The sequence below is a fragment of the Fulverythrobacter ferritrahens genome, from assembly GCF_020539485.1.
GTDB lineage: Bacteria > Pseudomonadota > Alphaproteobacteria > Sphingomonadales > Sphingomonadaceae > Andeanibacterium > Andeanibacterium ferritrahens.
Window position 1 is genome coordinate 219,008 of the sequence record NZ_JACDXU010000002.1, and the last position, 56,276, is coordinate 275,283.

Sequence of the window (56,276 nt, forward strand, 5' to 3'; positions counted from 1 at the left end):
TTCGAGCAAGATCTGGCCCTCAAGCTCCAGGAAATAGGGATTTTGCGGATCGGCTTCGATCAGGGCCCTGGTCTCCGTCAGCGCCTTATCCACCTGCGCATCCTTGTGATAGGCATAGGCCCGGGCATAGCGGGCGGGGATGCCGGTCATCGTGGTTGGATAGGCGCGCAAAGTGTCCTGCGGCTTGGCAAGATAGCCATAGAGCTTGGCCTTGGCGCGCTGGAAACGCTCCTCCAGCTGCGGATTGTTCGGCGTGTTCCAGGCCGGATCGCGCTGATAATCCCGTTCGAGATTGGTAATGCGATCCCCGGTGAGGGGGTGTGTGCGCGAAAAGCCGGCTTCATCGTCCTGACTCACGCCATAGCGGAATTCGAGATTCTGCAGCTTCTTGAAGAATTCGATGGAGCCCCGGCCGGAAATGCCCGCCTTGGAAAGAAAATCCACGGCCGCGGCGTCGGCGGAACTTTCCTGTACCCGGCTGAAGGCCAGATATTTGCCCATCGCGGCCTGCTGACCCGCTGCCAGGATGCCCATGCCTGCCTCGCCAGCGCCTGCCGCAATCGCGGCGACGCCCAGCAGCAGCGAGACGATGGTGATATTGGTCGCCTCGGAAATGCCCTCGGAACTGCGGATGATATGTCCGCCCGTGATGTGGCCCAGCTCGTGGGCCATCACGCCCTGAACTTCATTGGCCGTGTCAGCCGCGTTGATCAGCCCGCTATGGATATAGATCCTCTGCCCACCGGCCACGAAGGCGTTGATCGAATTATCCTGCACCAGCACGATCTCGACCGCGCCCCTGCCCAGCCCCGCAGCCTCGGCCAGCGGGTCGACCATGTCCTGCAACAGCTTCTCGGTTTCCGCATCGCGCAAGATCGATTGCGCAGCGGCGGGCTGGATCGCCAACTGCAGTGCGGCAAGCAGGGCGGCCAGACGGGCCAGAATCCGGATAGGTGCGCGCATTGCCTTCCTGCTATCGTTTAAGCGGCTGAACCGACGCTGAAGCGCTGCCAGATTTGGCCGCTTCCGCCAGGAAGGCAAGCGTTGTGTCGATCAGCGGATCAAGGCTCGCGCAGCCTTTTCGATCAGCACTACATCTTCGGAGATTTCCCCCAGCACCGCGATTTCGCCGGTGGCCATGCGGCGGATCATCACCAGGCCGAATTCATGACCCTCATCGGGAAGGTCCTCGAAGCTGGCAGGCTGGATCTTGCGCAGTTCGCGCACGATTGCCGTGTTGGGCTCGGTAGAAGCGCTGCTGGACGGCTTTCCGGCCTCTTCGCGGCGCAGCAGCCTTTCGGCCGCAACCACGCCTTTCAGCCCGCCCTGTGCCTGTCGCAGGAACTGGCCCAATGTGCCGCGTTCCAGACCCAGACGATGCGCATGGTTGAGCGCGGCGGCATATTCGGTGAGGCGCGTCTTGTCGTAATCAGCGCCGAATACCAGCTTCACGATCGGCGTCATCGGCGCGCGATCCTGCACCGCCAGGCCGGATGCCTCCAGCAGTTCGGCAAATTCATCGGGGTCTGCCGCAGCGGCGAGCGAGAAATCGTAAGCGCGGGAGATCGCATCATAGAGCGCGGCCCGCGTGCGGTCCTCGTTCGAAGTGGCGATCTGCGCGAATTCGCGCGCGGAGGCGAGCCAGTCGCCCAGCCCCATTTCGGCCTCGTCCATCTCGGGAAGGTCGATGGAACTCGGCACATTTTCCCCGCCCGCAATCGGGTCGGAGGCGGGAAGCGGAGCCGCGTCGAAACTGCCACCACCGAAATGCGGCACGGGCAGAAGGGCTTCATCCAGGCTGGGGATGGCATCGCGGGATTGCAGGTTGACCACATCCTCGGCCGCTGGCCCGTCCGCCCAATTTTCGATCGGCTGGTCGGCAGGGCGCGGCAGCACCGGAGTGGGTTCGTCTTCCAGAGCCTGGTCGATTTCGAGCATCAGCTCGTCCGTGGCGCGCTGGTCGGCCAGTTCCTTCCAGTTGATGACGCCATAAATGAAGTCGATCGTGTCATCGTCGCTGGAGAAGGGCAGCAGGATCCCGCGATAGAGAATGGTCTGCCGGCGTTGATTGACGAATTCGGCCTCGAACCCGATCGGGGCCTGATTGGCCAGAATCTGCATATAATGATCGGTGATGCGCGACAGCAGGGAACGGCTTGGCACGTCGGAGAGATGCTCGATCACTCCTTCGGCGCCGCATTCCTCAGCCAGCTTCTCGCCGAGATGCGAAATACCGGGATTCTCCACGCCGGCCGTGAAGTCCAGCAACACGCTGTAGGGCCCGAAATCGGGCAGCGCATCGGGATCAAGATCTTCGATGGAAGGAAAGTTCCGGTCATCCAGAAGGCTGGCCCAGAAATTATAGGCGCGCACCTGCATCCGGCGCTCGTCCCGGCCGATCGGGCCGGGATGCGGCTCGCTTGCGGCACCGTCATCGGCGGAATCATATGCGTCGCTATCGCTGCCAGCCCCGACGGGATCGGCCAAACTGCCTCTCAGCGTGTCCATGGCCCAAAAGCCCCCTTGCATCGTCTGGATGCCGTTTTGGCGCGACATGGTAAAATTACTGTTAAGTTGTGCCGGACTTTACGGCTGACGTCATTCGGTCAGCTAATCGACGTCAGTTTTCCGGGAATTACTTCGATTCGCATCAGACGGCGGGCGGCGCGAGACCTTCGCCGATGTGCGGCATGGGAGCCACTACGCGCAGCACCAGCAGCGAGAGAATCAGCCACGCGGCCGAAGCAAGCAAGGCGTTGGGAGTGCCCCAGAAGTCCGACAATGTGCCCCATGCCGCCGAGCCCAGGGCCATGCCGCCGAACATCATCGACTGGAAGATCGAAAGGCTGCGCCCCAGCAATTCGTCCGGACTGCGCATCTGGATCGATACGTTGAGGCTGGTCATGGCCGAGACATGGCCGCAGCCCGCCATGAAGGCGGCCACCATTGCTACCCAGATATTGGGCGCCAAAGCCAGCAGGGTAACGGCCGTGGCGGCGATGACGCTGGCTGCGCTGACGATCGCTTCCGGCCCGAATCGGCGGCGCACCCCTGCAACCCACAAGGCCGTAATCACCGAGCCGACGCCAAAGGCGCCGAACAGCAGGCCGAAGCCGATCTCGCTGCCCTTGAGCTGTTCGCGCGCGACCAGCGGCAGCAATGCCTGGAAGCTGATCACACCGATACCGAAGGCCAGCGCCCGCATCAGCACCCGGCGCACTGGGCTGCTGCTGACGGCAAAGCGCAGGCCTGCGCCGATGGCCGCTGTCATGCGCTGGCGTTGGGCGCGCGTGGGCATCTGGGGGCGCCAGCGCAGCAGGATGAACACCAGCGCCAGATAGCTCAGCGCATTGATCGTGAAGGCCGTGGAAGGCCCCCAGATCGAAAGCACCACGCCACCTATGGCCGGGCCCACGCTGCGGGCGGCATTATAGGCCACGGTGTTGAGCGAGATTGCCTGGGGCAAGTCCTCGCGCGGCACCATCTGGCGCACCGATGCCTGCCAGGAAGGGCCATTGAGCGCGAAGCCAACCCCGATGGCCATGGTGAAGAACAGCAGGGAGAAAGGCCCGATCAAATCCGCCCAGGCCAGCGCGGCCAGGATGGCGGAGAGGACGAGCATCCCCATATTGGCCGTCAGCATCACTTTGCGGCGGTTGTAATTATCCGCGATCACGCCGGCGAAGATGCCGAACATCAGCACCGGCACGGTTACCGATGCCTGCACCAGCGCCACCAGCAGGTGCGAATCGGTCAGTTCCGTCATCAGCCAGGCTGCGGCGGTCATCTGGATCATGCTCCCCAGCGCCGATGCCAGATTGGCCATCCAGATCTTGCGGAACACGGGCCAGCGGAACGGTGCGAAGGGCGATTCCGCGGTTATTGCCGCTGAAGGTTCGCCGAATTGAGTGCTGTCCATATCCGCCACGGCCATGGCCCTAGGCGTGCTTTTTGATTGCTGCAAGCACCCCGGCCTCACTTGCCCCTTCAAAGCATGTAACGCATCCGGATCGTCTGGCTGAGCGGCTGGCCACCTACTTCAAAGGCGGCGGAGGTGAAGCTGGGCGGGCCCATCTTCACCTTGGCATCGCGGGAGAAGCCATAGCCTTCCTTGGGCATCATCATCAGTGCCCGGTCGGCTTTGCCGTTATTGTTCTCATCATGCAGCAGGGCGATGGCATAGCTGCCCGCCGGTACATGTTCGAACTTGAACGTGACGGGGCCGGTTGCGTTCACCACCGCGCGGAAGGACTTCGGATCTTCCCGGCATTTGGGAAATACCTTGACGTTGTCCGTCATGCAGGCGCGCACCACGCCCTTGGCGTTACGCAGATCGGTGACGGTGATGGTTACGGTAGTGCCGCCATTCGTCGCGCCCGTCAGCAGCGCCGTGCCGGCCAGCGCCAGCGTCAGGGCTGCGAGAGGCCGCGATCCGTGCCGCACAGATGATCCCAGAAACGGAAATAGAGGCCGTAATTGCATCGGTAATTCTCGTGATGACGCTGGTGGTGACTGGCGGTTATCAGCCAGTGACCCAGCCGGGAATGAACAAGGGCGCGGGGGAACATCTCCCAGCCCATGTGATTGGTGACGCCCATCACTGTCATGATCGCCAGAACGGTGCCCAGCATGGCGATATGGATGGGAATGAAGAATACCAGGGCCGGGATCACCACTGCGCCGGTTAAGGCCTCTATCGGGTGAAAGCTCATGGCCGCCCAGGCCGTTGGCGGACGGCTGGCATGATGCACCGCATGGGCCACGCGGAACACCGCCGGGCGGTGCATCCAGCGATGGGTCCAGTAGAACCAGGTATCGTGCAGGAAGAGATAGAGGAAAAGCGAGACCGGAAGATACCACAGGGGATATTCGGTCCAGCCGGTATAGATCAGGGTCCAGCCCCGCTCCTGCCAACCCCAGGCGACAATGCCCGCCGGGACGCCGTAGATCCCTGCTGACGCGATCGACCAGAAGATTTCCATGCGAATCTGGGGGGAAAGGCCCTTGTAGAGGCCGGGGCGAACCCTCTGGGTGGCCCAGGCAAAGGCGCCGCTGGTGACGAGATAGCGCACCCCCACGATCAATGTCATCGTCAGGGCGGAAAGCAGTATCGCCATCATAGCCCTGTGCTCCGGCAAGAGCAGTGGCGGCCAGCGGGGGGTGTTACACCTGTTACACAGTCCATCGCGGCCAATGGCGCCGCAATACCTGCCCTATGGCGGATTGGCTGAGCGGCCCGGGCTGGGTGTGGAATCATGGCGGGCTCCCTACCACCTGCATCGCAAGTAGGACAGCCCGCCTGACATTCTAATCAGGCCTGATGCAGCAGGCTTCAGCCTTGGCGCGGAGCGCGGCGGCGCTGCGGGCGCTGGCCGCTTTCGGGGCGGCCTTCAGTGCGGCCTTCGGTCCGCCCTTCGTTGCGGGGGCCGCGATTGGCGCCGCCGTGACGTTGTTCGCCCTGACGGCGCTCGCCCCGATGATCGGGGCGGGCATCGCCGCGACGTTCGCCCGTCCGCGATTCTCCCGCGCGGGCAGGGCCCTTGCGGCCTTCGCGGCGCTGCTCTCCGGCGCGTGCGCCGTTCTGTTGCTGGGCGCCCGAATTGCCGCTGCGGGCCTGTTTGCCTTCGCGGCTTTCATCGGAATTCGGCCAGGGATGGCGCGGGGTGATGAACTTGCGGGCGGCTTCGCGCCGTTCGGCATCACGGCGCTGTCCGCCTCCATTGGCGGTGCCACCACCATTGCTGCTGCCACGACGCTCGCCCCGGTTTTCGCCGCGGCCTTCGCCGCCTCGGCGCTGTCCGCGTCCGTCACGCGAATTGCGGCGATCGCCCCGGCCCTCTTCGCGTTCCTCTTCCGGCTTTGCGCGCGGGGGGAGGGGAAGACGGGCCATTTCCGCACGGAAGCTTTCCGGCAGAGGCATCGGCGTCAGCTTCACGCCGGTCAGCTTTTCGATGTCGCGCAGATAGGCCTTCTCGTCCGGCGCGACGAAGCTCATCGCGATACCGTCTGCACCGGCGCGCGCCGTACGGCCAATGCGGTGGACATATTGTTCCGGCACGTTGGGCAGTTCGAAGTTGAACACGTGGCTCACGCCCGAAACGTCGATGCCGCGCGCGGCGATGTCGGTCGCCACCAGCACCTTCACATGGCCCTGGCGGAAGCTCTCCAGCGCGCGGATGCGCTGGGCCTGGCTCTTGTTGCCATGGATCGCCGCCGAATCGATGCCCGCTGCGGAAAGGTGGCGCACCACCCGGTCCGCGCCGTGCTTCGTGCGGGTAAACACGATGGTCCGCTCAAGGCTGCCATCATTCAGCGTTTCGCGCAGGCGCAGGGTCAGCAGGGCCTGCTTTTCCTTCTGGTCCACGAAAGTGGAATATTGCTCCACCCGTTCGGCTGTGGTGGCCTGTGGGGCCACTTCCACGCGCACCGGGTTTTTGATGAAGCGCTTGCCAAGCTCGGCAATCGCCTTGGGCATGGTGGCCGAGAAGAACAGGCTCTGGCGCTTTTCAGGCAGCAGGGCAGCAACACGGGTCAGCGGCTTGATGAAGCCCAGATCCATCATCTGGTCGGCTTCATCCAGTACGAAGATTTCGACATGGCGCAACGTCAGGGCGCGCTGGTCGATCAGGTCGAGCAGACGGCCCGGCGTGGCGACCAGAATGTCGCAGCCGCGCATCAGGGCGCGGGCCTGCTTGCCCACGGGCACGCCGCCGAACACGCACTGCACCGAAAGGTCCAGGAAGCGCGCATATTGCTTCATGTTTTCCGCGATCTGGGCGGCCAGTTCGCGGGTGGGGGAAAGCACCAACATGCGGCAGCCGGCATTGAAACGGCCAACCGGATTTTCGGCCAGGCGGTGCAGGGAAGGCAGAGAGAAGGCGGCCGTCTTGCCCGTGCCGGTCTGGGCGATGCCCAGCAGGTCGCGTCCTTCCAGCAGGGCGGGAATCGCCTGGCGCTGGATCGGCGTGGGATCGGAATAGCCCTTCGTGTTCAATGCACGAAGAATAGGCTCGGCAAGGCCAAGCTCGGAAAAATAGGACATGGAAAACTCTCTATGCGGCCGCACGGGCTCAAGGCCGGCGGACCTGTGGTTCGATCAAAAATGCGAACCTTGCGTGAAAAAGGCAGCTTGCTTGCGATGTGAACGATCGAAAGTTCGGGCGGAACACCGGGGAATGCCCGTGCGTCCTCACGCTGCCGGAACCGCGGCGGGAAGTTGGTCCCGCACGCCGATTGCTGCGCTGCACCTAAGCGCGATTGCCGCAAAAAGCAAGGAAATTGCGTGGTGCCCTTGCGTGGGTGCCTCAGGCGCCGCCCCAGCGGCCCACATGGGGATCGAGCAAAGCGAGCTGGCGGCGCAGGGCGGTGCGCGCCAACCGCTCCACTTCCACCTTGCGGCGCGCGGCGGCCAGCGGCTGCAAAGGGGCAGGGCGCAGGATTTCTGCATCATAGCCATCGGCCACGATCACGCCGCATGTGCCGGGCAGGAATGTCTCGGTTTCCAATGGAGCGCGATCCAGCTCCGGTGGCAGGCCCCAGAAGAACCGGTCGCAAAAGTCCAGGTAATCCGGCCACTTGGCGTCGCCCAGCAGGTCTGCCCGGCTAACCTTGATTTCGACAATGACGATCTGCCCCTTGGGGTCGATTCCCATCAGATCGGCCCGCCTTCCGTTCCGTAACGGCATTTCGGCAAGGCACCAGATGTCGTTGCGGGCAAAGAGCCGCGCAATGCCACGCGCCACAGCCTGCGCATGGCGCTCGGCCGCTTCCTCTTCAGCAGTCAATGTCGCGGGTGAATCGCCCATGTCCCGCAAATGGAACATATGGGGAACTCGGTCAACCGGCTTTGCGCCGAAGTGCGTTCAGCCCTTCGTCCGGGCCCTGTTTCGGGATGGGCCGGTCAGGCGTCGTGCGGCGCGAGTGAGAGCAGCGCGCTGCGCGCTGCGACGAATTCGTACCAGAGGGCCAGCGCGGCAGCTTGCGTATTTGCCCCGCGCGCATTCACTGCCAGCAAGGCCGTAATGCCCGGCTCCAGAATGGCGGCAAGATCATCGATGCCTTTTTCTGCGAGTTCCCTGCGCCAGGCGCCGGCGTAGCGGATGGTTTCGGGGAAGGCGGAAACCTCCGCCGAGAGGTTTTCGCCTTCAATTCCGGCAAGATGGGCCACTACTGCCGCGGCATCCTGCAGGGCCGCCCAGCGCGAGGCCGTTGCCCCGTCGAAAGTATCCGCAAAATGCGGGACGCCCGGCAGCGAATCGCTGCGGGGAATGAGAGTAGGAGGAACCGCGTTCATGCCAGAGGCATAGATTCCAGAAGTTTGAGAAATGGTTACCGGCGCGGCAACCTCTGCCACGCCGGTAAACCGGGGCCTTCAGTGATCAGCCTGCGGGAATCAGTTCGCGAAAGGATCGTCGTCCACTGTGTCGTTGCTCTCCAGGCCAAGGTCGATATTCGCACCGTTCTCGCCCGTGGTCAGGTGGTTGTTTTCCGAGCAGACATATTCGCGAATGGGGAAGGAATTATCGAGTTTGTAGGCCACCCTGGTGACGAAGGGGGCGGTAAGCACTTCCGGATCGGTGATCGTCATCTCGTCAATCAGCTGGCCGGGCTTTTCCATCCAGATCTTCTCGTCGACGCGCATCTTCTCGCTGTGATTGATGCCCGGAGCGATGAAGGTGGACAGGTTGAAGCCGGTGCTTTCGATGACCAGCGTATCACCTTCCCAATGGCCAATCGAATTGCCGTTGAAGAACAGGTCCGGCTCGGCAGGCAGCTTGCGCCCATCGGTGTAGATCCGGCGGGCCTGGGCATAGGCTTCGGTCAGGATCGTCACCCGGCCCGGCGAATAGAGAATCTCGATCGGATAGGGCTGCTGCATCAGGCCAGGCAGGCCCGGCGGCAGGCAGTGCGCCTGGGCATATTGATCGGGCCCGTGCTCCTTGGTGTCAGCGAGGTACTTGTCATAGGCGGCCTGAGCCGTGGGGGTGAGCTGGGGCTTTGCCGCCGCGCGCCCGCCGAACAAGGCGCCCCAGTCGGGATACCAGATACCCGTCCAGTCAGGCAGTTTGGTCACTTCCTGATAGGCGGTTGCGCGGGGGGTGGTTTCCCCGGCCGCCATGGCAGGGGTGACGAATGCCAGCGCGGAAGCGCAGGCAAGCATGCTCGCAAAGCGGGGTAGGCCCTTCATTTCACTCTCCGAAACGGTTTGTTCTCATGCCGTTTTGCCGTTCTCGTGTGGCGAGAATTTGCTCCAAGTCAAGCAGCGGGTTGATAAAGTCATGTAGGATTGGCAGATGGAAGCAAAAGCAGCATCCGCAAATTGAGGCGGATCATGCACGGAGAGTAGTATGTCTGGGAAGATTTCACGCCGCAAAACCATCCTTGGCGCCGCGCTTGCCGCCGGTGCCGTTCTCGCCGTGGGCGCGCCGCTGGCGGCGCATCATTCGACCGCCATGTTCGAATGGGGCAAGGAAAAGCCGATGCCCAATGCGGTTGTGGATCGCTGGGAATGGACCAATCCGCACACCTTCCTCTACGTGAAGGTTAAGGAAAAGGACGGCAAGGACCATGTCTGGGCGCTGGAGGGCATGAGCCCGAATCACCTGCAGCGTTACGGCTGGTCGCGCACCTCGCTCAAGCCGGGTGACAAGATCAACCTCACCTATTATCCGCTGCGCGACAAGCGCCGGGGCGGCTTCAACGTAACGGTCACCAAGGCCGATGGCACCAAGCTCAACCAGTTCGGCGAACGCGGCTCGACTCAGTAAACGGGCCGCTTGTGTACAGGCAAGGCGATGCGCCTGTTGAGGGCACATCGCTTTTGCCTTGGCGCGGGCCAGCAAGCTTGCTAGGCGGCGCTCCACGCACCCGTAGCTCAGCTGGATAGAGTACTGCCCTCCGAAGGCAGGGGTCACAGGTTCGAATCCTGTCGGGTGCGCCATACTGGTATAAGCGCGGAATTCGCTATTCCCGGCTGAAGCCATTCCCGAACAAATTAAGAGAATTTCGGTTGCGTTCAGCGACAGGCTGATGCTCAGCTCTCGATCAATCACGCCCTGAAGCGGAGAGCTTCTCAACCCTCATTGCAATCTGACTCGAGTTGATACTTAGGAATTGACCTAAGTATCAACTCGAGTCAGATTGGCTGCAATATCGGATCACGTACCAGCGAAGGAAGGAAAACGAATCTTGGCCGGAGCCGAACTAACGGTGGCGATGCACAAGGATGCTTCCATCGATGGCATTTTTCGCGCCTTGTCCGACCCGACCCGCCGCAGTGTGGTGGAGCGGTTGAGCGCCAAGCCTTCATCGGTCAGTGAACTCGCGGCAGCTTATTCGATGGCGCTGCCGTCGTTCGTCGAGCACCTCAAGGTACTTGAAGGTGTGGGACTGGTCCGGTCGCAAAAGGTTGGGCGGGTACGAACCTACGAGCTTGAGTCCAAACAGCTCAAACTCGTGGAAGACTGGCTCTCCAAACAGCGTTCCATCTGGGAGGGGCGGCTTGACCGGCTCGACAGCTATCTACTGTCCCTTAACAAGGAGAAATCGAAATGACGCCTTTTCCTGTGAAGGTAGACCCAGCGCTCGATCTGGTGCTGGAGCGCGAGATCGACGTCCCTGTCGACCTGGTCTGGCAGGCCTGGACCACTGCTGAGAGCATAAAGCACTGGTTTGTGCCGAAGCCGTGGAGTGTCACGGCGTGCGAAATCGACCTGCGGCCCGGCGGCATATTCAGCACCACGATGCGCTCACCGGATGGCGAAGAGTTCCCGAATGTAGGTTCATATATTGAAGTGATACCCAACCGGCGGCTGGTTTTCACGGATGCGTTGCTGCCGGGCTTTCGGCCTGCGGCAAAACCGTTCTTCTCCGCGGTGCTGACACTCGAACCCATCAGCGGTGGCACGCGCTATACGGCCATCGCCATCCACAACGACGAAGCTGCACGCAAATCCCACGAGGACATGGGTTTCCACGACGGGTGGGCAACAGTAGTCGACCAAATGGTCGCGCACATCAAGTCATCCGCTCATTGATCGTCGCTGAATAATCGGAGCACCGTCATGACCGATTATGAATTCACCGCCCGCGCCGCTCTCTTTGCTGGTGTCGTTGCAGGATCGCTTTTCTTCGTCGTCCCGACGATTGAGATCTTCCGCCGGCCCAACTTCGATATTGAACGTCACGCAATCAGCATGCTGAGCCTGGGTGAGGGCGGCTGGATAATGAAGGTGGTGTTCATTGTCAGCGGTCTGATGACCGTACTTTGCGCTTGGGGTCTCCACCAGGTGATTGGCGAGAATTTGGCGGGATTTACTCTCCCAATGCTGATTGCCCTTTATGGTTTGGGACTGGTGTTGGCGGGTATCTTCGACGCACCGGCCGGATTGGGCTTTCCGGCCGGAACCCCCATCGACCAGCAGCCGGTGATGACGACGGGTGCGACGTTGCACAGCATCGCGTTTATGGTCGCATTCGGTGCATTGATTCTTTCGTGCTTTGCCTTCGCCTGGTATTTCGCAATCCACGGTCAGCTTGCGCTCGCCGCGCTGTCCGCCGCCACAGGCCTGGTGTTGCCAACACTCATTTACCTCGGTGTCTCGTCCACTATCGCGCCCGGCCTCGCCTTCTATTGGGCTGCCATGGCCGGATGGGCATGGTTTGGCGTGAGTCTTTTGGGGATCAGGTCATGATTCCCACGGCGCACCCTGGTTCGACATAAATCACCCGGGTGCGAATCTGATCGCCCGCATTGGGCAAACGTGCCAGGATCACTTGTTTGCCCGCCGCCTATGATGCAGCCTGTTTCGCCGCAGTTGCGCACTATGTGCTGGAAGTCCGATATTCCAAAGATCTCCAAGGCTTGACCGGACTGTTATGAGTTATCGCTTATAACAGTCATAGAACGTTGCTCTGTTGCTATGCGCGGCAACCGCTGCCCTCGGAGGCGTGGCCCCTGCCATGGCGCAGGATACGGCCAGTGCGGCAGCGTCGAATGGCGACGTGGGGGAAATCATCGTCACGGCGCAGTTCCGTGAACAAAGGCTGCAGGATACGCCGATCGCGATCACGGCGATTGACGGTGAAGGCCTGACTGCCCGCAGCTACAGTACTGTAACCGATCTCACCAACAGTGCACCTAACGTGGTGCTGAAGCCCACCGGATCGGCATTCGGCCCCGGCGCGGCCGTGTTCATTCGCGGCGTCGGCCAGGCAGACACCAACTTCGCCTATGAACCCGGCGTCGGTCTTTACGTGGACGATGTTTATCACGGCACTGTCTTCGGCTCGCAGATCGATCTGCTGGACCTTGATCGGGTGGAAGTCCTGCGCGGCCCGCAAGGGACGCTGGCAGGCAAGAATTCCATCGGCGGCGCAGTTAAACTCTACACCAAGAAGCCCACCGGCGAAGGCGGCTTCCTGGAAGCCACGGTCGGCCCGCGCGATCAGCTCGACCTGCGCGGCAGTGCGGATTTCGCTCTTGTGCCCGACAGGCTGTTCGTGCGCCTTTCCGGCGTCACCCGCCACCAGCAGGGTTATGTCACGCGCTATGATTTCGGCTGCAAGAATCCTGGCGTGGCAGGGATTCCCGCTACTGGATCGCCCAAGAACGATTGCGTGATAGGGCATGAGGGCGGCAGGGATTACACTGCTGGCCGCGTGGCTCTGCGCTGGGTCGCGAGCGACGATGTCGAAGTGAACATCTCGGCCAGCAAACTGGTGGACGATTCCCAGCCGCCGCCGACGACGCTTCTCGCCCTGACGGTTGCCAATTCGCTGACGCCGGGTTTCACTGATCGCGCCCGGCTTGCCCTCCTCCTTGGTATTCTATTCGGAAGATACTATTCCGGCCGAAAGCATCTCCGGCTTTGCCCATGCGGTTGTCCATGTGACCGATCGCCTGAACCTGACGGGCGGCATTCGCTACACGCACGACAAGAAGGATTATTACTTCCGTCGCCTGAACGTGTTCGACACGAGCGAACCGAGCTACACGGCGCAGAACAAGATCGATGGGGTCGTGGGCAAATATTCCGGGAACCGCCGGGATTACCGCATCAATGCCGACTACGAGCTGACCCAGGATCTGATGGTCTATGCGCAGTTTTCCACCGGCTATCGCGGTGGCGGCGTCAACCCGCGTCCCTTCGTGATCCAGCAGGTCCAGCCGTTCGAGCCGGAATCTCTCAACGCCTACGAAGTGGGCTTCAAGAGCGACTTCCTGGGCCGTGCCGTGCGCCTGAACATGTCGGCCTTCATCAACGATTACAAGGATATCATCTTCGCCAATACCGCTCCCACCGTGGTAGACGGCGTAACGCTGAGCGCGCAGAACGCTACGCCCACCAATGCCGGCGATGCGCGCTTCACCGGGGTGGAGGCCGAGCTGACCCTGCGTCCGGTCAAGGGGCTGACTATCGATGCGACGGGCAGCTATCTGGACTTCCAGCTCAAGAACATCGGGGCTGCGGGCGCTACCATCAGCGGCATCACGCTTGATTCCCAGGCGCCCTACATCACCAAGTGGAAGGCCAGCCTTGGCATCCAGTACGAAGCCGATCTGGGTGGCGCGGGCACGCTGACCCCACGCTTCGACCTTGCTTATCAGTCCTCGTTCTTCCCATCGTCGGACAACAACCCGGCCACGCTGGTGCCAGCCTATACGGTAATGAACGCCCGCCTTGCCTGGACCTCGCCTGACGAGGACTGGCAGGTGGCGCTGGCCGTGACGAACCTGACGGACAAGTTCTATTACCGGAACAAGGGCCGCCTGCCGATCGGCATCGTGTCGGGCCAGCCCGGCGCGCCGCGTGAATGGTCGCTCAGCGTTCGCCGCAACTTCTGAGGTACCTCCCGAGGCGGGGCGCTGCCGGGCGATAAGTCCGGGGGCGGCCTGTCTCACCCTTCTTGCAGAAGGCCCGGATAATCTGCTGCCCGCAGGTCACGGCAAGGAGGGAATTTCCTTCAGTGCAGCTGTCAGGCAGTCCTCTACTATTCGGGCTGCAGGAGCAGCCGACGAAGAGCGCGCGATCACCCGCTGAAGCGGCGGAATATCGATGTTGAGTATTTCCAGCCGCCCCTTGGCGACGCTTTCCGCAAACCATCGATACATCGACATCGCATATCGGCTTCCGCTGCGCCCGTGACGTGGCGGCGGATCCCGCATGAAACGAAGAGAGGATTCCATGATTTCCAGCCATCGCAGCGCAGCGCGCGTAAGGGCGGCTATCGGCACGGCCATTGCCCTGGTCTTCAGCGTCAATGCGGCGGGTGCTGCGGCTGAAAGCCAGCCCGCGGCCCGCGCTCCGGCACGCGAATGGAAATATTATCCGCAACCGCCGCAGGCGCCGGCAGGGGCGCCCAACGTGCTGCTGATCATGACCGACGATGCCGGCTTCAGTTCCGCCAGCACTTTCGGTGGCCCGTTCCCGACCCCCACTTTCGATGCGCTGGCGAGAGAGGGGCTTCGCTATAATGAGTTTCACACCACGGCGATGTGTTCTCCCACTCGCGCGGCGCTGCTTACGGGGCGTAATTCGCATGCCGTGGCCAGCGGCTCGATCACCAATGTCTCGGTTGACGAGAAGGGCTACACCTCGGTGATCCCGGATAGCGCGGCCACGATGGGCCGCGTGTTGCGCGACAACGGCTATGACACGGCGTTCTTCGGGAAGAATCACAATACGCCCCTGTGGGAAACGGGGCCGATGGGGCCGTTCAACCATTGGCCAAACGCCTGGGGCTTCGATTATTTCTATGGCTTCAATGGCGCCGCGGATGACCAGTTCAGGCCGCAGCTGATCGAGAACCGGAATCAGGTCGAGCCGCCCGCTTCCTGAAGCGCTGAAGCTGGCTCAAGACCCCCGTCGGCAAAGCAGGCGGGGGTGGTCAGCCGTTCGGGGCGTCGGCTGCCCTACCGTCGATCCAGTCACTCACCCCTCATCTGGGCGGCGGTGAGCTTCGGCATTTCGCCGGGGCCGACGGTGAATACGTCGCGCCATTCGGGATGCTTGGCATAACGGGCGCGGACATAGGGGCAGATCGGGATGATCCTGAACCCGCGCTCCCGCGCATCGGCGATCAGATAATCGACCATGGCTGCGGCAACGCCGGTCCCCTTCAATTCGTCGGGCGCGCCGGTGTGGTCCGCGCTGATCAGGCCGGGGCCGCGATGGGTGAAGGTGATTTCCGCCTCCGCATCGATCCCGGCCACTTTCCCGACATAGCGGCCATGCCGATCGCCATCCTCGATCGTCACGGTGATTTTGCGTGCGCTGTCAGCCATGGCCGTATTCCTTTCGAGATCCCTATAGGCAAAAATGCCCGGAGAGAGTGTTCCCTCCGGGCATTCCTGCATCATGCCGGTGCGAGGGCGCCGAAGCGGCCCGAGTTGAAATCCGCGATGGCCTGCCGGATTTCAGCCTCGGTATTCATCACGAAGGGACCATAGCCGAACACCGGCTCGTTGATCGGTTCTCCGGTCATCACCAGCAGCATGGCGTCGCCATCGGCCCTGACCGCCACATCCGCGCCATCGCGGCTGAGGCGGGCAATTTCCGCTTCGCCAACGCCCTTCCCGTCGATGGTCACATGGCCGGAAAGCACTGCCACCATGGTGGTATGTCCATCGGGCACGGGCAGGGTGAGTTCCGCACCGGCTGCAAGGCGCACGTCCCACAGATTGATCGGGGTGAAGGTGCTGGCCGGCCCCTCTGCCCCGCCGAATTCGCCCGCCCCGAACTCACCGGCAATGATCCGCGCGCGCCCGCCGTCAAAACTGACTTCGGGGATCATGTCGCGCGTGATCGCCTGATATTTGGCTGGGGTCAGCTTGTCCTTCGCGGGCAGGTTGACCCACAATTGCACCATGCGGAACGGGCCGCCTGTCCGGGAATAGCCGGGAGAGTGGAACTCCTCATGCAGCACGCCTGCCCCGGCCGTCATCCACTGGACTTCGCCTGCGCCGATGGTGCCGCCCCCGCCGGATGAATCCCGGTGGCTGACTTCGCCGTCATAAACGATGGTCACCGTTTCGAAGCCCTTGTGCGGATGTTCGCCCACGCCGCGCGGACGGCCCTTAACCGGCTCGAAATTCCACGGCCCGGCATAGTCGAACAGCAGGAACGGGCTGATCGGCGCCGTTTCACCATGATAGCTGAACAGCGAACGCACGGGGAAACCGTCACCGACCCAGTGAGGTGTGTCGTTGCGCAGGATGGTTTCGAGTGTCTTCATCGTATGGCCTTTCCAGGGGGCGTATTCTGTTTTCGCCCCGCCCCGGGGCATTGCCTTCTTGCTGGAGGGAACATATGCGGGCGCTAACCGATCAACAAGTACGGTCCCTTAGGATACTGTGATGGACCATCGCGCGGACATAATCGAAGGCTGGCACTGCCCGGCGGAACGAGCGCTGGATTTCCTTTCGGGCAAATGGCGCCCGATGGTGATCTACTGGCTGATGGACGGCCCGCTGCGCTTCAACGAATTGCAGCGCAGGCTGGGCGGCATCACCCATCGCACCCTGTCGAGAACGCTCAAGGAAATGGAGGCGGACGGGCTTGTCGCCCGCAAGGATTACGGCGAAATTCCGCCCCGCGTGGATTATGCGCTTACAACCAAGGGAGCGAGCCTGCAGCCAGTGCTTGAGGCGTTGGAGAACTGGGAGAGCACGAACAGGCTTGGATAGCGGCTATTTCGATGCATCGCGGGCAGCGACGTCCGCACTGGAGGCATCTGGCCATTGGTCGCGAAAGGCCAGGTGAGCCTCCTCCTTGCCCCTTGAGGTCTGGGGGCGCGCCTCCTCTATGGGCTACCGGCAGCGGAGGAGACTATGCGCTGCCGGTAGCCACCTCGCTTATCTGGTGCGGCGTGCGGCGAGTGTTTCGCGGAATGTCGCCAATTCGCGGGAATCGATGACGCCGTTGTTATTCCCGTCTGCGTGATCGAACATCGGGGTGGGGCCGTTCACGAACTCCTTGCGGGTAACCCGTCCGTCGCCATCCGTATCCATATGAGCGGCAAGCTCCTGCAATTGTTCGCCGCCCGAGCGTCTGAGCAGCCGGCGCTTGCCCGCGTCGTCCTTGTTGATGACGCCATCCTTGTTACGGTCGAGGCGTTCGAACAGGCGGCTGCGCGCCTCGGTATATTCCGCCCGGGTGATCTGTCCGTCCCCATCAAGGTCGCTGCGTTCCAGCAACTGGCCCGGATCGCGCTGACCTTGCGCCTGTGCCTGTACCGGCGCCAGACAGAGGGTAGCCGCTATGGTGATGGCGGTCGGAAGGATAAGTTTCACGATACCATTCCTCCTCAGTCAGGCCGCGGATAGGTGCGGCTGCTTGTGACCGAACGGCCCGAATTGGTCGTGGCGTTGCGATTGACGGTGATCGATCCGTCATTGACCGAAACGTCGCGAGTGGAGGCGTATCCTCGCCCGTTCGACGTCGAACCGCCCCGCTGCCGGGTATAGCCATCGTCAGTGCGATAGATAGTGCTCCACCCCGCCTGGCTGTTGCCGTCGGCCCCCGTGCGGTTACGTTGAGTGCTGATCGAGCCGTCAGGATTACGGGTGGCCGTGCTGCTTCGGTTCATGGTGGTGCCATTGGCGCGCTTGCGCTCCACAGAGTTGCTGATTGTACCCTCGCCCCGCGTGGTGGTGCGGGTCTGGCGATAGCCATGGCCGCCGTTGGTTATCACGCCGCGCGTCACCTGGGCAGAGCCGGGCTGGCGCGATACGTGGCGGCCTGCGGCGTAGCCGCCGCCATGGGGCCCTCTGGCAATGGTCACGTGACCATGCTGGCGCGCGTCGGCCGATGTGGCGGTAATTGCCGCCGTACTCGACGCCAGCAGCGCGGCGAATATCCGAAAGGATCGGGATCTGAACATGGAATGCTTCCTGGCAGTTGTTGATGGCCTCCAGTTCGAACCTCCCGGTAAGGCAGGCGTGAATCTGCGGTAAGGAACAGCAACAAAATGTAACAGGCGGCGATTCCGTCTTGAGAACCGGCAGGCTTGGGGGAACACATCGGCCATGTCCCATTCGGAGATCACCGGGCCCCGTACTTTCATCGCGATTGTGGAAGATGACGAGGATATCAGCGAGCTGGTCGCGGACCTGCTCGAACGCGAGGGGTTCGATGTAGGCCGGTGCCGCAGCGGGGCGGAGCTGGATCGGCTGACGGGACGGCGCCGGGTGGACCTTGTCCTGCTCGACCTCATGCTGCCCGGAGAGGATGGCCTGTCGATCTGTCGCCGGCTGCACAGTGCGCCTGTCAGGATGCCCGTTGTGATGATTACGGCCAAGGGCGATGACATTGACCGCATTCTGGGGCTGGAACTCGGGGCTGACGATTATCTGCCCAAACCCTTCAATCCCCGCGAACTAACTGCCCGTATTCGCGCGGTTCTGCGCCGTACGCGTGGGATGCACAGGCCCGCGCCGATTAGCGGGCGCTGGTATCGCTTCACCGACTGGTCGCTCGATGCCGGATCGCGCGTTCTGATAAATCCGCAAGGGGAACCGATCGACCTTACGGGAGGGGAGTATGATCTGCTGGTCGCGCTGCTCGATCACCCCCAACGCGTTCTGACGCGCGACCAGTTGCTCGACTGGACGCGCGGGCGCGATGCCGCGCCTTATGACCGTACGATCGATGTCCAGCTCAGCCGCCTGCGCCGCAAGCTGGGAGATGATCCCAAGAGCCCGCGGATGATTCGTACCGTGCGCGGCGGCGGCTATCTCTTCGCCCCTCAGGTTGAAAGCGGAGGCGGCTGATGGGCAATGTGTTCGGCAGCCTCCTGTTTCGGGTCGCGGCGCTGTTCCTGTTCGGCCTTGTCGCTCTTCAGGCTGCGATCCTTATGGCGGCCATGTGGCCGGACGGGCGGCCGGTCATGTTTCGGCTGGTCGAACCTCAGGACGCGCGGGAGATCGCGGAAGCTGTCGAAAAGGCGCCGCCGGATCTGCGACCGGCGATCGTTGCCGCTGCAAGCACGGGCTCCACTACTGTCGAGCTGCTGAAGAGCTTTGCCGAAGGAGAGGGGGATAAATACAGGGAGGGGCCCGCGCCCCGGCTGGAGCAGCGCTTTCGCCGCTATGCGGAGGCACTGCAGGGCCGCCCGATCCAGGTGCAGGTCCGAAAAGGAACGATCTTCTCTCACCGCCTGCAATCTGGCGAAATCCCGCGCGGGCCGATTCGCATATTGATTGGCCTGAAAACCGGAGAAGTTCTGGCAATAGAACGAGCGCCGATAGCTTTGCAGCAATTGGCAAACCGTTATCTGTGGGTCGCCGGGGTGGCGGCGGTAATGGGCCTGCTCATCCTCCTGATGTTGCTGTGGCAGGTGGTGCGTCCGGTTGCCCGGCTGGCGCAGGCGACCCGGGCGTTTCGGGAAGATATCGCTGCCCCCGATGCCGCCGTGGAGGGCGCGCGCGAAGTGCGGGCTCTCGCGGCGGCTTTCAACGCCATGAAGCATCGGATCAGCGGGCTGATCGGGGAGCGGACGCGTATGCTGGCGGCCATAGCGCATGATCTTCGCACCTATCTGACCCGCCTGAGGCTCCGGGCGGATCATATTGCCGACGACCGCCATCGCGCGCGTGCCATAGAGGACATCGAGGAGATGGGCAGGTTGCTCGACGACATCCTGCTCTTTGCGCGCTCCGATACGGTTCCCGAGCATGAAGTGCCCGAGATCGACGTGCGGGAGGAGACTGTCCGCTACATAGAGACGCGCTGCGAGACCGGTGACGACGTACAGCTTGCAGCGGGCAGCGGTAGCCTGCCAGTCAAGTGTTCACCCCTGACGTTCCGGCGGATTCTCGCCAATCTCGTCGATAATGCGATCCGTTACGGCACCCGTGCCCGTGTTTCTCTGGAGAACAGGGGCGCGACCATCGAGTTGGTCGTCACGGATGAAGGCCCGGGAATTCCAGAGGAACTGATCGCCCGGCTGACCGAACCTTTCGAGCGACTGGAAGAATCGCGAGGCCGGCACAGCGGCGGGGCAGGCCTTGGCCTGTCCATCGTAAAGGCGCTCGCGGAAAGCCAGGGCGGAAGTCTGGCGCTGGAAAATGGCGCCACGGGCGGCCTGCGCGCCACGATCCGCCTGCCTGCAGTGGTAAAACACGCACTTTAGGGCTTCACTTCTCCCCGGAGTTGCTAGTCTCCGCCATAGCTCGGCGGATGGCGGCGAAAACCCGCTCGTCCTCCAGCTGCGTCACGTTGAAACGGGCGAAGCCAGCTGCCGTCTGCGAGACGCTGAAGACGTTGCCGGGCGCCAGCATGATTCCATCTTCCATGCAGCGCCGGGCAATAACGCCCGAATCGTATCCCTCGGGCAGGCGGCACCACAGATGGAAACCGCCGGACGGCATCAGCCAGGGGGTGATGCCCAGCGGGGCGAGGCGTTCCGCCGCCTGCTTGCGGGCGCGGGTCAGGCGCTGGCGCAGATCCTCCATATGTTTGCGATAGCTGCCGCCCGCCAGAATCCCTGCGACCAGTTCGGTCGCCAGAGTGGAAGGGCCGCCGAAGCAGGTGGCGACCTGAAGGTCGGCCAGTTCCTCGATCCAGTCGGCCCGCGCCGCGATATAGCCGCAGCGGGCTGAGGCTGAGAGTGCCTTGGAGAAACTGCCGATGCGGATCACCCGCTCCAGCCCGTCCAGCACTGCCAGGCGCGGGGTGGGATGGGGTTCGAAATCGGCGAAGATGTCATCCTCCACGATGGTCATACCGTGATTGGCGGCAAGGCTCAGCACGCGGTGGGCGGTCTGGGGGGACAGGCTGGCGCCGGTGGGGTTATGGATCGCCGAATTGGTAATGTAGAGGCGGGGCATGTCCTCGATCAGCGCTCGCTCGAACGCTGCCGTGTCTGGCCCGGTTGGCGTGTAGGGCACTCCCATCAGTCGGACCTGATGCGCCCGCAGCAGGGACTGGAAGTTGAAATAGCATGGATCGTCTACCAGCACGGTATCGCCCGGCCGTAGCAGCAGGCGGCAGATCAGATCGATGGCCTGCGTGCCCGATCCGGCCAGCATGATCCGGTCCGGCCCCAGCGAGAGACCCTCATCGGCAAAACGGGCCTGCAACAGACGCCGCAGGGCAGGCGAGCCGCGCGTGCCGCCATAGGTGGTGAGCAGCCCGCCATCGGCCCGCCCCAGCGCCCGCAGCCCCTTGCGCAGGGCGGCCGTGGGCATCCAGTCGGGCGGCAACCAGCCGCAGCCCGGCGTAAGGACGGAGGGGTCCGCATCGAGCGACTGGCGTGAAACCCAGAAGGGGTCGAGTTCGCGCTCGCGCTGGGGGCCCATATCCGCCAGTGCCATGGGCGGCAAATTCGCGCCGGTCACGTAGAAGCCCGATCCGCGCCGGGCCCGGATCACGCCTTCGGCCTCCAACCGGTCATAGGCCTCCACCACGGTGGAAGGAGAGGCGTCCATCGTGCGGGCGAAGCCGCGAATGGAGGGCAACCGGTCCCCCGGGGAAAGGGCTCGTGCGGCGATCCGGGTGCGGATTTCCTCCATCAGAGTTTCGGTACGGTTAGGCGCCGGGCGGGTAGGTGAGAGGCTGGCCATGCCGGTGAAGTCCTGACTATCTGTATGGGCTAGCTGACCCATACAGTTCGGCAAAATTGTATCTCATCGTTCCTGTTCGGCCAATCGTCCTGATCGTAGGGGCGATGGAAAGGTGCCCCGCTGCGGCGAGGCCCTTTCATGGAGGAAAGACGATGGATCGGAGTAGCGCGGGCTGGGGTAGTGGCCTGCTGGGGGTAATCATTTTCAGCGGTTCGCTGCCGGCGACAAGGCTGGCCGTGGCCGATCTCGCTCCGCTGTTTCTCACCTCCGCCCGCGCGGTGATTGCCGGGCTGCTCGGCTGGGTCTGTCTTGCCGCGCTGCGCCAGCCGCGCCCGGCGCGGGCGGATCTGGGCTCACTGGCGATAGTGGCGCTGGGCGTGGTGCTTGGCTTCCCGCTGCTTTCTGCATTGGCGCTGCGTTATGTCACGGCGGCGCATTCCATCGTCTTTGTGGGCCTGCTGCCGCTCAGCACGGCGATCTTTGGAATGTTGCGCGGGGGCGAGCGGCCCAAAGCGGCGTTCTGGCTGTTCTCCCTGTTGGGCGCGGCCACTGTTGGCGGTTTTGCCCTGTCACGCGGGGTTGAAAGTTCCTTGCCCGGTGACCTGTTGATGATCGCGGCGGTGCTGCTCTGCGGGCTGGGCTATGCCGAGGGAGCGGCGCTGTCACGCAGGCTGGGGGGCTGGCAGGTGATCTGCTGGGCCCTGCTGATCGCGCTGGTGCCGATGGCTGTGCTGGCGCTGGCGACTGCGCCGGCCAATCCCGCAATCATCGGGCTGCCGGCCTGGGCGGGGCTGTTCTACGTTTCCGTCTTCAGCATGCTGGTGGGATTCTTCTTCTGGTATCGCGGCCTTGCCCTGGGGGGCATTGCGGGCGTGGGGCAGCTTCAGCTGCTGCAGCCCTTCTTCGGGCTGTTGCTGGCGGCGCTGGTCCTGCATGAGCCGGTGGCGTGGACCATGATCGCTTCGACAGCAGTGGTGATCCTCTGTGTCGCGGGTGCCCGGCGCTTCGCCTGAGCGATGGGCGATCAGTCCCAGCCCTGTTCCAGAAAGCGCGTGGCGCAGCCTGCCAGGAAGGCGGCCCCGCGCGGAAGAACCGCCTCGTCCACCATCATGCGGCTGGAATGCAGGCCGCAGCACTGGCTCCAGTCATCGCCCTCCTGCGCGACGCCCAGGAAGAACATCGCACCGGGCATGGCCTGCAGTATATAGGAGAAATCCTCCGCCCCCATGATGGGGTGTTCCATGCGCAGAAAGGCCCGCTCTCCGCTCGGCTCACCTCCAAGGCTCCGTGCGACCTTTTCGCCCAGGGCCACGGCGCGCGGATCGTTGATGGTGGGCGGGAAGCCTTGCACGAAACCGGCACTTGCCTGCATTCCATGGGCGGCGGCGATGCCTTGCGCCAGCTGGGAGACTTCCTCCCGCACCCGCGCCCGGTTCTCGGGCGAGAGCGTTCGGATCGTGCCCTTCAGCCGGGCTTCGTTGGGGATGATATTATGCGCGCTGCCCGCATCGAGCTGGGTGATCGTGATGACCACTGCCTCCGCCGCGTTGAAGCGGCGTGTGACCAGGGTTTGCAGCGCACCCACGATTTCGCAGGCGACCGGCACCGGATCGCGCGTGTCATGCGGCATGGAGGCATGGCCGCCCCGCCCCGTCACGGTGATCTCCACCATGTCGGCTGCGGCCATCAGCGCGCCGTCGCGGCTGCCCAGCACGCCATGGGCCGCATTGGGCATGATATGCAGCGCAAAGGCGGCTTCAGGCAGGGGATAGGCTTCGGTTCCCCCCAACAGCCCGTCATCCAGCATGAAACGTGCGCCGTGGAAGCCTTCCTCCCCCGGCTGGAACATGAAGCGCACTTCACCCTGCAACTCACCCTGCCGAGCGGACAGGATTCGGGCGGCACCGGCCAGCATGGCGGTGTGGGTATCGTGGCCGCAGGCATGCATACGGCCGGGAATGGCAGAGGCGAAGGGGAGGCCGGTTTCCTCCCTCATCGGCAAGGCATCCATATCGCCCCGCAGCAGCACGCTGCGCCCCGGCCTTGTGCCTTTCAGGATGGCGACCGTGCCGGTGGTGGAAGGGCCTTCCCGCCATTCGAGCGGCAGATCAGCCAGTTCCGCGCGAACCTTGTCACGCGTTTTGGGGGTGTCCAGCCCCAGTTCGGGCTCCGCATGGATCGCCCGGCGAAGGGTTACGATGCGATCCGCGATCGCGCGGGCATCGGCGAGCAGGGATTCGGTCAGCATCGCCAAGTGATAGCGTGACCTGCAGCCGCCCGCCAGCGGCAGTATGTCAGGGATATTTCATATTGATATGTGTCGTCAGCCCCGATTTGGTGACGTTGAGCCGCACGGAAGAAAATGCGGGCAGGCCTGCGATGGTGGAGGGATTGTTGGAAAAGCCGTATCCTTCCTTGGGCAGAAGGCCGCGCGCGAATTTCCCGTTACTGTCCTCGTCATGATAGACGACGATCGCATAGACGCCGGGGCCGGGGACGCACACTTTGGCGCGGGTCGTGCCCTGCTGGGCATCCACCTTGCCGACATTGATCTCGCCCTTGGACGCCAGGAAGCGCTTGCGATCATCCGGATAGACGGTGACCACCAGCTTGCCCTGGCTGTTGCGTATGCCATTGGCGGCCACGGTGATCGACGTGGGGAACTTGGTCCGGCCCACGCAGTCGGAACCGCCTTCTGCCGCAGCGGGGGCCGTCGCAGGCGCAGCAGCTGCGGCCAGCAGGAGCATCATGGCGGCTTTGCGGAAAGAGATGGTGTGGATCATGGCTGTTAACTCGGGTTCCATTGTCTGAATCACAAGTGGCTGGCGGAAATCAGGCCGTCCGAAAGCAAGGCCCGGTATTTTCGTCGCGCGAACCCTTTTGCTTTTCGGGCATCTGCCGCGAGAACCTTTAATGCCCTCTGAATTACTCGCTCAGGCCGCTGCAAGGCCCCATCCTGTCGCCAAATTGATTCGGCTGGACGAAAAAGCAACATTGTGTGTGGAAAATAAGGCAAAGGCGGCTTGTCCCCCCAAGGGGTGGTGCTTAGGGCCTTTGCCCAGACATGAGCGCTCCGCTGATTTCCCCCTCGATCCTCTCGGCCGACTTCGCGCGGCTTGGGGAGGAGGTGCGCGCGATTGACGCGGCCGGGGCAGACTGGATTCATATCGACGTGATGGATGGGCATTATGTGCCCAATCTCACAATCGGTCCGGCAGTGGTGAAGGCGCTGCGCCCGCACACGCAAAAGCCGTTCGACGTTCACCTGATGGTGTCCCCGGTCGATAACTGGCTGGAAGACTTTGCTGCCGCCGGGGCAGACATCATCACGGTCCATCCCGAAGCCGGGCCGCATATCCACCGCACGGTGCAGGCGATCAAGGCGCTGGGCAAGAAGGCGGGCATCTCGCTCAATCCCGGCACTCCGGCCAAGATGCTGGATTATTTGATCGAGGATATCGACCTTGTCCTGGTGATGAGCGTCAATCCCGGTTTCGGTGGGCAGAGCTTCATTCACAGCCAGCTCAAGAAGATCGAGGCCATCCGCAAGCGGATCGATCAGATGGGCCTGCAGGTCCATCTGGAAGTCGATGGCGGGGTGAACGAGGAAACCGCCCGGCTCTGTGTGGATGCCGGGGCCGATGTGCTGGTGGCCGGATCGGCCACGTTCAAGGGCGGGCCCGATCTCTATGCCGCCAATATCGCCGCCTTGAAGGGCGGCGGGTAATGGAACCGGTCGCCAGCCAGCCGCGCCTTGCGCTCGATGGCGACCCAACTGCGGCGCAGGATTCCTCAATGGCCGTACCGCTCATTCCCGATAGTTCCGAACCGCTTGCCGAAGCGAACGGGCTGGATGGCTCCCCCGGCGAACTGATCGAGCCGGGCCGCTCGCTGGTCCTCGCCGATATTCGCGCCCCGGCGCTGGGTGCGGGCGAAAAGCTGATGCGGCTGGCATACAAGATCGGTATTCCGGGCCCTGCCATCGTCGCGCCGTTCCGCAAGGCTGCGCGGCCCCGCCTGCTCGCCACGGTGGAAAGTCCGCTGCCGGGAGATCGCGTGGCTGGGGTGGCGCTCCGGGCCGGGCATTTCCTGGTCTATGGGGTCAAGGCGCCGGTCGCGCAGATCGATCTCACGCCCGCCGCGCGGCTGACCCCGCCTTTCGAGCATGTAATCCATGGTTTCGGATGGCTGCGCGATCTTTCCGCCAGTGCCCCGCGCGAACAATGCGCGCCTACTGCCGAAAAGCTGATCGCCGCCTGGCTCGATGCCAATCCGCGCCCCGGCAAGGGTACCGCGTGGAGTGTGGGGAATGGCGGGCACCGCCTGCTCAACTGGCTGGTCCATGCGCCGCTGATCCTGTCGGGCCCCGACAAGATCCTGCGCGGTCGGATATTGCACGCGATGAGCGATACGGCCCGCTGGCTGGATCGCGCCGTGCTGCGGGCGGAAGACCGGCTGACGGAAACGGCAGGCTGGTGCGCGATCATCGCCGCAGGTCTGCTGCTGCCCGATGGCAAGCCGCGTCGCCTTTATGGCGAGGCCGGGCTGATCAAGGCGCTGGGCGAACTGGTGGGCGACGATGGCGGTGTGCTGTCTCGCAGTCCGCTGGCCCAGATGGAGGCGATTGGCCTGCTGGTGGATCTGGCTGCCTGTTACCGCGCCACCCGGCGCGACCCGCCCGAGGCTGTGGATGCGATGCTGCATCTGCTGGTGCCGCCGCTGCTGACCCTCACTCATGGCGATGGCTCGCTGGGCAACTGGCAGGGCGCGGGGGCTGTTTCGGCCGAAGCGATTGCCGGGCTGGTCGAGGCGAGCGGAGTGCGCGCCCGGCCGCTCAGGGATGCACGGCAATGGGGTTATCAGCGCGTCACGGCGGGTAAGGCCGTGCTGCAGATGGATGCCGCCCCTCCGCCGCTTGCGCGCCATGCCCGTAGCGGTTGTGCTTCGACCCTCGCCTTCGAACTGTCGGACCGGGGGCAGCGGATCATCGTCAATTGCGGCGGCGCGGGCTTTGCCGGGGGACAGGTGCCCGTGCGGATCGAAAGCGGCCTGCGCGCCACCGCTGCCCATTCCACTCTGGTGCTGGACGATGTGAATTCCACTGCCGTGCTGATCAACGGCAAGATCGGATCGGGCGTGAGCGAGGTGGAGCTCGACCGGCGGGTGATCCAGGATGAGAAGGGCGGCACGGCCACCCGGCTGGAGGCGAGCCATGATGGCTATACTCAACGCTATGGCCTGATTCATCGCCGAATCCTGATGTTGCGGGACGATGGCAGCGAATTGCGCGGGGAAGATTTGTTGCTTCCCAACGGCCGCAAGGGCAAGCGCGGCAAGGTGCCCTTCGCGATTCGCTTTCATGTCGGGCCGGGTGTAGAACTGGGCCTGTCGGATAACGGCAAAGGTGCGGGGCTCGCCCTTCCGGACGGAAGCTACTGGCAGTTCGTTGCCGGCGCTGGCGCGCTGGAAGAAGGCGAACTGGCAATCGAGGAGAGCCTGTGGGTCGATGGCGGCGGTAGGCCGCAGGCAGTCCAGCAACTGGTGCTGCAGGGAATGGTATCGCGCGGCGGGGGTAATTTCTCCTGGCTGCTCAAGCGAATGGGATGAATTACGTGAGCGAGGTCACAATCAAGCGGGCGCTGCTGTCAGTGTCCGACAAGGGTGGTTTGGTGGAACTGGGCCAGGCACTGGCGCGGCATGGGGTCGAGCTGGTTTCCACCGGCGGCACGGCAAAGGCGCTGCGCGAGGCAGGGCTGGCGGTGATGGACATTTCGGAGCTGACCGGCTTTCCCGAAATGATGGACGGCCGGGTGAAGACCCTGCATCCCAAGGTCCATGGCGGCCTTCTCGCCGTGCGCGACAATGCAGAGCACGTTGCGGCGATGACTGAACATTCCATCGGCGCGATAGACCTCGTTGTCGTCAATCTCTATCCCTTCGAGGCTACTGTTGCCCGGGGCGCCGGGCGCGACGAAGTGATCGAAAATATCGACATCGGCGGGCCCTCCATGGTCCGCTCTGCCGCAAAAAACCACGGTTTTGTCACGATTCTTACCGATCCTGCGGATTATGCCGAAGTGATCGCGGAAATGGACGCCACTGGCGGCGCTACCTCGCTCGCCTTCCGCATCCGCATGGCCGGCAAGGCCTATGCGCGCACTGCTTCCTACGACGCGGCGATTGCCAACTGGTTCGCTTATGGCGATGCCTATGCCAATCCGCTGGGAACCGAAGCACTCAAGGCAACGCCCTTCCCCGATACATTGCCGCTCGCCTTCAAGCGGGAAGCGGAATTGCGCTACGGCGAAAATCCGCACCAGATCGCGGCGGTCTATCTGCCGCAGGCCGCCAATGTGAAAGGCATCGCCCAGGCAGAGCAATTGCAGGGCAAGGAACTGTCCTACAACAATTTCAACGATGCTGACGCCGCGCTGGAACTGATTTCCGAATTCCGCAACAGCGATCCGGCGGTGGCGATCATCAAGCACGCCAATCCCTGCGGCGTCGCGCAGGCCGCATCGCTGCTGGACGCCTATAACGCGGCCTTCGATTGTGACCGTATCTCCGCCTTTGGCGGGATCGTGGCTGTCAACCGCCCGCTTGACGGGCCGACCGCCGAAGCGATTACCTCCATCTTCACAGAGGTTGTCATCGCCCCCGGCGCGGATGATGCCGCCCGTGCGATCTTTGCCCAGAAGAAGAACCTGCGCCTGCTGTTGACGGGCGAACTGCCCGATCCGGCGCGTCCGGGCTTCACGCTCAAGAGCATTGCCGGCGGGCTGCTGGTGCAGAGCCGCGACAATGGCGAAATCACTCTGCCCGATCTCAAGGTAGTGACGAAGCGCGCCCCGACCGAGCAGGAACTGAAGGACTGCCTCTTCGCCTGGACCGTGGCCAAACATGTGAAGTCCAACGCTATCGTCTATGCGAAGGACGGTGTGACTGCGGGCATCGGTGCCGGCCAGATGAACCGGCGCGATTCCTCCCGCATTGCCGCGATCCGCGCACGCGAAGCGGCTGAGCAAGCAGGTTGGCCGCAGGCCCGCACCGTGGGCAGCGCGGTAGCATCCGATGCGTTCTTCCCCTTCCCTGACGGACTGCTGGCCGCGGCCGAAGCCGGCGCCACGGCAATTATCCAGCCGGGCGGTGCGATGGCTGATGACAAGGTGATTGCCGCTGCGGATGAAGCGGGCCTGGCGATGGTCTTCACCGGGATGCGGCACTTCCGCCACTGATATAGGCAGCTCCATCCGGGCGAAGCGCAGCGGTTTATCGCTCATTTCGCCCGGTTGATGGCGTGGACCCTTGAACGGGCCCTGCCCGAACCCGAAGTCGCGCCTCGAATGCAAGGCCGGCTTCGGCGTTCTGTTCAGGCCCGTGCAAGGGTTTTGCGTTATACAAACGCGATCCGATGATCGCGAAAGCTGGAAGTTCCCCCCAATGGGCCTTTTCACCGTCGACCTTTATCGTTCCTTCGCAATCGGCTTTGGCATCGGGGGAGTGGTTTTCGCGATCGCAGTCGCAAGCCAGAACCTGATAGCGTGATGAGCCAGAAGAAACCCGCCAGAACCCTTCTTTTCGCAGCATCGCTGCTTTTCGCTGCCGCCTGTAGCCAGTCCGCCTTCGCGGAAGAGGCCGTGCTGGCGCCAGCGCCCAAGGTTACCTCCAGCGAAAGCGGCAAACAGACCGCGATTTTTGCCGGGGGCTGCTTCTGGGGGATCGAGGGGGTGTTCAGCCACCTCAAGGGCGTGTCCAGCGCGGTTTCGGGTTATCACGGCGGCAGCAAGGCAGATGCAGCCTATTCCAGGGTGAGCGACGGCAATACCGGCCATGCCGAAGCGGTGAAGGTCACCTATGATCCCAAAGTGATCCGTTATGACCAGCTTCTGCGCGTATTCTTCTCTGTCGGCGCAGATCCCACCACACTCAATTATCAGGGCCCCGATCGCGGCACCCAATATCGCAGCGCGCTGGTTCCGCTGAACGCCGAACAGGCAAAGGTGGCCAGGGCCTATCTGGCGCAGATGGGCAAGTCCGGCGTGTGGAAGGCCCCGATCGTCACGAAGATCGAGGCTTACAAGGCCTTCTACCCGGCTGAACAGCACCATCAGGATTTCATGCTGCGCAATCCCAATCAGGGCTACATCGTCCGGTGGGACAAGCCTAAGGTCGCCGCGCTGAAGAAGATGTTCCCCGGCCTTTACAGCCCCACTTTCAAGACCGGCTGAACACCTGGCTGCCTTTGCGAATGATTGCGGCGGAAGGTACCTGCCCCTATATCCCGCCCATGGCCGTGCATCATCATCACGAACATTCTGGCGCCAAGCTGACTGATGCGGCACGTGCCGCGCTGACGCAGGCGGGCGAACAGTGGACCGAAATGCGTGCCGATGTGTTTCACGCACTGGCCGCCTATGACAGACCCGCTTCTGCTTATGATATTGCGGAAAGCCTCTCGCGCAGCAGGGGCAAGCGTGTCGCCGCCAACAGCGTCTATCGCATCCTCGATCTGTTTGTGCGCACGAATCTGGCCAACCGGATCGAAAGCGCCAATGCCTATCTGGCCAACACCCACCCTGGCTGCCGCCATGATTGCATCTTCCTGATCTGCGACAAATGCGGGCTTGCCGCCCATTTCGACGATGATCGGATCACCGACAGCCTGCGGGATGCCGGGCACAGGAACGGCTTTGCGGATGTTCGCCCGGTGGTGGAATTGCGTGGCCTCTGCAACAGCTGCGCTGCCTGAGCAGTGCCCGGATTTCGAGCGATCAGCCGCGCTGAATTTGCCCGATGGTGAGTAACAGTCAGCAAGCGTTCGACAGCGCATTGACCTTGGAGTAACAGGGGCCGATGTCCAATCCTCCCGCTACACCGCTGCTCGACACGGTCGATATTCCTGCCGATCTCCGCAAGTTGAAGCCAGGGCAATTGCGCCAGCTGGCGGATGAATTGCGGCAGGAGATGATTTCCGCCGTCGGTTCGACAGGCGGCCATCTCGGCTCGGGCCTCGGCGTTGTCGAGCTGACCGTGGCTATCCATTACGTGTTCAACACGCCGGATGATAGGCTGATCTGGGACGTGGGCCATCAGGCCTATCCGCACAAGATCATCACCGGTCGCCGGGACCGTATCCGCACATTGCGCCAGGGCGGCGGGCTTTCCGGCTTTACCAAGCGCAGCGAAAGCGAATACGATCCGTTCGGCGCGGCGCATTCCTCCACCTCGATTTCCGCGGGGCTGGGCTTTGCCATCGCCAACAAGCTGGCGGACACTCCGGGCAAGGCCATCGCGGTGATCGGCGATGGCGCGATGAGCGCTGGCATGGCCTATGAGGCGATGAACAACGCGGAAGCCGCCGGCAATCGGCTGGTGGTGATCCTCAACGATAATGACATGTCGATTGCGCCGCCGGTCGGCGGGCTTTCCGGTTATCTCGCGCGGCTGGTTTCCAGTGCGCAATTTCTCGGCCTGCGCGATCTGGCGAAGAAATTCGCCCGCCGCCTGCCCGCCCCGCTGCACCGCGCCGCCAAGAAGACGGACGAATTCGCACGCGGCATGGCAATGGGCGGCACTCTGTTCGAGGAACTGGGCTTCTATTACGTCGGCCCCATCGACGGGCATGATCTGGACCAGCTGGTGCCGGTGCTGGAAAATGTGCGCGATGCGGCTGAGGGACCCTGTCTCGTCCATGTCGTGACGCAGAAGGGCAAGGGCTATGCCCCGGCCGAACAGAGTGCCGACAAATATCACGGCGTCCAGAAGTTCGACGTCATCACCGGAGAACAGAAGAAAAGTGCAGGCGGCCCGCCCAGCTATACCGGGGTTTTCGCCCAAGCGCTGATGGCCGAAGCCGCGAAGGACAGCCGGATCTGCGCGATCACGGCGGCCATGCCTTCAGGCACCGGGCTGGACAAGTTCGGACAGGCTTTCCCCGACCGCACTTTCGATGTCGGCATTGCGGAACAGCACGCCGTTACCTTCGCCGCCGGGCTTGCGGCACAGGGCATGAAGCCTTTCTGCGCGATCTATTCCACCTTCCTGCAGCGCGCCTATGATCAGGTTGTGCATGATGTGGCGATCCAGAACCTGCCCGTGCGCTTCGCCATCGATCGTGCCGGGCTGGTTGGCGCCGACGGGGCGACCCATGCGGGCAGCTTTGACGTCACCTATCTCGCCAGCCTGCCCAATTTCGTGGTGATGGCCGCCGCCGATGAGGCGGAATTGGTTCACATGACGCATACCGCCGCCTGCTATGACGATGGCCCCATTGCCTTCCGCTATCCGCGCGGTAATGGCGTGGGCGTGCCGCTGCCCGAGGTTCCGCAGATGCTGGAAATCGGCAAGGGCCGCGTGGTGCGCGAAGGGACCAAGATCGCCTTGCTTTCTCTCGGCACACGCCTTGCGGAAGCGCTCAAGGCGGCCGACCAGCTGGAGGCCAGGGGCCTTTCCACCACGGTGGCCGATCTGCGCTTCGCCAAGCCGCTGGACAGCGAGCTGATCCGCCGCCTGATCGCCACGCATGAAGTGGTGGTAACGATGGAGGAAGGCTCCATCGGTGGCCTGGGCGCCCATGTGCTGACCATGGCGAGCGACGAGGGGCTGACCGATAGCGGCCTCAAGATCCGCACCCTGCGCCTGCCGGATATCTTCCAGGATCAGGACGCGCCTGAAAAGCAGTATGACGAGGCGGGCCTCAATGCAGGCGGTATCGTCGATACAGTGCTGAAGGCGCTGCGGCACAATTCGGCCGGAGTGGAAGAGGCGCGGGCCTGAGCCGGGGCCTCTTCCGCTTTTCCCGTTACATCAGCTGTAGTTACGGCCACCCTGGCTTCTGGAGAATTTCCGGACGAGAGATTTGCCCAGTTCCCGCATGGGTTCCGGGGCGTTGGCGATGATTTGCTGCTTGAGCGACAGCTTCACACCCTTGTGAAGGCCACTGCCCACCATTGAGCGAATGTCCATTTCTTCCCACTGGGCCTGGGGAAGCTTCACCTTCTCGTACCACAGATTGCCGTATAGCTGCGTGCGCTGCCCCTGAAGATGGTCATAGTCAGCTTTGACGCCATGCATCGTGGAATCGGACGGGGAGAAAATGACGATCGAATTGTTCTGGGTCTGCGTGGACACGGTTTCGCACCAGTCCCAGGGGACCCAGCCCCGATCGATATCCGGATTGCCCTCCCAGAACGCACGCACATATTCATAGCCGGGCTTGAAGCGCAGATATTGCGTATGATGCTCCAGTTCTTCCGACCTTTCATGGGCGTTAATATTGACCATAAAGGTTGCTGCTTTACGCCGAATATCGGGATGCGGGCTGATTTCGTAGCCGTCCAGATACTTCTGGATGCCCGAATCGACCACGCATCGTTCGAACGGAATATCGAAGCGACGCGCCATTGCGCGATTGAACGCGTCCCCTTCGATGAAGGCTTTCAGTTCAAGTAATATGTCGGATTTCGGCTCGTTCAGGCGCAGCGTCATCCCGAAGCCTTCGCATGCCGAATGCTTGTTCTGAGTATCCTTTCCGGACCTGCGCCATTCAAGATAGGCGTTCTTGTCCGTAACCGCGCCGGGGAAAGGTATCGCGCGATAACCGATGTCGAAAAGTTGGTCGAGCATCTGAGAATCGTCCTTTGCAGGAGCGACCTTGATCTCAGAGCTACTAATAATCTCGGCGAAATCTTCCTTCGAAAAGAAATCGTTAATCAAGATGTGAGGGAAAGGATCTTCTGTAAATGGCGCTTCGTCAATCTTTTCGATCAGATAATCGAATCTGTTGTTACCCATTTCTGCCCCCTGAAAGTTACGACGGCAGCCCCCGCTATCGTCGCTGAAGAATTAACGCTGCCGGCGGATATGCGTTAACCTTTGAGGCTATGCAACGGGGTTGAGCTACCATTCGTAAGCTTTGGGTAAGGCTCCTTCCTGGGGTGTCCGATAGCGGTCTCGCAGCTTGGTCTGGTGGCTTTCCAGCGGCTGTTCCACCCCATCCACGAAGACGCGCATCGGGGCGGAGCTGAGCTCCAGCGGATCGCCATTCCAGATCACCACATCGCCCGTCGCTCCAGCCTTGAGCACGCCCATGCCAGGCATGCCGCTGATCTCGGCCGGGACGGAGCTGATCGCCGCGAAGGCTGCGCCCCAGCTCAGTCCGCTGGCGCCGGGCAGCTTCGTCAGCGCAACCAGATTGCCTGCCTGCTGCGGGGCATAACGCGGCTGGTTCATGTCGAAGAAGCGGCCGATGGCTACTTTCACCCCGGCAGCATGCATCCGCCCGACGTTGGACTGGGTCGCCGCCAGCTGCTCGAACTGGGCGGGCAGGTCGTTCAGCGCATTGGCGATCACTGGCACTTTCGCCGCCGCGATTTCCTTGGCCACCATCCAGCCTTCGCTTGCCCCGGCCAGGACGAGATCGAGCTTCGGGAAATCCTGCCGCAGTTTCAGCACTGCCAGAATATCGGCCGCGCGCTCCACATGGACGTAAAGTGGCTGGCGGCCTTCCACTACCGGGATCAGCGCGGCGGCATCGGGCCGGTTGAGCAATGCATCGTCATTCCGGCCGTTGCGCCCGGCCAGATCCTGCGCTTCGGCAAGGGCATTGCGGAAGGTGACATAGGCCGCCGTCCGGCTGCCCCCGGCCAGCGCCCCGCCACCTTCGCCCAGTTCGACATATTGGAAAGCGCGCGGCTTCACCAGTGCTTCGCTGTCGGAGCCAAGGTCGATTACCGCGCCCTGCCCGGCGAAGATCGCATTGCCTGAACGTGGAAAGACGCTGGCCCGCGTCACCCCGCCCGCGCGGCTGACCTTGATGTTCTGCGCCAGCGGGTTGACCACCGGGGAAATGTCCAGCGCGGCGCTAAATATGGCTTTGTCGGCGCTGACATCGCGGCTTTGCTCCACCGCATCGACATCGTACAGGCCAAGATCGGTGAGGGCGGAGAACAGGCCGGGCGTCACCCATTTACCAGTGCCGTCAATCTGTTCCACGCCCTGCGGCACGGCAATGCCCTTGCCGACAGCCACCACCTTGCCACCGCGTACCACCAATGTGGCATCGTCGATCGGCTCGCTTCCGTCACCCAATGCGACGGTGGCATGGGTGATGGCGAAATCCTGTGCGGCGGCGGGCGCGGAGAGAGCGAGCGCGGCTGCGGCGGCAAGGAGAGCGGGAAGGCGCGTCATTTCACGTCTCCTTCACCGGGCTGGCCCAGCTCGAAATCGCTCACCGGGCGGCGCTGGGGATCGAGCGCATCGAACATCAGCGCGCCATCGATCCAGACCTTTTCCGGCCGTGAATAGACCGACAGCGGATTGCCGTTCCACAGCACTACATCGGCCATCTTGCCTGTCTCAAGGCTGCCGGTGACCTTGTCGATGCCCATGGCCTTGGCCGGGTTGAGCGTGAACCAGCCGACCACCTGCGCATCGGGAAGGTCGATGCCGATCCGCTTGCCCGCAGCCTGGGCCTTGGCGGCTTCCTGATTGAGGCGCTGGATGCCGTTCTCGTCATCCGAATGGATGATGACGCAGGCCCCCGCCTGCTGAATCAGCGCGGCATTTTCCGGGATCGCGTCATAGGCTTCCATCTTGAAACCGTACCAATCGGCCCAGACCGCGGAACAGACATTGGCCTGACGCAGAAGATCGGCGATCTTGTAGCTTTCCACGGCGTGGTGGAAGGCCGTGACCTTATAGCCCATCTCCTTGGCCATATCGAGGACAAGGGCCATTTCATCCGCGCGATAGCAGTGGTTCTGGACGAGAATTTCGCCATCGAGAACACCAGCAAGGGTTTCCATCGCAAGGTCACGTTCCTTGCGGTCACCCGCCGCATATTTCTTCGCCTCGAACCAGGTCTTCCGGTTGACCGCGAAATTCCCCATCCGCGTCATCGGCGAACGGCCCTGCCCGCCATAGACGCGCTTGGGATTTTCGCCGCAGGCCATCTTGAGGCTGTAGGGCGCGCCCGGAAACTTCATGCCCTGCACCGTGCGGCTGTGCACGTTCTTGAGCGTGACGGAGCGGCCGCCCATCAGATTGCCCGAACCGGGCAGGATCTGCAGCGCAGTAACCCCGCCATTGGCCAATGCGCGCGTGAAACCGGGGTCCTGCGGCCAGACGCTGTGTTCCGCCCAGACCTGCGGAGTGGCCGGATCGGTCATCTCGTTGCCGTCCTCATGGGAGGCGACCGAAGGGGTGGGATAATCGCCAAGATGGGAGTGAATGTCGATCACGCCGGGGGTGACGAATTTGCCCGTCCCGTCGATGCGGGAATAGCCTTCTGGAATGGCGAGCGAGGCATTGCCTACCGCGACAACCTTGCCGTCCGAGAAGAGCACCGTGCCCTTGTCGATCCGGCCGCCTTTGCCGTCAAACACCGTGGCGCCCACCAGCGCAGTCGGCGCGCCGGGATAGGCTTGATAGGTGGAGGGATAGGGCTGATCTTTCACCTCGGACTTGCTGGCGGTGGTCGCTGCGGGCGGGGCGCCGGCGCTTTTGACCCCGCCTGTTTCCGCGCTGCAGCCGGCCAGGGCCAGTGCCCCGGCCAGAACTGTGCCGATTGCCCTATTGCGCATCGTCATGCCCCGGCTCCGTCTCAGTTGGGCTTCGTTGCAGGGTGAATGCCCGCCGCTTCCGCTTCGCCCGCTTCCGCCTTGCCCGGCAGATCGTCGCCGATTTGGTCGTCGCTCAGCGTGTCGAGATGCATCAGCTTCTTCACCAGCGGGCTGACGATCAGCACGCCGAAGCCCACAGCAACCGCGATCCAGCCGATCTGGCTGTAAACGTCGAGAACAACCTGCTGACCTGCGCCTTCGCCGCTGGCTCGTTCCGAACCCGTGGCTGCTGCGATCAGCCCGGCGGCGAAATTACCGGTGGCTGATGCAAAGAACCAGGTGCCCATGATGAGGCTGGCCATATGGGCCGGAGCAAGCCGGTTCATGGCCGAAAGCCCGACCGGAGAGAGGCACAGCTCGCCCGTGGTGTGGAGCAGGTAGATCAGGAAGATGAACAGCACCGCCGTCTTGGCGCCGTCTCCGCCCAGTGCCGCGCCCGCCACCAGCACCAGGAAGCCCGCTCCGAGCTGGATCATGGCGAGGCCGAACTTGGCGGGAGTGGAGGGCTCCAGCTTGTGGCGGCCCAGCCAGGTCCACAGGGCGGCGAAAAGCGGGCCGAGCAGCACGATGTAAATCGCGTTGATCGACTGGAACATCGATGCCGGTACGCCCGAGCGGTCTACATAGCGGTCCGTATAGAGGTTGAGGCTGGAGCCGGCCTGTTCGAATAGTGCCCAGAACAGGATCGAGCCGATGATCAGGAACATGGCCGCAAAAATCCGGTCGCGCTCATGCGGGGTGAGCTTGATCACGGCGGTGAGCAGGACATAGCCGACCAGGATCGCACCGGCGATCATCAGCAGCCAGCCGACAAGATCCTGATACTGAATGAGGAACCAGATCACCGCGACCGAGGCTACGCCGATGGCGTAGATCGACCATTCGCGCGGCTTGGCCAGAGGCGCGGGCGGCTCGCCCCGGCCCAGCAGCAGCGGCTTGAACACAGTGAACACGATCAGGCCCAGCAGCATGCCGACGCCCGCCGCGCCAAAGCCGTAGCTCCAGCCATAGGTCTGGCCCAGATAGCCACACAGCAGCGAGCCGAGCGCGGCGCCCAGATTGATGCCGACATAGAAGATCGTATAGGCGCCATCGCGTCGCACGTCGGTGCGGGGATAGAGTTGGCCCACGATTACCGAGATATTGGCCTTCAGGAAGCCCGAGCCCACGATGATGAAGGACAGCGCCAGCCAGAAGATGCTGAGGCTGGTCGCATCCTGCCCGCCGTCCCCTTCGAAGCCCATCAGGAAGTGGCCGAAGGTCAGCAATACTGCGCCATAGGCCACGGCCTTGCGCTGACCCAGATAGCGGTCGGCCAGATAGCCACCCAGCACGGGGGTGATGTAGACCAGCGCCGTATAGGCACCGTAGATTACGCCGGATTGGCTATCCGAGAAGAGCCAGTGCTGCGTCAGGTAGAAGATCAGGAGGGCGCGCATCCCGTAATAGGAAAAGCGTTCCCACATCTCGGCGAAGAACAGGACGAAAAGCCCTTTCGGATGCCCCAGGAAGGTTCCGTGGGCATCTCCGCTTTCCGCATATTGGCTGGCCATTGGCGCTTGGTCCCCATGTATCATGCGTCTGCCGGGCAATCCCGGTCTGGCGAATGGGGTACCCTACTCGAAAAGGCGGGCTTGTGAAGCAGGCTTGTTGCATTCGTAACCGAATTGCGACCGGTTGGCTGCTTGACGTGCCGCGCTGTATTATGGCACTGATGCACCTTGCGCTTTGCAGCGAATTCCAGGGACAGACCATGTCGCAAGCCACTCGGCCCGTTTACCTGAAACTGCGCGACCTGATCGCCGCGGCGATCATGGATGGGCGTTATGCGGAAGGGGAGATGCTGCCCTCGGTCCGCGCTTTTGCGGCTGAACAGCACGCCAACCCGCTCACCGTGGCCAAGGCTTATCAACAGTTCCAGGTCGATGGACTGGTCGAAGTGCAGCGCGGAGTGGGAATGTTCGTGGTGCGCGGCGCGGCGGAAAAGCTCCGCCGGGCTGAACGCGAACTGTTCCTTGCGCAGGAATGGCCGGAAATCCGCGCCCGGATGCGGCGGCTGGGCCTGGCTGTCACGGATTTGCTGAGCGAGGTGTGACCGGGACTTGTCCCGATCATGTCCATTGGTGCATTCCTTTGACCTAGCGCATTGCACTTGCGCCCTGCCTCTGGCAATTTTGCTTCTTGGCGCATCAGGCGCCATGCCCGAGGGGGTGCAACGATGATCAGATCTGAATTGCTGCAGGTGCTGGCCAAGGACAATTCCGAGCTGCGCGCTGACGAGATCGAGCAGGTCGTCGATATTTTCTTCGACGAAATCGCCCAGAGACTGGCCGAAGGCGGCCGTGTGGAATTACGCGGCTTCGGCGCGTTCTCGACGCGCCAACGCGAAGCTCGCACCGGGCGCAATCCGCGCAGCGGGGAAGCGGTGACCGTGCCGTCCAAGCGTGTGCCCTATTTCAAGCCGGGCAAGGAAATCCGCGAGCGCCTTAACAAATAAGGGCTTCCGGCTTTTCCAAGCCGCTTCATGATGCATGAAAATGGGTCGGGCTGCCTTTGGTGGCCCGTTTCGCGTGGCTATTGGCCCGCCGATCAGCCTGACATCCGGACGGAAAAGGCGATTGTAGCGCTTGCAAACGCAAATGTGGTGAGCCCATCGCTAGCTCCTATCGTCATGCTGAACCTGGTTCAGCATCCATCTCTACCTACAAGCAGCAGGCCGATCAGGAGAATAGGCCCTGAACCAAGTTCAGGGTGACGATTGTGGAAGCATTATCGATCACCTCTCGCATCGCGTTTGCAAGCGCTACAATCGCGAAAGGAAAAGGGCCGCCAAAGAAAAAGGGCGCGGACCCTTTCGGATCCGCGCCCATCAGTCTGACGTCCCCGTTTACCGGGGATCGTGATCAGAAGTTGCGGCGAACCGTGACCGCCCAGGTGCGCGGCAGGGCCGGGACACCGGTGACCAGGCCAAGCGATGCCGTCACATCGCTCTTGCTCAGATAATAAAACTTATCGAACAGGTTCTGGACTTCCAGCGACACGCGCCAGTCGGAATCGGCGGTGGTGTAGCTCAGGCGTGCATTGCCCAGGAACACGCCATCGACGCGGCTGGCTTCGCTGTTCGATGCTTCAGTGAAGGTATCCGACTGATAGGAACCGTCGAAGCGGGCGCTTACGGTGGCGCCGTTCTTCAGTTCGTGGTCGTACTGGATGCCGAAGCTGTAGGTCCATTCCGGCGTATAGGGCGTAACTTCATCCCCGGTCAGACCGGCCGCGGCCACCGAAGCTGCATCGTACTTGAAGTTGATGTAGCTCAGCGAACCGTCGAACGACAGGCCATCCACCGGATAGGCCGACATTTCCAGCTCGAAGCCCTTCACATCGGCCTTGCCGACATTGTTGGGCTGGAGACAGGGAACCGACGGACAGGCCGACAGCGTCAGGATGATGTCGTTATACTTGTTGATGAAGCCGGCGGCGTTCAGGCGCAGGCGACGGTCGAAGAAATCGCTCTTGAAGCCGATTTCATAGGTCGTGAGGGTTTCAGGATTGAAGGCCTTGAGCTGGTTACACGCTGCGGGGGCCACATAGCCCGGCGCATCGCATTCGCCTGCCGAAGGGCCGAAGAACGGACGCGGGTTGACGCCGCCGCTCTTGTAGCCGGTCGAAACCGAAGCATAGGCCAGGAACTGATCGGAGAAGCGATAGTCCGTCACGATGCGCCAATCCCAGCGATCCCCCTTAAACGTGTCGGAGATGCCATAGAGGCCGGACAGGAGGCAGTTCGGCGTGTTGCCGATGCCGGTCGGGCCTGCCGTCGGTGCGCCCTGGAAGAATTCGCAGATCGGCAGTGCAGGCAGGTCCGCCGGGGTCCAGTCCTCGAAGGGAATCGAACCGTCGGGATTGCTGCGGTAATAGGTGTAGGTCTTCTCGTCCTTCGAATAACGCAGGCCGCCCGTGATGCTCCACGCATCGGTCGGGTGCAGCGTGCCGTTGAAGAACACCGCCTTCGACGTGCTCGGCGTGGTATCCGGGCCGTGGATGAAGTCGATGCCGGCATAATTCAGGTCGACGCGGGCAGTGTAATTGCCGTTCTGGTCGAAGTAGAACCCGCCCAGCGTATATTCCAGCAGCCCGTCGCCCAATGCGCCGTTCAGGCGGAGTTCCTGGCTCCAGGCGCGATGGTGCATCTCGTTATCGAGCTGCGCGACCGGCACGGGGGTGGCGTCCTGATCCTGGCCCCAGCGCGATTCATATTCACGCCACGAGCTGATCCACACCAGCTGGAGGTTGTCGCTGATATCCAGCGAGACATTGCCGTGCACGCCCCAGCCGATGAAGTCCTGGTTCTGTTTTGCGGCATAGGGCTTGTAGGGCGCCTGCGAAGTGTTCGCCATGCCGTCCATGAAGTTGGCGTAGCTGATGAACCGCGGATCGACTCCCAGGGCGGAGGCATTCAGCGTGTCACAGCTGTTCACCCCATAGGGCACGAAGTGGCAGTCCACCGGAACCGGGAGGCCATTGACGCCCGGCAACCACGCACCGCCATTCGCATTGGTGGCGGGGTTCGGGATTTTCGGATCGAACGGATGCGGATTGCTGGATGTCGGGCCGGGCAGGCCGGCGGCGAGCACCACAGTGGGGGCCGGTTCGGAGTGATCCGAGGTGTAGTCGGCCGAGACGTTGACTTCCAGCGTGTCGGTCGGGGTCCAGCGCAGGGCTACCTTGCCGGCGACATAGGACTGGCCGCCCTGGGTGCCGACGATGGCATTGGCGCCGCGGGCGTTTGAGGAAGGTACGTTCGAGCCGGGATGGGTGCGGCCGTAATCCAGCAGGTCCACATAACCGTCACGGCTCTTGGCGACACCGGAGACGCGGGCGGAGAGGTTCTCGGCCACCTTGAAATCGGCCATGCCGCGAATGTCGAGGCGGTTATAGGAACCGTAGGTCACCTGCAGCGAGCCCGAGCCATCGCCCTTGGGCTTCTGGCTGAACAGCTTGATCGCGCCACCGATGGAGTTCTTGCCGGCCAGCGTGCCCTGCGGGCCGCGCAGGATTTCTATCCGGTCGAGATCCATCAGGTCGAGCAGCGAGCTGGACAGGGTGGGGATGTATACGTCATCGACATAGACGCCCACGCCCGGATCGAGCGCATAGTTGAAGTCGGTCTGGCCGACACCGCGGATGAAGGCGATGAGGCCCGCGCCGCCATTCTGCGGCTGCGGCTTCAGGGTCACGTTCGGTGCCTGGGCCGCTACCTGCGCAATATCGGTCTGGCCGCGTGCTTCGAGCATTTCCGAATTGACCGCCGTGATCGCGATCGGCGTATCCTGAAGTTTGGCTTCGCGGAATTCGGCGGTAACGACGATTTCGGTGTTGCGGCCTCCCGTGTCGCCGCTACCTTCGTCCTGTGCATATGCCGGCGCGGCCAGGCTGGCCATGACGGCCAGCGAAGACACGACGCCCATAGTCCTGAGCTTCATGTAAACATCCTCCCATACCGGGACCAGCATGGCCCCGAATACTCACCAAGTTATCAGTCGCGAAAACAGGCTATTGTCGCTGACCCGCGAAAGATTCCTTCGAGGAGGTTTCACTAACGGCGCATTCAAGGCGCTCAATTTCCTCCCCATGGCAATGAAGTAACTCTGTTCATAGGCTGCGCAAAGAGCCCACAGCGCAAGCTACATGCTGAAAGCGAACTTGATGTCACTCTGAGGCAACAGTGGCCTGTGTCCGGAATACCGCTGGAATTTGACAAAGTCCGAACTGGCCACTTCGCTCGCGAACAAGACGCCTCCCCTGGAAGGGGGTAATCCCCGGGCAGGGGAAAACCCCGGCCGGGAGAGGGCGAATATGAGAAAATGCTTTTATAAGAGGCGCCTATGGTGAGCCTGACCCAGGCGGAGGTGGCGCCTTCCGCACAGCCCGCCGGGGCAGGGCATTCGGCTGGCTATGAGCTGCGCGTGTTGCTTCTGCTCGGCCTGGCGTTTGGTTTTGCCTATTTCGACCGCATGGCGATGACATTCCTCGGCCCCTTCGTGATCGAGGATCTATCGCTTTCCAACACTGAAGTCGGGGCGCTGGGCGCAGGTCTTTCGGTCACCTGGGCACTGGGCGCCTATTTCGTCGGGCGCTGGTCCGACAGTATCGGCGCGCGCAAACCTTTCCTGCTCGCGGCGCTGGTGGTTTTCTCCTTCTGTTCGGTGATGTCCGGTCTTGCGTGGAATTTCGGCACCCTTTTCGCCACGCGCGTGGTCATGGGCGCGGCGGAAGGGCTGTTCCTGCCGATCTGCCTGGCGATCATGGCGGCGGCCTCTGCCGAAGGGCGCAAGGGCCTGAATGCCGGGGTGGTGCAGAACGTCTTCGGATCGCTGCTGGGCACGGCAGTGGCGCCCATCGTGCTGGTCTGGCTGGCGGAAGCCTATGGTTGGCGTGTGGCGTTCTATCTGGCGGGCGTGCCGGGGTTGATCCTCGCACTGCTGATCTGGCGCTTCATCGCCGAGCCGCCCCGCGCACCGGCTGCGCCGGCAGGCCCGGCCCGCGATGCCGCGCTCTCGCCCTGGCACATGCTGGCGCAGCGCAACGTGTTGCTTTGCTCGATCCTCAGCTGTTTCGCGGTCGGTTCGGCAGTAGTCGGCTCCATCTTCATGCCACTTTATCTCGATGGGCCGCGGGGAATCGATCCCACTACCTGGAAATGGATGATGGCCGTGGTCGGCCTCTGTCCGGGCGTTGGCGCCCTGGTGCTGGCGGCCCTCTCGGACCGGATCGGGCGCAAGCCGCCGATGATCGTGGGCGCCGCGATGATGACATTGCCGCCGCTGGCCCTGCTGCTTGTGCCCGCCACGCCGCCATTCCTGACCGCGCTGATGTTTCTTGGCTGGATGGGCATGGGGATATTCCCGCTCTTCATGGGAGTCGTTCCGGCCGAAACGCTGGGCAAGGCACGCGCGGCGACAGCGATGGGCCTGGTCGTGGGCATCGGGGAACTGACCGGGGGCGTGCTGGGCCCTCTGGTAGCCGGGCAACTGGCGGATAATTACACCCTCGATGTCGCGATGTGGCTGCAGGCCGGGCTGGCCGCCGCGGGCGTGCTTACCGCTCTGCTGCTCACCGAAACCAATCCGCGCGTCCTTGCCCGCCGGGCGCAGACGGGGGCGGCCCATGCCTGAAAAGCAGAATGTAATCATCGTCGGCGCAGGCCCGGTCGGCTTCCTCACCGCGCTGGGCCTTGCCCGGCAGGGGATCGAGGTCACCATTCTGGATGCCGAACGGCAGGTGAACACTTCGCCGCGCGCGGCCGTCTATTATCACACCACGCTTTCGATCCTGAACAAGCTGGGCGTGGCGGATGATGCCCATGCGATCGGCCTGCCCAGCACCGAATTCCGGATGCACTGGCTCGCCACCGGGGAAATGATGAGCTCCGACATGCGGGAGACGCTGGAGCCCGGGCAGGAATATGATCACAACCTCCATTTCGGGCAGCACATCCTGGCCGAGCTGGTGATGAAGCATCTCGCGCGCCTGCCGCATACGCAGGTGCTGTGGGGTCACAAGGTCACGGCCATGGACCAGCAGGCGGACGGCGTGACGCTGACCGTGGAGGTTGAGGATGGTGTAAAACAGATGGCCGCCCATTGGGTGATCGGCACCGATGGCGCCCGTTCCACCATGCGGCGGTTGATGGGGCTGGAGTTTGAGGGCTTCACCTGGCCCGACCGCTTCGTTGCGACCAATATCGAATATCCGTTTCTGGAGAACGGGTTCTGCAATGCCAATATGGTGGTCGATCCCGTCAACTGGGCAGTCGTCGGCAGGCTGGGGCGCGAGAATCTGTGGCGCCTGACCTATGGCGAGGATGCCCAGCTGGATGAGGCATCCATCCTCGAACGGCTGCCGGAACGCTTCGCCGCGATCCTGCCTGATCCCTCTATCCCCTACAGGATCGACAATTTCTCGCCCTATCGTGTGCATCAGCGCAGCGCCCCGACTTACCGGGTGGGCCGCGCCCTGCTGGCGGGCGATGCGGCCCATGCCTGCAATCCCTGTGGCGGATTGGGGCTGACCGGCGGCGTGCTGGATGCCGATGCGCTGAGCGATGCGCTGGGCGCAGTGATCCATGGCAAGGTGGTTGACGGCGTGCTCGATTTCTATTCGCGGGAACGCCGCCGGGTGTTCCTGGAGGTAGCTTCTCCCCTGTCTTCCAATTTCAAGCGCTTGCTTTCGGAGAGCGATCCGGTGCAGCGGGCGAAAGATAAGCAGGACATGCTGGCGGAAGGGGAAAAGGGCGGCGCTGAAATCCGCGCTTCCTCGCTCGCCGAGCTGATGAAGGGCCAGCCGATGCCGGTTCCCGCGCCTACTATACAGGAAGACGCATGAGCGAGTTTGCCTACAGCACCGAAGGGTTCCAACGCACCGTCTATCGCATCGACGGGGTTGAGAGCGTTGTCTACGAAATCGGCGAAGGGGCACCCTGCGTCTATTTCCATGGCGGCGGAACCTATCACGGCTTTGAATGGGCAAGCGATTTTGCCGATTCCTTCCGTATGATCCTGCCGATCCACCCCAATTTCGGAGAAAGCGACGATGCCGATTTCAACGGCGTGGCCGATTATGTGATGCATTATGAAATGCTGTTCGCCGCATTGGGATTGGAGACATTCCATCTGATGGGCGCGTCCATGGGTGGGCATTTCGCCGCGCGTTATGCCGGTGAACATTGGGAAGAAATCGACAAACTCGTGCTGGTTTCCCCTGCCGGGCTGAAGAGCGACAAGGCCGCGATTCCCGATTTCTCCCAAATCCCGCCGGAGGAACTGCCGGGCTGGTTCGTGGAAAGGCGCGAGTGGCTGGAGCCGTACTGGCCGACGCAGCCCGGCCCGGAATGGCTCGCCCTGCGCCAGCGCGAAGGAGCGGCGGCCTTCCGCACGCGGGATGACGTGTCGGTCTCGGACGCGAAGCTGCGCGAAACGCTGAAGGGTTTTGACCGGCCGGTGCTGTTGCTGTGGGGCGGGGATGACCGGATCGTGCCGCCCGGCTTCATTCCTGAATGGCAGAGCCTGCTGCCCGATGCGGAAGTGGTGCTGATCCCCGGCGGGGCGCATCTGCTGCTCGACGAGAACATGGCCGCGCGCAAGGCGGCGAAGGATTTCCTGCTGGGATGAGCCTTACCGCCCCGGCTCGATCCGCCGGGCGCGGCTGAAGGTCAGGGCGGAAAGCACGGCAGGCACGGCCATCGCGGTGCACACCGCGCCAATGGCCAGCCCCTCGCCCAGTAGCCATCCGCCCACGATCGGCCCGAAGATGGAGCCCACGCGCCCCGCCGTGGTGGCAAAGCCCAGCCCGGTGGCACGCAATTGCGGCGGGAAAGCATAGGCGATGGTCAGCCAGTTGGCTGTCGCCGATCCGAACAGCATAGCCCCGGTCAGCGGTGCGATCAGCCACAATGCCTGCGGATTGCCGGCGAACTGGCCGAACAGGGCGATCAGCGCGGCGAGGCTCAGCATGGTGGCCCACATCATGCGCTTCACCCCGATAGTACCGCACAGGAAGCCGGTGATCATCCCGCCCACGATCCCGCCATAGGAAACCCAAGCGGAATATTGTGCGCCCAAAATGTCGGAACCATTGGCCTGCGCCACCAGCGGCGGGCCCCAGTTTATGATGAAATACCAGGCGAACATGTTCAACGCATGGGCCAGGAACAGCTTGGCCAGTTCCTTCACATGGAAGGGCTGGGCGATCTCCGCCAGCACGGCGCTGCGCGCGCCTTCCGGCTTGGGCGGGAGTACGGAAATCTCGGCAATCGCCATGCGGCGCAGCATTGTGTTGGTGCGGGCGACGGCGTTCCTCGGCTGGCGGGAGAGCAGATAGTCGAGCGATTCCGCCAGCCACAGAAAGGCGACGGGAAACAGCACCGCCGACAGCGCCGATCCGACCCAGAAGATGCCGCGCCAGCCATAGGAATCCAGCACTGCCACTGCAACCATCGCACCAAGGATCGTACCCACCGGATAGGCGGCGGCAACGCAGCTCGATGCGAATTCGCGGCGTTTGAAGCTGGCATATTCCAGCGCCAGCATCCCGGCCGTGCTGGTCATACCGCCGATCCCGATGCCGGTGACGACGCGTCCCGCAGCCATTGAGAAGAAGCCGTGCGACAGGGCGGAAATCGCCATGCCCGCGCTCATGAAGATCAGGCAGGAAAGGATGGCGGGCCGCCTGCCCCACTGGTCTGCCACGGGGGAGACGCCCAATGCGCCGATGGCCATGCCGACCAGATTCATCGACAGCAGCGTGCCCAGCGCGGCATCGCCCATGCCCCATTCGCGCTTCAGGGCGGAGCCTGCCTGGGCAAGGGCGAGAATGTCATAGCCGTCGATCATGTTGATCAGCACGCACAGGCCGATCACCGCATATTGCGGCAGCTGCATGGGGCGATTGCCCAGCACCTCGCGCGGATCGGAAATGGGTGCCGAAACGGGTTTGGGCGTTTCGCTTGCCACCAAGACTTCCCCCTCTGCCGGCCGCTAAGTTGTGGCCTGTCGGGCAGGCTATGCCGCGCAGCATGGCGCGCCAAGTTCACCGAGCGAAGGAGAGGTTGATCGTGAGCGAAGCCGAGCGGATGGTCCGGGATGTCGAGACGGTGATGAACCATATCGTGCGCGGCGAGAAAGCCACCTTCCATCCCGGCGCGCGGGAAAAGAGCTATTGGCCGGTCGAGGAACACCGGATCGCCATCAGGGACATGCGCCCGATCGCGGAAGACCTGTCGTTCGATCGCAACGGTTTTGTCCTGCTGGATGAACCGACCCGCGTCACCGATTTCACCGACAGGGGGGAACTCGCCCGTTACTGCCGGGAAACGGAAGCGCTGGTGCAGCGGCTCACCGGCGCGGCCAGGACGGTCAGCTTCGGTGCGGTAGTGCGCACCAATGCTGGTGGGACGCACGGCCACAACATGCCCGCCTATGGCGCCCATGTGGATTATGGCGACCGCACGGTGCGGGACTTTGCCTTTGACCTCCTGCCGAAGGAGGAGGCCGAGCGGCGCCTTTCAGGCCGTTATATGCTGATCAATGTCTGGCGGCCCATCGTGATGGTGGAAAGCGCGCCTCTGGCCTTGTGCGATGCCAGCACGGTGAAGCGCGAAGATCTGTTCGACAGCGAAGTGGTGGGCGGACTAGGCGATTTCGGCCGCCGCTCGCTCTGGGGCTTCAATCTCGCATGGGCGCCGGGCCAGCACTGGTATTGGGTACCGCATATGCAGCCATGGGAAGCACTGGCTTTCAAGCTGTATGACAGCGATCCCGACGCCGTGCAGTTAACCGCGCACAGTGCATTCGACATCCCCGACACTCCGCCTGACGCCGCACCCCGGCAGAGCATCGAGCTGCGGACGATTTCCTTCATGGAATGAAGGCGCTCAGGCCTCCACCGGCGAAGGCGTCTCCAGCGTTTTCACGAACCACAGGCCGTTCCGCCGCGCATCGGCATCGCGTGCCATGAGGCGCAGCCCGTCGAGCGCATTCTCCAGCGCGGCCCCGCCACCGCAGGCGTGGAAGACGAGTTGCTTGTTGGCGATTGCCCGGGGCGAGGTCCGCTCAAGATAGATCCGCCGCCGCTCCTCGGCATAGATATCCAGCAGCGCCGGATTCGCCCCGTCCAGCACCACGGCGGCCAGAGTGGGCCATAGGGCATAGGCATCGAACAGCCCGGTGGTGAGGCCATAGCCCCCAGTGGGGTTGGTCACATGGGCGGCGTCCCCCACCAGAACTACGCGGCCCTTGCGGAAGCTCTCCGCCGCGCGCTGATGCATCCGGTAGGGCGCCGCCCGGTCCAGCCTGTGGCCGCCTTCTCCCGCCAACAGGTGCTTGTAGGCATCCGGCAGGCGCTGGAGATAATCCCGTTCCGGCAGGGCGGCGTCCTCCATATAGGTGCAGCGCCACAGCCCATTTTCGTCGATCTTGACTATCACCGCGCCCCATTGATCGTCGATCACCATGGTGGTGCGCCCATAACCGGCGCTCTCGAAATCGTGATAGACATTGGTGGCCACGAACCGTTCGGGCCAGGTCATCCCGTCAAAGCCCAGATTCAGCGTCTTGCGCACCAGACTGCCAGCGCCATCCGCCCCCACCAGATAGGCGCAGGAGAGATATTCCACACCCTCCGGCCCTTCCACCGCCACCCGCACTCCGCCAGCATCCTGCGCCAGCGTGGCCATTGCCGTGCCGAAGCGGACCTCCGCATCAGGCAGCGCCTCCAGCCGGTCGCGTGCTATCGCGGCCAACCGATCCTGCCCCAAGTGGAGGTTATAGGGGAAGGCGGTGTGTCCCTCGAGCACCGAGAGATCGTAACGGATTTCCTCGCCGGTGCTGCGCACCAGCCAGAGATAGTCCTGCTTGGCAAAACCGATCCGTTCCGCCTCCGCGCGGATGCCGAGCCGTTCCAGCCCATCGAGGACGGACCAGTGATAGACTGCGGCGCGCGGGCTATCGATGATCGCTTCCTCTGCCTCCAGCACGCACACCGTCACGCCCGCCTGCGCCAGCCCAAGTGCCGTGACAAAGCCGGTCGGGCCGCCGCCCACGATAATCACATCGAAGTCGTGCATGCATCACTCTCCCTTGCGACACGTGCCAGAGGGCTTCGCGCGCTGCCAAGAGATTTTCGCCCATGTTCAAGCGGCAAATGGGGGGCGGGCCTAGGACTTGTCCCTGGAAGAGGAGAGGATGCCAGTGGCTCAGCCCCAGCTAGACGAAACGATCGAAGCACGCGGCGGAACCTATCGCCTGCACGGGTGCTACAATCCTGAATTCGGCGGGGTTGCCGAAGCCTTCATCGAGAATTTCCGGGTGGAGGAAGAACTGGGCGCAGCCACATCCGTGGTGATCGATGGCGAAACGGTGGTCGATCTCTGGGGCGGCTGGGCGCGCGAAGACCGCTCGCAGGAATGGGGCGAGCATTCCACCGTCTGCATGATGAGCGTGGCCAAGGGGATTACCGGCATTGCCTTCAACATGCTGGTGGATCGCGGCTTGGTGGATATCGACAAGCCGGTGGCTCATTATTGGCCCGAATTCGCGCAGAACGGGAAAGAGGATATTCTCGTGCGCTGGTGCCTCGATCACCGCGCGGCAATCCCCGTGCTGACCACCGACACGATGTATCCGGGCGGGTTCTTCGATTACCCCGCCTATATCCGCGCGCTGGAAGTGCAGGAGCCCTTGTGGCAGCCGGGCACGCGCGCGGCCTATCACGTGCATAATCAGGGCTTCCTGCTGGGCGAGATCATGCGCCGCGTGACGGGCATGACCGTTGGGCCTTTCCTGCGCCAGAATGTCACCGGGCCGCTCCATGCGGAATATTGCATCGGCGGGATGAACGAAGAGGAACAGTCCCACGTTGCCGAAGTGCTGCCCAACACCAAGGCGCGGCTGTTTGCGGCGAAGGACCAGACCGTGCCGCCCAAGCCGACCACGCCGGAAGGCTGGCAGGACGGGGCGACCCTGCGCAGCTTTGCCTTCCTGCAAAACCCCAACGAGCCGTGGCACACCACGATGAACTCGCCGATCTGGCGCACCTGCGAGATCGCCAGTGGTTCCGGCCATGGCAATCCGCGCGGCGTGGCGCGCATCTATGGCGCCGCGGTGGGCGAGGTCGATGGGGTGAGCCTGCTGTCGAAGGAAGCGCTGGAGGCGATGCTGGTAGAGCAGCACAACCAGATCGAGCTGCTGCAGGACCGGCCCTATCATCAGGCGCTGGGCGTGCTGCTGAACACGCCGGAGGCGGTCTATATGGGCCCCAATCCGCGCAGCTTCGGCCATCATGGCCTCGGCGGATCGATCGGCTTTGGCGATCCGGATGCGAAGCTCGGCTTCTCCTATTGCTGCAACCAGATGCACAGCGTGGGCGACAATGGCCCGCGCGCAAGGCGCCTGATCGACGCGGTTTACGCGACGATCGGCTGAGAAAGGACAGGATCAGATGGATAAGGAACTTTTCGACAAGGGCATGAAGATCCGCCGCGAGGTGCTGGGCGATGCCTATGTCGACCGGGCACTGGCGAAGAGCGGGCCGTTCAACGATCCGCTGCAGGAACTGGTGACCACCTATTGCTGGGGCTGGACCTGGGGGCGGGAAGGCCTGCCGCGCCGCGACCGCTCGCTGATCAACCTTGCCATGATCTCCGTGCTCAACCGCAGCCACGAGCTGAAGGCGCATATCCGCGGCGCGCTCAACAATGGCCTTACCAAGGAGGAAATCCGCGAAGTGCTGCTGCAGGTGGGCATCTATGCCGGCATCCCGGCCACGGTGGACAGCTTCCGCATCGCCAATGAGGCTTTTGCCGAAATCGAAGCGGAACAGGCATCATGAAAGACCGGAAACGCCTGAGGATCGAGGCCGAGTGCGGCAAATTGCCGCTGCTCTTCGCGCATTATGCCGACAATGGCGATCATGAGGCGCTTGCCGCCCTGTTCACCGAGGATTGCATCTTTGCCCGGCCTTTCCAGCCGGATTATCCCTTCTACGGGCGCGACAAGGTGCAGGCGATTTTCCGTGACCGGCCACCGATCCTGGTCCGCCACGTGGTCACCAATGTGCTGGTGGAAGTGATTTCCGAAACAGAGGCCAAGGGCACCAATTACCTCGCCATGCTCTCCAGCCACAAATCGGTGGAGCCGCCGCAGGAAGCGGGCGGGCTCTATGTCGGCGGGTTCGAGGATCATTACGTGAAGACGCCCGAAGGGTGGAAATTCGCCAGCCGCTATGGCCAGGTTGCGCTGCACATGGGCGGGGCGATGCCGGTCATCCCGCCGCCGACCGACGAGGCGCGCGGCGCGGGCAAGGGAGAGTGAAATGAGCGTTAAGGCCGCCAATGCCGACGAGCAGCTGGTGCTCGATTTCTTCGAGGTGCTGTCTTCCGGCGATCTGGAGAAGCTGCGCGGCTTCTATCACGACCAGTCCGTGTGGGAACCCAAGGTGAAGGGCATCGCCGGGGCCGGACGCCATGTGGGGATGGACATCATCGACAAGTTCCTCGCCCCGGTGCGTGGCATGTTCCATCCGGGTGACCCGAAGGTCCATGTCCATGCCATGTTCTCAAGAGACGGCTGGGTCTGCGTGGAATCCAATTCCACCGGCACCACCATGGACGGCAAGGTCTATGACAATGACTATTGCTGGGTGTTCGAAATCTCGAACGGCAAGATCGACGCGATGCGGGAATATATGGACAGCCATTATACCGCCAAACTCTTCGGGATGGATTGAGCCATGCGGTTCGATGGCCGCCCGATCCTGATTTCCGGCGCGGGGCGGGGCCTTGGCGAAGGGATCGCGAAACACCTCGCCAGTGAGGGCGCCATTGTCGGCGTGGCGGACATTAATCAGGCTTCCGCTCACAAGGTGGTGGATGAAATCCGCGCTGCCGGGGGCGAGGCCCATGCCTATGGCGGCGATCTGGGCCAGCGGGCGCAGTTCTTCAGCGTAGCGGAAGCCTTCCGCTACGATGCAGGCCCGCTGCGCGCGGTGATCAACAATGCCTCCGTGCTGGTTTACGAGCCGATTGAGGACGTGACCGAGGAAACGCTCGAGCTGATGCTCTCCGCCGGGCTCAAATCGGTGTTCTGGGGCGTGCAGGCCTTCCTTGCCTATCGGGATGAGGAGGCGGGCGGCAACATCCTCAATTACTCATCGCCGGTCGCCTATCGCGGACGCCCGAATACCGGTGCCTATACCACGATCAAGGCGGGCATCGCCGGGCTCACCAAGGTGCTGGCGGGCGAATTGGGCCCGCGCGGCATCCGGGTCAACGCCATTGCTCCGGGCAGCGTGCCGACCCCGGCGACGGATGGCTTCGTCACGCCCGAACAATATGCCCAGCGGGCGAAGAACATCCCCCTGCGCCGCAACGGCACGCCCGAGGATGTCGCCCGCGCGGCGGCCTTCCTCCTCTCGGACGAGGCGGATTTCGTGAACGGGGCCATGCTGGCCATCGATGGCGGCATCATCGCGGCGGGCTGACACGACAGGACAAGAGAATATGGCACAGGTCTGGCAGGAACGGCTCGATACACTACGCGCGGTCATCCTCGCGGATATTGCGCGCGGGGATTATTACGGGCTGGTGCTCACCGTCGGGCGCGGCGGGGAGAAGGTGTTCGAGGAAGCACTGGGCGCGCAGGATGGGGCTGGGGAACGACCCTTGCGGCTGGACAATGTCTTCTCGATCTTCTCCACCACCAAGGCCTTCACCAACATCCTGATCCTCAAGGCAATCGAGGAAGGCCGCTTCGCACTGACCACCAAGGTGCGCGATGTGCTGCCGGAATTCACCGGCAAGCCGCGCGAGGAAGCAACCTTCTATCATCTGCTCACGCACACGGCTGGTATGCCCGGCGTGTGGACGCCCAAGCCGGGCATGTATCTCGACCGTCTTTCCGACCTCTATGAGGCGACGACAGAGGCAGTGCATGGCGTGGTGGAACCGGGCAGCCGCTGCGATTATTCGCCGCTGGTCAATCATGTGCTGATGGGCATGGCGCTTGTCCGCACCGATCCCAAGGGTCGCGATTACCAGACCCTGCTGCATGAGGATCTGTTCGCCCCGCTCAGGATGGACAGCACTTCCATGGGGCTTCGCGCGGACCTGAAGGACAGGCATGTCCGCCCGGATATGCGCGGCACGGTGCCGATCAAGCACCTGTCCCGCAATATCGAGGGCGACCACGCCCTGTTCGAGGACCCGGCGACCGAGGCGCCGCATGTCGGCTGCGCTTCCACCTCGGGCGATCTCTATCGCTTTGCCGAGATGCTGCGCCGGGGCGGGGAGCTGGACGGGGTGCGCATCCTGTCCCCGCGCATGATCAAGGTCGCCCGGCAGGTCCATACGGGCGAGATGCCGAACGAGCTTTACAAGGCGGCCCATCTGCGCGCCGGCTGGCAGGTCGCGCCTGCCTATATGGGGCTGGGCTTCAATGTGCGCGGCACGGCCATCGTGAACCATCAGCTGGGCACGCTCACCTCGCCGGAGACCTACGGCAATTATGGCGCGGGCAGCACGCTCTTCTGGGTCGATCCCGAACTGGACGTCAGCTTCGCGGCCACCAGCGCCGGGGTGATGACCCAGACGGCCAACATCGACCGCTTCCAGAAGCTGTCCGACCTCGTCGTGTCGGCAATGGTCTGACGGCCCCGACGGCCGCGGGATTGAGGATGATTGAATGAGCGACGCAGACATCATTGCCATCGGTTCGGGCCATAACGGGCTTGTCGCCGCGGCCTATCTGGCGGTGGCGGGCAAGAAGGTGCTGGTGCTGGAACGCAATGAATGGTTCGGCGGCGGCGTGGTGACGCGCGAGCTGACGCGGCCCGGCTTCCGGCACGATCAGCATTCGATGAGCCACATCTTCATCCAGGGCAATCCGCTGCTGCTGAATGACGATCTGGGTCTGAAGTCGAGATACGGGTTGCGCTACGTCTTCCCCGACGTGCCGATGATGAGCGTGTGGGAAGATGGTTCGACCCTGCCGCTGCATCGCGATCCGGCGAAATCGGCCGAGGCGATCCGCAAGTTCTCCCACAAGGATGCGGAGACTTTCCTGGAGATGTCGCGCCAGGCCGCGCAATGGCTGCCGATGATCCAGGCTGGGCTCTATTCCCCGCCCATGCCGCTGGGCGCGCAGACGGCGATGATGGACCAGAGCGCCGAAGGGCGCGAGATCATGCGCACTATGGCGGTCAGCACTTTCGACCTGATGGAAGAGCTGTTCGAGCATGACAAGGTGAAGGCCCATTTCGGCCGCGTGGCGGGCGAAAACCTAGTCAGCCCGGACGAGAAGGCCACCGGCATCGGCGCCTATGTGTTCCTCGGCTTCCTCGAGAAATTCGGCTTTGGCGTGCCGGTGGGCGGATCGGGCAGCCTCACCGCCGCCCTGATCGCCTGCATCGAGGATCACGGCGGCAAGGTGCTGAACAATTGCGAGGTGCGCGAGATCGTGACCGACGGCTCGCACGCGACAGGCGTGGTGCTGGACGATGGTTCGCGCCTTTCCGCAAGGGACGGGATCATCGGCGCGATCCATCCGCACATCCTGCCCGACATGGTCGCGGCCCTGCCCGCCCATGTCGCGAAGAATGCGAAGCGCACTCACATCACCGATGCGGCCTGCTTCACGGTCCATGCCGCGCTCGATGCGCCGATGAAGTTCAAAGCCAAAAACAGCGAGGGTGGCAACCTTTCGGCCGTGATGTATGAGCTGATGCCCGCCAGCTATGAAGACATGCGCCGGGCCTTCGACGAGCTGCGCTATGGCAATTTCTCGCCCACGCCGCTGGTCGGGGTCGGCCAGCTGACCCAGCACGATCCCAGCCGCGCGCCCGATGGCAAGGCGATCTTCCACGCGTGGGACTATGTGCCTTACACTCGCAAGGATGGCCGCGACTGGGATGAGGCCAAGGGCGAATTCGCCGAGAAGATGATCCGCCGCATGGGTGATTTCATCGAGAATGTGCCCGACATCGTGCTCGATTATCACTGCGACAGCCCGGTGGACATGGAGCGGACCAGCCCCAGTTTCTTCCGGGGCGATCTGCACGGCATTGCCACCACCACCTATCAGTCAGGCTCGCACCGGCCCACGCCGGAGCTGGGCCAGTATCGCGTGCCGGGGGTGGAGGGGCTCTATCTCGTCGGGCCGTTCCAGCATCCGGGCGGCGGCGTCTTCGGCGCCGGGCGCGCCACGGCCCAGGTGATGGCAGAAGACCTCGGCATCGATTTCGACGGGATCCGCGTCTCGTGATGCGCTGCCATCTCCAGAACGTCACCCTGAACTCGTTTCAGCATAACGACTGCTTGCGAGAGGTGCGGCTGTGAAGATCTATTCCGCTGACAAGAGCGAACTGATGCAGGTTTCCGCCATCGAGCGGAAGGGCAACGATCTCGTGCTGAAAGGCAAGGTCTTCGGCACCATGCCGATGAGCGCCACGCTCACCCCCGAACAGGCGCGTGCCGCGTTCAAGCTGCTGACGCCCGGGCTGATCCTGTTCCTCCTCACCATGCCGTTCCGGTCCTCCAAGGGAGACAAGAAATGAAGCGCCACGAAGGCAAGACCATGCTCGTCACCGGTGCGGCCGGGGCGATCGGCTATGCCACTTGTGAAATCCTCGCCCGCGAAGGCGCGCAGGTGATGCTGGTGGATATCGATGCGGCAAAGCTGGAAGAACGGGTGAAGACGCTCAGCGATGCGGGGCATACGGTGTTCGGCCATCATGCCGATTGCGCGGATGAGCGGCAGGTGGTCGGCTATGCAGAGGCGGCGCTGAAGGCGATGGGCCGGGTGGACGGCTTTTTCAACAATGCCGGGATCGAAGGGCATCTTGCCCCCACGCACGAATATGAGGTCGCCGAATTCGACCGGGTGCTGCACGTAAACCTGCGCGGCATGTTCCTGGGCCTGCGCTATGTGCTGCCCGACATGGTGAAGCGGGGCAAGGGCGCGGTGGTGAACACCGCCTCGATCGGTTCCGAACGCGGCCTTGCGGGCGCCTGCGCCTATAACGCAGCCAAGCATGGCGCGGTGGGCCTTACTCGCACGGCGGCCAGCGAAGTGGCGCAGAAGGGTGTGCGGGTGAACTGCGTGATGCCCGGCGTGATCGAAACCCCGCTGCTGGTCGGCATGCTGGAGCAGATGTTCGACGATGTCGCTGCCGGTATGCGCAAGCTGGGCGAAGTGGCCACGCTCAACCGCGTGGGCCAGCCCGCCGAGGTGGGCAATGTGGTGAGCTTCCTGCTCTCGGATGAGGCCAGCTACGTCAACGGCGCGAAGTGGGAAATCGACGGCGGCGCGCTGGCGACGATCAGGAACGATATTTAACCGCTGAGCACTGCGTCCAGACCGGGCACGATCAGCGTGCGCCCGCCGCCGAAATCGTGGCGGACCACGATCAGGCCCTTCCTTTCCAGATGTTCCAGCAGGCGGCGGATGCGGCCGGGGGAGCTGGTGCCGTAGACGCGGGAGAGTTCCTCGTCATCCGGCTCCTCGATGCCCTCGGCGGCATGGCGCGCGATGGTGAGGAAG

The 56,276-nt window shown here is 63.0% G+C and carries 55 protein-coding genes, 1 tRNA gene and 1 pseudogene (2 of these 57 running past the window's edge); 33 read left to right on the forward strand and 24 right to left on the reverse strand.

Annotated features, from left to right (window positions below; translation table 11 throughout):
- From H0274_RS09240 to H0274_RS09280, 9 genes are all read right to left on the reverse strand, one after another.
- Window positions 1-963, reverse strand: the 5' portion of a protein-coding gene (locus H0274_RS09240) for a M48 family metalloprotease (protein WP_226794874.1). It extends 405 nt beyond the left edge of the window; the window shows 963 of its 1,368 coding nt (coding positions 1-963); its start codon is at window positions 961-963; the stop codon falls past the left edge of the window.
- 90 nt (window positions 964-1,053) lie between these two features.
- Window positions 1,054-2,508, reverse strand: a complete 1,455-nt coding sequence (locus H0274_RS09245) for a PAS domain-containing protein (RefSeq protein ID WP_226794876.1) — start codon at window positions 2,506-2,508, stop codon at window positions 1,054-1,056.
- Between the two features lie 142 nt (window positions 2,509-2,650).
- The gene (locus H0274_RS09250) at window positions 2,651-3,934 is read right to left on the reverse strand and encodes an MFS transporter (protein ID WP_461395895.1); all 1,284 of its coding nucleotides are present in this window, start codon (window positions 3,932-3,934) and stop codon (window positions 2,651-2,653) included.
- Window positions 3,935-3,987: 53 nt separating this feature from the next.
- Window positions 3,988-4,443, reverse strand: a complete 456-nt coding sequence (locus H0274_RS09255) for a DUF2141 domain-containing protein (RefSeq protein ID WP_319018218.1) — start codon at window positions 4,441-4,443, stop codon at window positions 3,988-3,990.
- Window positions 4,410-5,120, reverse strand: coding sequence for a sterol desaturase family protein (locus tag H0274_RS09260; RefSeq protein WP_226794878.1), 711 nt, complete (start codon window positions 5,118-5,120; stop codon window positions 4,410-4,412). The genes H0274_RS09255 and H0274_RS09260 overlap by 34 nt, the downstream gene beginning before the upstream one ends.
- Before the next feature lie 212 nt (window positions 5,121-5,332).
- Window positions 5,333-7,042: a DEAD/DEAH box helicase gene (locus tag H0274_RS09265; RefSeq protein ID WP_226794880.1), complete on the reverse strand. Its 1,710-nt coding sequence runs from the start codon at window positions 7,040-7,042 to the stop codon at window positions 5,333-5,335.
- 262 nt (window positions 7,043-7,304) lie between these two features.
- Complete coding sequence (locus tag H0274_RS09270; protein WP_226794882.1) at window positions 7,305-7,805, reverse strand: MmcB family DNA repair protein; 501 nt, start codon at window positions 7,803-7,805, stop codon at window positions 7,305-7,307.
- 95 nt (window positions 7,806-7,900) lie between these two features.
- A complete protein-coding gene (locus H0274_RS09275) occupies window positions 7,901-8,293 on the reverse strand; it encodes a hypothetical protein (protein WP_226794884.1) in 393 nt (130 codons plus the stop codon).
- 99 nt (window positions 8,294-8,392) lie between these two features.
- Window positions 8,393-9,187, reverse strand: a complete 795-nt coding sequence (locus tag H0274_RS09280) for a hypothetical protein (protein ID WP_226794886.1) — start codon at window positions 9,185-9,187, stop codon at window positions 8,393-8,395.
- Window positions 9,188-9,347: 160 nt separating this feature from the next.
- On the opposite strand from H0274_RS09280, the gene H0274_RS09285 reads away from it, so the two are divergent.
- From H0274_RS09285 to H0274_RS09320, 8 genes and pseudogenes are all read left to right on the forward strand, one after another.
- Entirely contained in the window at window positions 9,348-9,767 is a 420-nt protein-coding gene (locus H0274_RS09285) for a DUF6152 family protein (RefSeq protein WP_226794888.1), read from the forward strand.
- A 96-nt stretch (window positions 9,768-9,863) separates the two neighbouring features.
- Window positions 9,864-9,940, forward strand: a tRNA-Arg gene (locus H0274_RS09290).
- 248 nt (window positions 9,941-10,188) lie between these two features.
- Window positions 10,189-10,554 (forward strand): ArsR/SmtB family transcription factor, encoded by a 366-nt coding sequence (locus H0274_RS09295; protein WP_226794890.1) that lies wholly within the window; start codon window positions 10,189-10,191, stop codon window positions 10,552-10,554.
- Window positions 10,551-11,036: an SRPBCC family protein gene (locus H0274_RS09300; protein WP_226794892.1), complete on the forward strand. Its 486-nt coding sequence runs from the start codon at window positions 10,551-10,553 to the stop codon at window positions 11,034-11,036. The genes H0274_RS09295 and H0274_RS09300 overlap by 4 nt, the downstream gene beginning before the upstream one ends.
- Before the next feature lie 27 nt (window positions 11,037-11,063).
- A complete protein-coding gene (locus H0274_RS09305; protein WP_226794894.1) occupies window positions 11,064-11,693 on the forward strand; it encodes a DUF998 domain-containing protein in 630 nt (209 codons plus the stop codon).
- Between the two features lie 268 nt (window positions 11,694-11,961).
- Window positions 11,962-12,318: pseudogene (locus H0274_RS15700) on the forward strand (TonB-dependent receptor plug domain-containing protein); the annotation flags it as partial.
- Between the two features lie 502 nt (window positions 12,319-12,820).
- Window positions 12,821-13,846: a TonB-dependent receptor gene (locus H0274_RS09315; RefSeq protein ID WP_226794896.1), complete on the forward strand. Its 1,026-nt coding sequence runs from the start codon at window positions 12,821-12,823 to the stop codon at window positions 13,844-13,846.
- Window positions 13,847-14,165: 319 nt separating this feature from the next.
- Window positions 14,166-14,840, forward strand: a complete 675-nt coding sequence (locus tag H0274_RS09320) for a sulfatase-like hydrolase/transferase (protein WP_226794898.1) — start codon at window positions 14,166-14,168, stop codon at window positions 14,838-14,840.
- A gap of 89 nt (window positions 14,841-14,929) precedes the next feature.
- On the opposite strand, the gene H0274_RS09325 is transcribed toward H0274_RS09320, so the two are convergent.
- Complete coding sequence (locus tag H0274_RS09325) at window positions 14,930-15,286, reverse strand: GNAT family N-acetyltransferase (protein WP_226794900.1); 357 nt, start codon at window positions 15,284-15,286, stop codon at window positions 14,930-14,932.
- A 71-nt stretch (window positions 15,287-15,357) separates the two neighbouring features.
- Window positions 15,358-16,236, reverse strand: coding sequence for a pirin family protein (locus tag H0274_RS09330; RefSeq protein ID WP_226794902.1), 879 nt, complete (start codon window positions 16,234-16,236; stop codon window positions 15,358-15,360).
- A gap of 121 nt (window positions 16,237-16,357) precedes the next feature.
- Between H0274_RS09330 and H0274_RS09335 the strand changes: the two genes are divergently transcribed.
- On the forward strand, window positions 16,358-16,687 hold the full coding sequence (locus H0274_RS09335; RefSeq protein ID WP_226794904.1) for a winged helix-turn-helix transcriptional regulator: 330 nt from the start codon (window positions 16,358-16,360) through the stop codon (window positions 16,685-16,687).
- A 168-nt stretch (window positions 16,688-16,855) separates the two neighbouring features.
- Here the strand turns inward: H0274_RS09335 and H0274_RS09340 are convergent, their stop codons facing one another.
- Window positions 16,856-17,293, reverse strand: coding sequence for an EF-hand domain-containing protein (locus H0274_RS09340; protein ID WP_226794906.1), 438 nt, complete (start codon window positions 17,291-17,293; stop codon window positions 16,856-16,858).
- A gap of 14 nt (window positions 17,294-17,307) precedes the next feature.
- Window positions 17,308-17,883, reverse strand: coding sequence for a hypothetical protein (locus tag H0274_RS09345; protein WP_226794908.1), 576 nt, complete (start codon window positions 17,881-17,883; stop codon window positions 17,308-17,310).
- A 145-nt stretch (window positions 17,884-18,028) separates the two neighbouring features.
- Here H0274_RS09345 and H0274_RS09350 point away from each other — a divergent pair, with 145 nt between their 5' ends.
- Together H0274_RS09350 and H0274_RS09355 are read left to right on the forward strand one after the other, a co-directional pair.
- The gene (locus H0274_RS09350) at window positions 18,029-18,772 is read left to right on the forward strand and encodes a response regulator (RefSeq protein ID WP_226794910.1); all 744 of its coding nucleotides are present in this window, start codon (window positions 18,029-18,031) and stop codon (window positions 18,770-18,772) included.
- A complete protein-coding gene (locus tag H0274_RS09355) occupies window positions 18,772-20,133 on the forward strand; it encodes an ATP-binding protein (RefSeq protein ID WP_226794912.1) in 1,362 nt (453 codons plus the stop codon). Before H0274_RS09350 ends, H0274_RS09355 begins: the two co-directional genes overlap by 1 nt.
- Window positions 20,134-20,137: 4 nt before the next feature.
- On the opposite strand, the gene H0274_RS09360 is transcribed toward H0274_RS09355, so the two are convergent.
- Window positions 20,138-21,607, reverse strand: a complete 1,470-nt coding sequence (locus tag H0274_RS09360; RefSeq protein ID WP_226794914.1) for an aminotransferase-like domain-containing protein — start codon at window positions 21,605-21,607, stop codon at window positions 20,138-20,140.
- A 110-nt stretch (window positions 21,608-21,717) separates the two neighbouring features.
- Here H0274_RS09360 and H0274_RS09365 point away from each other — a divergent pair, with 110 nt between their 5' ends.
- Complete coding sequence (locus H0274_RS09365; protein ID WP_226794916.1) at window positions 21,718-22,578, forward strand: DMT family transporter; 861 nt, start codon at window positions 21,718-21,720, stop codon at window positions 22,576-22,578.
- Between the two features lie 11 nt (window positions 22,579-22,589).
- Here H0274_RS09365 and H0274_RS09370 read toward each other — a convergent pair whose 3' ends face one another.
- Both H0274_RS09370 and H0274_RS09375 read right to left on the reverse strand, forming a co-directional pair.
- Window positions 22,590-23,813 carry a M20 metallopeptidase family protein gene (locus tag H0274_RS09370; protein ID WP_226794918.1) on the reverse strand — a complete coding sequence of 408 codons (1,224 nt, stop codon included), beginning with the start codon at window positions 23,811-23,813 and terminating at the stop codon, window positions 22,590-22,592.
- A 46-nt stretch (window positions 23,814-23,859) separates the two neighbouring features.
- Complete coding sequence (locus H0274_RS09375) at window positions 23,860-24,348, reverse strand: DUF2141 domain-containing protein (protein ID WP_226794920.1); 489 nt, start codon at window positions 24,346-24,348, stop codon at window positions 23,860-23,862.
- 281 nt (window positions 24,349-24,629) lie between these two features.
- On the opposite strand from H0274_RS09375, the gene rpe reads away from it, so the two are divergent.
- From rpe to dxs, 6 genes are all read left to right on the forward strand, one after another.
- Window positions 24,630-25,292: a ribulose-phosphate 3-epimerase gene (gene rpe / locus H0274_RS09380; RefSeq protein ID WP_226794922.1), complete on the forward strand. Its 663-nt coding sequence runs from the start codon at window positions 24,630-24,632 to the stop codon at window positions 25,290-25,292.
- Window positions 25,292-27,172 (forward strand): heparinase II/III family protein, encoded by a 1,881-nt coding sequence (locus tag H0274_RS09385; protein ID WP_226794924.1) that lies wholly within the window; start codon window positions 25,292-25,294, stop codon window positions 27,170-27,172. The genes rpe and H0274_RS09385 overlap by 1 nt, the downstream gene beginning before the upstream one ends.
- Complete coding sequence (gene purH / locus H0274_RS09390) at window positions 27,169-28,800, forward strand: bifunctional phosphoribosylaminoimidazolecarboxamide formyltransferase/IMP cyclohydrolase (protein WP_264295587.1); 1,632 nt, start codon at window positions 27,169-27,171, stop codon at window positions 28,798-28,800. The genes H0274_RS09385 and purH overlap by 4 nt, the downstream gene beginning before the upstream one ends.
- Window positions 28,801-29,109: 309 nt before the next feature.
- Entirely contained in the window at window positions 29,110-29,793 is a 684-nt protein-coding gene (msrA, locus tag H0274_RS09395) for a peptide-methionine (S)-S-oxide reductase MsrA (RefSeq protein ID WP_226794928.1), read from the forward strand.
- A gap of 59 nt (window positions 29,794-29,852) precedes the next feature.
- Complete coding sequence (locus H0274_RS09400; RefSeq protein ID WP_226794931.1) at window positions 29,853-30,314, forward strand: Fur family transcriptional regulator; 462 nt, start codon at window positions 29,853-29,855, stop codon at window positions 30,312-30,314.
- A gap of 104 nt (window positions 30,315-30,418) precedes the next feature.
- Entirely contained in the window at window positions 30,419-32,341 is a 1,923-nt protein-coding gene (gene dxs / locus H0274_RS09405; protein ID WP_226794934.1) for a 1-deoxy-D-xylulose-5-phosphate synthase, read from the forward strand.
- A gap of 30 nt (window positions 32,342-32,371) precedes the next feature.
- Here dxs and H0274_RS09410 read toward each other — a convergent pair whose 3' ends face one another.
- The 4 genes from H0274_RS09410 to H0274_RS09425 form a co-directional block, all read right to left on the reverse strand.
- A complete protein-coding gene (locus tag H0274_RS09410) occupies window positions 32,372-33,358 on the reverse strand; it encodes a hypothetical protein (protein ID WP_226794936.1) in 987 nt (328 codons plus the stop codon).
- Between the two features lie 105 nt (window positions 33,359-33,463).
- Window positions 33,464-34,753 (reverse strand): amidohydrolase family protein, encoded by a 1,290-nt coding sequence (locus tag H0274_RS09415; protein WP_226794938.1) that lies wholly within the window; start codon window positions 34,751-34,753, stop codon window positions 33,464-33,466.
- A complete protein-coding gene (locus tag H0274_RS09420) occupies window positions 34,750-36,147 on the reverse strand; it encodes an amidohydrolase (protein ID WP_226795695.1) in 1,398 nt (465 codons plus the stop codon). Before H0274_RS09420 ends, H0274_RS09415 begins: the two co-directional genes overlap by 4 nt.
- 20 nt (window positions 36,148-36,167) lie before the next feature.
- On the reverse strand, window positions 36,168-37,739 hold the full coding sequence (locus H0274_RS09425; RefSeq protein WP_226794941.1) for a peptide MFS transporter: 1,572 nt from the start codon (window positions 37,737-37,739) through the stop codon (window positions 36,168-36,170).
- 200 nt (window positions 37,740-37,939) lie between these two features.
- On the opposite strand from H0274_RS09425, the gene H0274_RS09430 reads away from it, so the two are divergent.
- Window positions 37,940-38,281, forward strand: a complete 342-nt coding sequence (locus tag H0274_RS09430; protein WP_226795696.1) for a GntR family transcriptional regulator — start codon at window positions 37,940-37,942, stop codon at window positions 38,279-38,281.
- A gap of 123 nt (window positions 38,282-38,404) precedes the next feature.
- Window positions 38,405-38,683 (forward strand): integration host factor subunit beta, encoded by a 279-nt coding sequence (locus tag H0274_RS09435; RefSeq protein WP_226794944.1) that lies wholly within the window; start codon window positions 38,405-38,407, stop codon window positions 38,681-38,683.
- Between the two features lie 406 nt (window positions 38,684-39,089).
- Here H0274_RS09435 and H0274_RS09440 read toward each other — a convergent pair whose 3' ends face one another.
- Window positions 39,090-41,669, reverse strand: a complete 2,580-nt coding sequence (locus H0274_RS09440) for a TonB-dependent receptor (RefSeq protein ID WP_226794946.1) — start codon at window positions 41,667-41,669, stop codon at window positions 39,090-39,092.
- A gap of 405 nt (window positions 41,670-42,074) precedes the next feature.
- On the opposite strand from H0274_RS09440, the gene H0274_RS09445 reads away from it, so the two are divergent.
- Genes H0274_RS09445 through H0274_RS09455 form a run of 3 tightly spaced genes read left to right on the forward strand, consistent with a single transcriptional unit; the run spans window position 42,075 to window position 45,356 of the window.
- Window positions 42,075-43,361, forward strand: coding sequence for an MFS transporter (locus H0274_RS09445; protein ID WP_226794948.1), 1,287 nt, complete (start codon window positions 42,075-42,077; stop codon window positions 43,359-43,361).
- Window positions 43,354-44,571: an FAD-dependent monooxygenase gene (locus H0274_RS09450; RefSeq protein ID WP_226794951.1), complete on the forward strand. Its 1,218-nt coding sequence runs from the start codon at window positions 43,354-43,356 to the stop codon at window positions 44,569-44,571. Before H0274_RS09445 ends, H0274_RS09450 begins: the two co-directional genes overlap by 8 nt.
- On the forward strand, window positions 44,568-45,356 hold the full coding sequence (locus tag H0274_RS09455) for an alpha/beta fold hydrolase (protein ID WP_226794954.1): 789 nt from the start codon (window positions 44,568-44,570) through the stop codon (window positions 45,354-45,356). Before H0274_RS09450 ends, H0274_RS09455 begins: the two co-directional genes overlap by 4 nt.
- Window positions 45,357-45,359: 3 nt before the next feature.
- Here H0274_RS09455 and H0274_RS09460 read toward each other — a convergent pair whose 3' ends face one another.
- On the reverse strand, window positions 45,360-46,697 hold the full coding sequence (locus H0274_RS09460) for an MFS transporter (protein WP_226794957.1): 1,338 nt from the start codon (window positions 46,695-46,697) through the stop codon (window positions 45,360-45,362).
- 101 nt (window positions 46,698-46,798) lie between these two features.
- Here H0274_RS09460 and H0274_RS09465 point away from each other — a divergent pair, with 101 nt between their 5' ends.
- Window positions 46,799-47,611, forward strand: coding sequence for a CmcJ/NvfI family oxidoreductase (locus tag H0274_RS09465; RefSeq protein WP_226794960.1), 813 nt, complete (start codon window positions 46,799-46,801; stop codon window positions 47,609-47,611).
- A gap of 6 nt (window positions 47,612-47,617) precedes the next feature.
- Here the strand turns inward: H0274_RS09465 and H0274_RS09470 are convergent, their stop codons facing one another.
- A complete protein-coding gene (locus tag H0274_RS09470) occupies window positions 47,618-48,808 on the reverse strand; it encodes an FAD-dependent oxidoreductase (protein WP_226794963.1) in 1,191 nt (396 codons plus the stop codon).
- 124 nt (window positions 48,809-48,932) lie between these two features.
- Between H0274_RS09470 and H0274_RS09475 the strand changes: the two genes are divergently transcribed.
- The 9 genes from H0274_RS09475 to H0274_RS09515 all read left to right on the forward strand — a co-directional run bounded on the left by H0274_RS09475 (window position 48,933) and on the right by H0274_RS09515 (window position 56,072).
- Window positions 48,933-50,165, forward strand: a complete 1,233-nt coding sequence (locus tag H0274_RS09475; protein ID WP_226794967.1) for a serine hydrolase domain-containing protein — start codon at window positions 48,933-48,935, stop codon at window positions 50,163-50,165.
- A gap of 16 nt (window positions 50,166-50,181) precedes the next feature.
- Entirely contained in the window at window positions 50,182-50,571 is a 390-nt protein-coding gene (locus tag H0274_RS09480; protein WP_226794970.1) for a carboxymuconolactone decarboxylase family protein, read from the forward strand.
- The gene (locus tag H0274_RS09485) at window positions 50,568-51,053 is read left to right on the forward strand and encodes a nuclear transport factor 2 family protein (RefSeq protein ID WP_226794973.1); all 486 of its coding nucleotides are present in this window, start codon (window positions 50,568-50,570) and stop codon (window positions 51,051-51,053) included. Before H0274_RS09480 ends, H0274_RS09485 begins: the two co-directional genes overlap by 4 nt.
- Before the next feature lies 1 nt (window position 51,054).
- The gene (locus tag H0274_RS09490; RefSeq protein WP_226794976.1) at window positions 51,055-51,468 is read left to right on the forward strand and encodes a nuclear transport factor 2 family protein; all 414 of its coding nucleotides are present in this window, start codon (window positions 51,055-51,057) and stop codon (window positions 51,466-51,468) included.
- A gap of 3 nt (window positions 51,469-51,471) precedes the next feature.
- Window positions 51,472-52,221 (forward strand): SDR family NAD(P)-dependent oxidoreductase, encoded by a 750-nt coding sequence (locus tag H0274_RS09495; protein ID WP_226794979.1) that lies wholly within the window; start codon window positions 51,472-51,474, stop codon window positions 52,219-52,221.
- A 19-nt stretch (window positions 52,222-52,240) separates the two neighbouring features.
- The gene (locus H0274_RS09500) at window positions 52,241-53,386 is read left to right on the forward strand and encodes a serine hydrolase domain-containing protein (protein ID WP_226794982.1); all 1,146 of its coding nucleotides are present in this window, start codon (window positions 52,241-52,243) and stop codon (window positions 53,384-53,386) included.
- 34 nt (window positions 53,387-53,420) lie between these two features.
- The gene (locus H0274_RS09505) at window positions 53,421-54,998 is read left to right on the forward strand and encodes a phytoene desaturase family protein (protein WP_226794985.1); all 1,578 of its coding nucleotides are present in this window, start codon (window positions 53,421-53,423) and stop codon (window positions 54,996-54,998) included.
- A gap of 70 nt (window positions 54,999-55,068) precedes the next feature.
- On the forward strand, window positions 55,069-55,290 hold the full coding sequence (locus tag H0274_RS09510; RefSeq protein ID WP_226794988.1) for a hypothetical protein: 222 nt from the start codon (window positions 55,069-55,071) through the stop codon (window positions 55,288-55,290).
- Window positions 55,287-56,072 carry an SDR family NAD(P)-dependent oxidoreductase gene (locus H0274_RS09515; RefSeq protein WP_226794991.1) on the forward strand — a complete coding sequence of 262 codons (786 nt, stop codon included), beginning with the start codon at window positions 55,287-55,289 and terminating at the stop codon, window positions 56,070-56,072. Before H0274_RS09510 ends, H0274_RS09515 begins: the two co-directional genes overlap by 4 nt.
- Here H0274_RS09515 and H0274_RS09520 read toward each other — a convergent pair.
- Window positions 56,069-56,276 carry the 3' portion of a helicase HerA domain-containing protein gene (locus tag H0274_RS09520; RefSeq protein WP_226794994.1) on the reverse strand. 1,265 nt of this gene lie beyond the right edge of the window, so 208 of the gene's 1,473 nt are visible here — the last part of the coding sequence; its start codon lies beyond the right edge, outside the window; its stop codon occupies window positions 56,069-56,071. The two genes, H0274_RS09515 and H0274_RS09520, sit on opposite strands and share 4 nt — an antisense overlap.

Bases quoted from the DNA above. Each gene is read 5' to 3' on its own strand.
- dxs (WP_226794934.1), top strand. From the start codon at position 30,419: ATGTCCAATCCTCCCGCTACACCGCTGCTCGACACGGTCGATATTCCT.
- H0274_RS09435 (WP_226794944.1), top strand. From the start codon at position 38,405: ATGATCAGATCTGAATTGCTGCAGGTGCTGGCCAAGGACAATTCCGAG.
- H0274_RS09260 (WP_226794878.1), bottom strand. From the start codon at position 5,120: ATGATGGCGATACTGCTTTCCGCCCTGACGATGACATTGATCGTGGGG.
- H0274_RS09430 (WP_226795696.1), top strand. From the start codon at position 37,940: ATGTCGCAAGCCACTCGGCCCGTTTACCTGAAACTGCGCGACCTGATC.
- H0274_RS09300 (WP_226794892.1), top strand. From the start codon at position 10,551: ATGACGCCTTTTCCTGTGAAGGTAGACCCAGCGCTCGATCTGGTGCTG.
- H0274_RS09415 (WP_226794938.1), bottom strand. From the start codon at position 34,753: ATGACGCGCCTTCCCGCTCTCCTTGCCGCCGCAGCCGCGCTCGCTCTC.
- H0274_RS09320 (WP_226794898.1), top strand. From the start codon at position 14,166: ATGAAACGAAGAGAGGATTCCATGATTTCCAGCCATCGCAGCGCAGCG.
- H0274_RS09410 (WP_226794936.1), bottom strand. From the start codon at position 33,358: ATGGGTAACAACAGATTCGATTATCTGATCGAAAAGATTGACGAAGCG.
- H0274_RS09250 (WP_461395895.1), bottom strand. From the start codon at position 3,934: ATGGCCGTGGCGGATATGGACAGCACTCAATTCGGCGAACCTTCAGCG.
- H0274_RS09385 (WP_226794924.1), top strand. From the start codon at position 25,292: ATGGAACCGGTCGCCAGCCAGCCGCGCCTTGCGCTCGATGGCGACCCA.
- H0274_RS09470 (WP_226794963.1), bottom strand. From the start codon at position 48,808: ATGCACGACTTCGATGTGATTATCGTGGGCGGCGGCCCGACCGGCTTT.
- H0274_RS09420 (WP_226795695.1), bottom strand. From the start codon at position 36,147: ATGCGCAATAGGGCAATCGGCACAGTTCTGGCCGGGGCACTGGCCCTG.
- msrA (WP_226794928.1), top strand. From the start codon at position 29,110: ATGAGCCAGAAGAAACCCGCCAGAACCCTTCTTTTCGCAGCATCGCTG.
- H0274_RS09440 (WP_226794946.1), bottom strand. From the start codon at position 41,669: ATGAAGCTCAGGACTATGGGCGTCGTGTCTTCGCTGGCCGTCATGGCC.
- H0274_RS09495 (WP_226794979.1), top strand. From the start codon at position 51,472: ATGCGGTTCGATGGCCGCCCGATCCTGATTTCCGGCGCGGGGCGGGGC.
- H0274_RS09375 (WP_226794920.1), bottom strand. From the start codon at position 24,348: ATGATCCACACCATCTCTTTCCGCAAAGCCGCCATGATGCTCCTGCTG.
- H0274_RS09505 (WP_226794985.1), top strand. From the start codon at position 53,421: ATGAGCGACGCAGACATCATTGCCATCGGTTCGGGCCATAACGGGCTT.
- H0274_RS09365 (WP_226794916.1), top strand. From the start codon at position 21,718: ATGGATCGGAGTAGCGCGGGCTGGGGTAGTGGCCTGCTGGGGGTAATC.
- H0274_RS09335 (WP_226794904.1), top strand. From the start codon at position 16,358: ATGGACCATCGCGCGGACATAATCGAAGGCTGGCACTGCCCGGCGGAA.
- H0274_RS09345 (WP_226794908.1), bottom strand. From the start codon at position 17,883: ATGTTCAGATCCCGATCCTTTCGGATATTCGCCGCGCTGCTGGCGTCG.
- H0274_RS09330 (WP_226794902.1), bottom strand. From the start codon at position 16,236: ATGAAGACACTCGAAACCATCCTGCGCAACGACACACCTCACTGGGTC.
- H0274_RS09485 (WP_226794973.1), top strand. From the start codon at position 50,568: ATGAAAGACCGGAAACGCCTGAGGATCGAGGCCGAGTGCGGCAAATTG.
- H0274_RS09265 (WP_226794880.1), bottom strand. From the start codon at position 7,042: ATGTCCTATTTTTCCGAGCTTGGCCTTGCCGAGCCTATTCTTCGTGCA.
- rpe (WP_226794922.1), top strand. From the start codon at position 24,630: ATGAGCGCTCCGCTGATTTCCCCCTCGATCCTCTCGGCCGACTTCGCG.
- H0274_RS09450 (WP_226794951.1), top strand. From the start codon at position 43,354: ATGCCTGAAAAGCAGAATGTAATCATCGTCGGCGCAGGCCCGGTCGGC.
- H0274_RS09400 (WP_226794931.1), top strand. From the start codon at position 29,853: ATGGCCGTGCATCATCATCACGAACATTCTGGCGCCAAGCTGACTGAT.
- H0274_RS09285 (WP_226794888.1), top strand. From the start codon at position 9,348: ATGTCTGGGAAGATTTCACGCCGCAAAACCATCCTTGGCGCCGCGCTT.
- H0274_RS09490 (WP_226794976.1), top strand. From the start codon at position 51,055: ATGAGCGTTAAGGCCGCCAATGCCGACGAGCAGCTGGTGCTCGATTTC.
- H0274_RS09455 (WP_226794954.1), top strand. From the start codon at position 44,568: ATGAGCGAGTTTGCCTACAGCACCGAAGGGTTCCAACGCACCGTCTAT.
- H0274_RS09245 (WP_226794876.1), bottom strand. From the start codon at position 2,508: ATGGACACGCTGAGAGGCAGTTTGGCCGATCCCGTCGGGGCTGGCAGC.
- H0274_RS09500 (WP_226794982.1), top strand. From the start codon at position 52,241: ATGGCACAGGTCTGGCAGGAACGGCTCGATACACTACGCGCGGTCATC.
- H0274_RS09275 (WP_226794884.1), bottom strand. From the start codon at position 8,293: ATGAACGCGGTTCCTCCTACTCTCATTCCCCGCAGCGATTCGCTGCCG.
- H0274_RS09325 (WP_226794900.1), bottom strand. From the start codon at position 15,286: ATGGCTGACAGCGCACGCAAAATCACCGTGACGATCGAGGATGGCGAT.
- H0274_RS09515 (WP_226794991.1), top strand. From the start codon at position 55,287: ATGAAGCGCCACGAAGGCAAGACCATGCTCGTCACCGGTGCGGCCGGG.
- purH (WP_264295587.1), top strand. From the start codon at position 27,169: ATGAATTACGTGAGCGAGGTCACAATCAAGCGGGCGCTGCTGTCAGTG.
- H0274_RS09280 (WP_226794886.1), bottom strand. From the start codon at position 9,187: ATGAAGGGCCTACCCCGCTTTGCGAGCATGCTTGCCTGCGCTTCCGCG.
- H0274_RS09360 (WP_226794914.1), bottom strand. From the start codon at position 21,607: ATGGGTCAGCTAGCCCATACAGATAGTCAGGACTTCACCGGCATGGCC.
- H0274_RS09425 (WP_226794941.1), bottom strand. From the start codon at position 37,739: ATGGCCAGCCAATATGCGGAAAGCGGAGATGCCCACGGAACCTTCCTG.
- H0274_RS09370 (WP_226794918.1), bottom strand. From the start codon at position 23,813: ATGCTGACCGAATCCCTGCTCGCCGATGCCCGCGCGATCGCGGATCGC.
- H0274_RS09350 (WP_226794910.1), top strand. From the start codon at position 18,029: ATGTCCCATTCGGAGATCACCGGGCCCCGTACTTTCATCGCGATTGTG.
- H0274_RS09355 (WP_226794912.1), top strand. From the start codon at position 18,772: ATGGGCAATGTGTTCGGCAGCCTCCTGTTTCGGGTCGCGGCGCTGTTC.
- H0274_RS09305 (WP_226794894.1), top strand. From the start codon at position 11,064: ATGACCGATTATGAATTCACCGCCCGCGCCGCTCTCTTTGCTGGTGTC.
- H0274_RS09270 (WP_226794882.1), bottom strand. From the start codon at position 7,805: ATGGGCGATTCACCCGCGACATTGACTGCTGAAGAGGAAGCGGCCGAG.
- H0274_RS09480 (WP_226794970.1), top strand. From the start codon at position 50,182: ATGGATAAGGAACTTTTCGACAAGGGCATGAAGATCCGCCGCGAGGTG.